Annotated in this window: 51 protein-coding genes and 1 other RNA gene (1 of these 52 only partly in view); 12 read left to right on the forward strand and 40 right to left on the reverse strand. The window is 64.4% G+C overall.

Annotation, left to right across the window (positions count from 1 at the left end):
* Positions 1–183 precede the first annotated feature (183 nt).
* On the forward strand, positions 184–1209 hold the full coding sequence (locus tag FJV80_RS05970; protein WP_142875858.1) for a LacI family DNA-binding transcriptional regulator: 1026 nt from the start codon (positions 184–186) through the stop codon (positions 1207–1209).
* Positions 1210–1227: 18 nt separating this feature from the next.
* On the opposite strand, the gene FJV80_RS05975 is transcribed toward FJV80_RS05970, so the two are convergent.
* From FJV80_RS05975 to FJV80_RS05985, 3 genes are all read right to left on the reverse strand, one after another.
* Positions 1228–1542 (reverse strand): hypothetical protein, encoded by a 315-nt coding sequence (locus FJV80_RS05975; RefSeq protein WP_095773971.1) that lies wholly within the window; start codon positions 1540–1542, stop codon positions 1228–1230.
* 205 nt (positions 1543–1747) lie between these two features.
* Positions 1748–3295 (reverse strand): trimethylamine methyltransferase family protein, encoded by a 1548-nt coding sequence (locus tag FJV80_RS05980; RefSeq protein ID WP_142875860.1) that lies wholly within the window; start codon positions 3293–3295, stop codon positions 1748–1750.
* 11 nt (positions 3296–3306) lie between these two features.
* The gene (locus FJV80_RS05985) at positions 3307–3597 is read right to left on the reverse strand and encodes a glycine cleavage T C-terminal barrel domain-containing protein (protein ID WP_246688908.1); all 291 of its coding nucleotides are present in this window, start codon (positions 3595–3597) and stop codon (positions 3307–3309) included.
* Positions 3598–3864: 267 nt separating this feature from the next.
* Here FJV80_RS05985 and FJV80_RS05990 point away from each other — a divergent pair, with 267 nt between their 5' ends.
* Positions 3865–5334 (forward strand): esterase-like activity of phytase family protein, encoded by a 1470-nt coding sequence (locus tag FJV80_RS05990; protein WP_142875861.1) that lies wholly within the window; start codon positions 3865–3867, stop codon positions 5332–5334.
* A gap of 75 nt (positions 5335–5409) precedes the next feature.
* On the opposite strand, the gene FJV80_RS05995 is transcribed toward FJV80_RS05990, so the two are convergent.
* Positions 5410–6201, reverse strand: coding sequence for a L,D-transpeptidase (locus FJV80_RS05995; protein WP_142875863.1), 792 nt, complete (start codon positions 6199–6201; stop codon positions 5410–5412).
* A 244-nt stretch (positions 6202–6445) separates the two neighbouring features.
* Here FJV80_RS05995 and FJV80_RS06000 point away from each other — a divergent pair, with 244 nt between their 5' ends.
* A complete protein-coding gene (locus tag FJV80_RS06000; RefSeq protein WP_142875865.1) occupies positions 6446–7918 on the forward strand; it encodes an MATE family efflux transporter in 1473 nt (490 codons plus the stop codon).
* Between the two features lie 3 nt (positions 7919–7921).
* Here FJV80_RS06000 and FJV80_RS06005 read toward each other — a convergent pair whose 3' ends face one another.
* Positions 7922–9130: an MFS transporter gene (locus tag FJV80_RS06005; RefSeq protein ID WP_142875867.1), complete on the reverse strand. Its 1209-nt coding sequence runs from the start codon at positions 9128–9130 to the stop codon at positions 7922–7924.
* Between the two features lie 146 nt (positions 9131–9276).
* On the opposite strand from FJV80_RS06005, the gene FJV80_RS06010 reads away from it, so the two are divergent.
* On the forward strand, positions 9277–9852 hold the full coding sequence (locus tag FJV80_RS06010; protein WP_142875869.1) for a TMEM175 family protein: 576 nt from the start codon (positions 9277–9279) through the stop codon (positions 9850–9852).
* Positions 9853–9867: 15 nt separating this feature from the next.
* On the opposite strand, the gene FJV80_RS06015 is transcribed toward FJV80_RS06010, so the two are convergent.
* On the reverse strand, positions 9868–10149 hold the full coding sequence (locus tag FJV80_RS06015) for a hypothetical protein (RefSeq protein WP_095773965.1): 282 nt from the start codon (positions 10147–10149) through the stop codon (positions 9868–9870).
* A 134-nt stretch (positions 10150–10283) separates the two neighbouring features.
* Between FJV80_RS06015 and FJV80_RS06020 the strand changes: the two genes are divergently transcribed.
* Entirely contained in the window at positions 10284–11150 is an 867-nt protein-coding gene (locus FJV80_RS06020; protein ID WP_095774035.1) for an SDR family NAD(P)-dependent oxidoreductase, read from the forward strand.
* An 11-nt stretch (positions 11151–11161) separates the two neighbouring features.
* On the opposite strand, the gene FJV80_RS06025 is transcribed toward FJV80_RS06020, so the two are convergent.
* The 3 genes from FJV80_RS06025 to FJV80_RS06035 all read right to left on the reverse strand — a co-directional run bounded on the left by FJV80_RS06025 (position 11162) and on the right by FJV80_RS06035 (position 13234).
* Positions 11162–11587, reverse strand: coding sequence for a low affinity iron permease family protein (locus FJV80_RS06025; RefSeq protein WP_095773964.1), 426 nt, complete (start codon positions 11585–11587; stop codon positions 11162–11164).
* A 398-nt stretch (positions 11588–11985) separates the two neighbouring features.
* Entirely contained in the window at positions 11986–12627 is a 642-nt protein-coding gene (locus tag FJV80_RS06030) for a DapH/DapD/GlmU-related protein (protein ID WP_095773963.1), read from the reverse strand.
* Positions 12628–12715: 88 nt separating this feature from the next.
* The gene (locus FJV80_RS06035) at positions 12716–13234 is read right to left on the reverse strand and encodes a CreA family protein (RefSeq protein ID WP_095787759.1); all 519 of its coding nucleotides are present in this window, start codon (positions 13232–13234) and stop codon (positions 12716–12718) included.
* 188 nt (positions 13235–13422) lie between these two features.
* Here FJV80_RS06035 and FJV80_RS06040 point away from each other — a divergent pair, with 188 nt between their 5' ends.
* From FJV80_RS06040 to FJV80_RS06050, 3 genes are all read left to right on the forward strand, one after another.
* Positions 13423–14001 carry an SCO family protein gene (locus FJV80_RS06040; RefSeq protein WP_095787758.1) on the forward strand — a complete coding sequence of 193 codons (579 nt, stop codon included), beginning with the start codon at positions 13423–13425 and terminating at the stop codon, positions 13999–14001.
* An 11-nt stretch (positions 14002–14012) separates the two neighbouring features.
* Complete coding sequence (locus tag FJV80_RS06045; protein ID WP_142875871.1) at positions 14013–14885, forward strand: 50S ribosomal protein L11 methyltransferase; 873 nt, start codon at positions 14013–14015, stop codon at positions 14883–14885.
* 213 nt (positions 14886–15098) lie between these two features.
* Positions 15099–16943, forward strand: coding sequence for an aminopeptidase P family protein (locus tag FJV80_RS06050; protein ID WP_142875872.1), 1845 nt, complete (start codon positions 15099–15101; stop codon positions 16941–16943).
* A gap of 149 nt (positions 16944–17092) precedes the next feature.
* Here FJV80_RS06050 and FJV80_RS06055 read toward each other — a convergent pair whose 3' ends face one another.
* The 23 genes from FJV80_RS06055 to mraZ form a co-directional block, all read right to left on the reverse strand.
* Positions 17093–17389, reverse strand: coding sequence for an AzlD family protein (locus tag FJV80_RS06055; protein ID WP_095787755.1), 297 nt, complete (start codon positions 17387–17389; stop codon positions 17093–17095).
* Complete coding sequence (locus FJV80_RS06060) at positions 17386–18114, reverse strand: AzlC family ABC transporter permease (protein WP_095787754.1); 729 nt, start codon at positions 18112–18114, stop codon at positions 17386–17388. Before FJV80_RS06060 ends, FJV80_RS06055 begins: the two co-directional genes overlap by 4 nt.
* 114 nt (positions 18115–18228) lie before the next feature.
* On the reverse strand, positions 18229–18918 hold the full coding sequence (locus tag FJV80_RS06065) for a DUF2461 domain-containing protein (protein ID WP_179296480.1): 690 nt from the start codon (positions 18916–18918) through the stop codon (positions 18229–18231).
* The gene (gene ligA / locus FJV80_RS06070; RefSeq protein ID WP_095773955.1) at positions 18915–21119 is read right to left on the reverse strand and encodes an NAD-dependent DNA ligase LigA; all 2205 of its coding nucleotides are present in this window, start codon (positions 21117–21119) and stop codon (positions 18915–18917) included. The genes FJV80_RS06065 and ligA overlap by 4 nt, the downstream gene beginning before the upstream one ends.
* A 151-nt stretch (positions 21120–21270) precedes the next feature.
* Positions 21271–22944 (reverse strand): DNA repair protein RecN, encoded by a 1674-nt coding sequence (gene recN / locus FJV80_RS06075; RefSeq protein WP_095790811.1) that lies wholly within the window; start codon positions 22942–22944, stop codon positions 21271–21273.
* A 218-nt stretch (positions 22945–23162) separates the two neighbouring features.
* On the reverse strand, positions 23163–24032 hold the full coding sequence (locus FJV80_RS06080; RefSeq protein ID WP_095773953.1) for an outer membrane protein assembly factor BamD: 870 nt from the start codon (positions 24030–24032) through the stop codon (positions 23163–23165).
* Positions 24033–24296: 264 nt separating this feature from the next.
* Positions 24297–25247 carry a UDP-3-O-acyl-N-acetylglucosamine deacetylase gene (lpxC, locus tag FJV80_RS06085; protein WP_142875874.1) on the reverse strand — a complete coding sequence of 317 codons (951 nt, stop codon included), beginning with the start codon at positions 25245–25247 and terminating at the stop codon, positions 24297–24299.
* A gap of 280 nt (positions 25248–25527) precedes the next feature.
* Positions 25528–27207, reverse strand: a complete 1680-nt coding sequence (ftsZ, locus tag FJV80_RS06090; RefSeq protein WP_095773951.1) for a cell division protein FtsZ — start codon at positions 27205–27207, stop codon at positions 25528–25530.
* Between the two features lie 66 nt (positions 27208–27273).
* Positions 27274–28581, reverse strand: coding sequence for a cell division protein FtsA (gene ftsA / locus FJV80_RS06095; protein WP_095787748.1), 1308 nt, complete (start codon positions 28579–28581; stop codon positions 27274–27276).
* Positions 28578–29519, reverse strand: coding sequence for a cell division protein FtsQ/DivIB (locus FJV80_RS06100; RefSeq protein ID WP_095787747.1), 942 nt, complete (start codon positions 29517–29519; stop codon positions 28578–28580). The genes ftsA and FJV80_RS06100 overlap by 4 nt, the downstream gene beginning before the upstream one ends.
* Positions 29507–30433: a D-alanine--D-alanine ligase gene (locus tag FJV80_RS06105; RefSeq protein ID WP_095773948.1), complete on the reverse strand. Its 927-nt coding sequence runs from the start codon at positions 30431–30433 to the stop codon at positions 29507–29509. Before FJV80_RS06105 ends, FJV80_RS06100 begins: the two co-directional genes overlap by 13 nt.
* Positions 30434–30878: 445 nt before the next feature.
* Positions 30879–31844 (reverse strand): UDP-N-acetylmuramate dehydrogenase, encoded by a 966-nt coding sequence (gene murB / locus FJV80_RS06110; protein WP_142875876.1) that lies wholly within the window; start codon positions 31842–31844, stop codon positions 30879–30881.
* Positions 31841–33241: a UDP-N-acetylmuramate--L-alanine ligase gene (gene murC, locus FJV80_RS06115; protein ID WP_142875878.1), complete on the reverse strand. Its 1401-nt coding sequence runs from the start codon at positions 33239–33241 to the stop codon at positions 31841–31843. The genes murB and murC overlap by 4 nt, the downstream gene beginning before the upstream one ends.
* Positions 33238–34365 (reverse strand): undecaprenyldiphospho-muramoylpentapeptide beta-N-acetylglucosaminyltransferase, encoded by a 1128-nt coding sequence (gene murG / locus FJV80_RS06120; RefSeq protein WP_095773945.1) that lies wholly within the window; start codon positions 34363–34365, stop codon positions 33238–33240. Before murG ends, murC begins: the two co-directional genes overlap by 4 nt.
* A gap of 1 nt (position 34366) precedes the next feature.
* A complete protein-coding gene (gene ftsW, locus FJV80_RS06125) occupies positions 34367–35518 on the reverse strand; it encodes a putative lipid II flippase FtsW (protein ID WP_095790808.1) in 1152 nt (383 codons plus the stop codon).
* On the reverse strand, positions 35518–36918 hold the full coding sequence (gene murD, locus FJV80_RS06130; RefSeq protein ID WP_142875880.1) for a UDP-N-acetylmuramoyl-L-alanine--D-glutamate ligase: 1401 nt from the start codon (positions 36916–36918) through the stop codon (positions 35518–35520). Before murD ends, ftsW begins: the two co-directional genes overlap by 1 nt.
* An 11-nt stretch (positions 36919–36929) precedes the next feature.
* A complete protein-coding gene (mraY, locus tag FJV80_RS06135; protein ID WP_010910257.1) occupies positions 36930–38012 on the reverse strand; it encodes a phospho-N-acetylmuramoyl-pentapeptide-transferase in 1083 nt (360 codons plus the stop codon).
* A gap of 23 nt (positions 38013–38035) precedes the next feature.
* Positions 38036–39493 carry a UDP-N-acetylmuramoylalanyl-D-glutamyl-2,6-diaminopimelate--D-alanyl-D-alanine ligase gene (locus FJV80_RS06140; protein ID WP_142875882.1) on the reverse strand — a complete coding sequence of 486 codons (1458 nt, stop codon included), beginning with the start codon at positions 39491–39493 and terminating at the stop codon, positions 38036–38038.
* Complete coding sequence (locus FJV80_RS06145; protein WP_142875884.1) at positions 39490–40944, reverse strand: UDP-N-acetylmuramoyl-L-alanyl-D-glutamate--2,6-diaminopimelate ligase; 1455 nt, start codon at positions 40942–40944, stop codon at positions 39490–39492. The genes FJV80_RS06140 and FJV80_RS06145 overlap by 4 nt, the downstream gene beginning before the upstream one ends.
* A gap of 54 nt (positions 40945–40998) precedes the next feature.
* Positions 40999–42708: a penicillin-binding protein 2 gene (locus FJV80_RS06150; protein ID WP_095787740.1), complete on the reverse strand. Its 1710-nt coding sequence runs from the start codon at positions 42706–42708 to the stop codon at positions 40999–41001.
* Positions 42705–43100 (reverse strand): hypothetical protein, encoded by a 396-nt coding sequence (locus tag FJV80_RS06155; RefSeq protein ID WP_095787739.1) that lies wholly within the window; start codon positions 43098–43100, stop codon positions 42705–42707. Before FJV80_RS06155 ends, FJV80_RS06150 begins: the two co-directional genes overlap by 4 nt.
* 2 nt (positions 43101–43102) lie before the next feature.
* On the reverse strand, positions 43103–44119 hold the full coding sequence (rsmH, locus tag FJV80_RS06160; RefSeq protein WP_142875885.1) for a 16S rRNA (cytosine(1402)-N(4))-methyltransferase RsmH: 1017 nt from the start codon (positions 44117–44119) through the stop codon (positions 43103–43105).
* On the reverse strand, positions 44116–44574 hold the full coding sequence (gene mraZ / locus FJV80_RS06165) for a division/cell wall cluster transcriptional repressor MraZ (protein ID WP_095773937.1): 459 nt from the start codon (positions 44572–44574) through the stop codon (positions 44116–44118). The genes rsmH and mraZ overlap by 4 nt, the downstream gene beginning before the upstream one ends.
* Positions 44575–44980: 406 nt before the next feature.
* Between mraZ and FJV80_RS06170 the strand changes: the two genes are divergently transcribed.
* Positions 44981–46096: a cystathionine gamma-lyase gene (locus FJV80_RS06170; RefSeq protein ID WP_142875887.1), complete on the forward strand. Its 1116-nt coding sequence runs from the start codon at positions 44981–44983 to the stop codon at positions 46094–46096.
* Between the two features lie 8 nt (positions 46097–46104).
* On the opposite strand, the gene FJV80_RS06175 is transcribed toward FJV80_RS06170, so the two are convergent.
* The 7 genes from FJV80_RS06175 to FJV80_RS06205 all read right to left on the reverse strand — a co-directional run bounded on the left by FJV80_RS06175 (position 46105) and on the right by FJV80_RS06205 (position 50073).
* Complete coding sequence (locus tag FJV80_RS06175) at positions 46105–46452, reverse strand: type II toxin-antitoxin system RelE/ParE family toxin (RefSeq protein WP_142875889.1); 348 nt, start codon at positions 46450–46452, stop codon at positions 46105–46107.
* A complete protein-coding gene (locus FJV80_RS06180) occupies positions 46400–46675 on the reverse strand; it encodes a type II toxin-antitoxin system ParD family antitoxin (protein WP_095773934.1) in 276 nt (91 codons plus the stop codon). The genes FJV80_RS06175 and FJV80_RS06180 overlap by 53 nt, the downstream gene beginning before the upstream one ends.
* 167 nt (positions 46676–46842) lie before the next feature.
* An RNA gene (gene rnpB, locus FJV80_RS06185) (RNase P RNA component class A) lies at positions 46843–47242 on the reverse strand.
* A 77-nt stretch (positions 47243–47319) separates the two neighbouring features.
* Positions 47320–48024 (reverse strand): transglycosylase SLT domain-containing protein, encoded by a 705-nt coding sequence (locus FJV80_RS06190; protein ID WP_095787734.1) that lies wholly within the window; start codon positions 48022–48024, stop codon positions 47320–47322.
* A gap of 209 nt (positions 48025–48233) precedes the next feature.
* The gene (locus FJV80_RS06195; protein ID WP_095773932.1) at positions 48234–48989 is read right to left on the reverse strand and encodes an N-acetylmuramoyl-L-alanine amidase; all 756 of its coding nucleotides are present in this window, start codon (positions 48987–48989) and stop codon (positions 48234–48236) included.
* Entirely contained in the window at positions 48986–49705 is a 720-nt protein-coding gene (locus FJV80_RS06200; RefSeq protein ID WP_095773931.1) for a DnaJ family molecular chaperone, read from the reverse strand. The genes FJV80_RS06195 and FJV80_RS06200 overlap by 4 nt, the downstream gene beginning before the upstream one ends.
* A 155-nt stretch (positions 49706–49860) precedes the next feature.
* Positions 49861–50073 (reverse strand): hypothetical protein, encoded by a 213-nt coding sequence (locus tag FJV80_RS06205; RefSeq protein WP_142875891.1) that lies wholly within the window; start codon positions 50071–50073, stop codon positions 49861–49863.
* A 181-nt stretch (positions 50074–50254) separates the two neighbouring features.
* On the opposite strand from FJV80_RS06205, the gene FJV80_RS06210 reads away from it, so the two are divergent.
* The 3 genes from FJV80_RS06210 (at position 50255) to FJV80_RS06220 (ending at position 56082) form a co-directional block, all read left to right on the forward strand.
* Positions 50255–53887, forward strand: a complete 3633-nt coding sequence (locus tag FJV80_RS06210; protein WP_142875893.1) for a hydantoinase B/oxoprolinase family protein — start codon at positions 50255–50257, stop codon at positions 53885–53887.
* Positions 53888–54046: 159 nt separating this feature from the next.
* A complete protein-coding gene (locus tag FJV80_RS06215) occupies positions 54047–55345 on the forward strand; it encodes a DUF3419 family protein (RefSeq protein ID WP_095787732.1) in 1299 nt (432 codons plus the stop codon).
* The gene (locus tag FJV80_RS06220; RefSeq protein ID WP_142875895.1) at positions 55342–56082 is read left to right on the forward strand and encodes a class I SAM-dependent methyltransferase; all 741 of its coding nucleotides are present in this window, start codon (positions 55342–55344) and stop codon (positions 56080–56082) included. Before FJV80_RS06215 ends, FJV80_RS06220 begins: the two co-directional genes overlap by 4 nt.
* A 51-nt stretch (positions 56083–56133) precedes the next feature.
* Here the strand turns inward: FJV80_RS06220 and FJV80_RS06225 are convergent, their stop codons facing one another.
* Positions 56134–57070, reverse strand: partial view of a serine hydrolase gene (locus FJV80_RS06225; RefSeq protein ID WP_142875897.1) — the 3' portion only. Its footprint extends 443 nt past the window's final position; 937 of the gene's 1380 nt are visible here — the last part of the coding sequence; its start codon lies beyond the right edge, outside the window; its stop codon occupies positions 56134–56136.

A 57070-nucleotide genomic window follows, 5' to 3' on the forward strand; every position in this document is an offset into this window, starting at 1 on the left:
TCCTCCGCTCCGTCCCTCCAGACCGACCGTCACGGCATCCACGGCATCACCGTAAACGTTTTCCGTAAACGTTTACGAGAACACACCCGATAGCGTAGAATGTCAATTGGCCGCTCACGAAAATCGTCTTTCGCCTTGGCCTCGGCACCGGCCAATGCTAGCGAAGCTCGGGGGAGAAAGTCTTTGGCGTCCAGCATTCACGACCTAGCGCGTCACCTGAACATTTCGATCGGCACCGTGTCGCGGGCGCTGAACGGCCGCGCCGACGTCAATGCCGACACGCGCCAGCGCGTGCTCGACGCCGCCAAGAAGCTGAACTATTCACCCAACCAGTCCGGCCGCAGTCTCAGGCAAGGCGCGACCCACTCGATCGCCTTCATGCTGCAGCCGCATCCCGGCGACCAGCAATATGGCGAACCGTTCTTCATTCCCTTCCTGATCGGGCTGCAAGGCCGCCTTGCCGAAAGCGGACTCGACCTGACCGTGGTGATGGGCGCGCCGGGCGACTATCAGCAGGAGCGCCTGCGCCGCGTCGTCGAGACCCGCCGCGCCGATGCCGTGCTGCTGGCCTGGACGCGGCGCGAGGACGAACGCATCGATTATCTCACACAGGTCGGCTTCCCCTTCGCCACGCTCGGCCGCAGCCGCAGCGGCGGCAAGGCCTATCCCTCGCTCGACCTGGATTTCGAGAAGGCAGGCACCGATGCGGTCGACCGCTTGGTGGCGCGCGGCCACCGCCATATCGCCGCCATCCGCCCTTCCCTCAATCTCAATTTCGGCCATCTGTTTCTGAACGGCTACCGCAAAGCCCTGAAACGGCACGGCATCGAGGCCGACCCCGCGCTGATCGCCGACGGCTTCATCAACGAGGCCGGCGGCTACCAGGTGACGCCGCGCGTGATGCTGGCGAAGGACCGGCCGACGGCCATCATCTTCAACAACGACGCCATGGCCCTCGGCGGCTGCAAGGCGCTGGCCGAGATGGGCATCCGGCCGGGCCACGACATCGCGGTGACCGTGATCGTGGACACGCCGCTCTGCCGGTATTTTTCCCCGGCGCTGACCGCCTTCCGCCCGGCGCTGGAGCCGATGGGCCGGCGCCTGGCCGAAATGCTGCTGGCCTCGCTTCCCGCCTTCGCCGGCCCGGAAGGCCCGCGTATCATTCACGAAGTCTGGCCGCTGGAATTGGTCGCGCGCGACAGCGATTGATGGCGCTCGTAAAGCCTATCAATCCACCTTCTTCTCGCCCCGCTCGCCGGCCTTGACGATGTCGCCAGTGGTGAACAGGATTTCCTTCAACTCCGCCCGCCAGTCCTTCTTCTGGCGCAGCAGGAATTCCAGGTCCATGCCGAAATGCTTGAACTCCTCGCCTTGCGCGTTCTGCATGATGGCCCGCGCTTGCGCATCTTTCTCCACCGAGATGCGCTGTTCGTACCAGCCGATCGCTTCCGCCTCCTCGATCAGCGAGGTGATCATGCGGGCAAAGGTCCGCACCTTCTGCGACAGTTCTTCAGGCGGTTCGTGATACTGGTCGAAACCCATGTCGTCCTCCGTGGTTCATTCCCATGAATGCCCGGGAATGCCGCCGGTTCCGGATCACCGCTGCAATTCCGCCAGCGCCCGCTCCAGCGGCGCCGGCGAAATCTGGATGGGTCCGGAGAACGGCACCGCTTGCCAATGACCCCGGCACCGATCACGCGGCGAAAGTCGCGGCAAAGGCCAGGTGTCTCGCGCGAAAGCTCGCCGCTCACGAAACCGGCGCCGCGCCGCCCTCTTCGGTGCGGCGCGCGATGAACTCGTCGAGCACTCCGGCGGTCGCCGCAGCTGAAGCGGGCGGCTCGAAATCGGCAAGAATGCGTTTCCAGATACCGGTGGCGCGCTCGCTGGCGGTCTTTGATCCGCTTTGCGTCCAGTTGCCGAAATTCGACCAGTCGGCCACCAGTGGCTCATAGAATGCGGTGCGGTAGCGCGCCATCGTGTGGCCGGCCGAAAAGAAATGCCCGCCCGGCTGCACTTCGGCGATGGCCTCGAAACCGATCGCATCGTCGTCGCCAGGCGTTGCCGCGCAAAGCTCGGCAATCGACTGCACAGCCTCGATGTCGGTGATCAGCTTCTCGAAGGAGACGCTCAGGCCGCCCTCCAGCCAGCCCGCGGCGTGGACGCAGACGGTGGCGCCGGCAAGCACCGAGCCCCAAAGGGCGAACTGCGACTCATGGGCGGCCTGCGCATCGGAAATGTTGGCGGCACTGCCGGCGCCCGAACGCCAGGGAAGGCCGATGAAGCGCGCCAATTGGCCGGCCCCCAGTGTCGCCTTGACGTGCTCGGGCGTGCCGAACGCCGGAGCGCCCGACTTCATGTCGACATTGGAGGAGAAGGAACCGTAGAGCACGGGTGCGCCCGGACGCACGATCTGCGCCAGTGCCAGACCGGCCAGCGCCTCGGCATGCTGCAGCGTTAGCGCGCCGGCGACCGTGATCGGCGCCATCGCGCCTGCCAGGCAGAACGGCGTGATGACCAGGACCTGCCCGGCGCGGGCGAAGTCGATGATGCCTTGCGCCATCGGAATGTCGAGCTGGCGCGGTGAATTGGTGTTGATGATGGTGTAGCAATGGGCGCCAGCGCGGAATTCATCCTCCGACAGCCCGCGCGTCAGCCGGATCATCTCGAAGCCATCCTCGACCTGCGGCGTGCCGCGCGCGAAGACAAAGGGGAACTTGTCGGACAGCGTCAACTGCGCGCGGTTGATGGCATAGTGGCGAAAACGGTTGTCGACATCCTGCGGCTCGATGCAGGGGCAAAGCATGTGCAGTACGTCGAAATGCTGGATGAGCTTGGTCAATTCCTCGAAGGCGCCGAGCGTTCCCGGCCGGCGGCCGCGTTCGAGATCGGTGACGTTCGGCGCGCCAGCGCCGGCGAGGAACGTCATCGAGCCGAGTTCGAGCAAAAGATCGCGGCTGCGGTCGCCCGCCAGCGCTGGAATTGATTTTGGCGCCGAGGCCAATGCCGCGGCCACGATGTCGCGGCCGATGCGCACCATGTCGGTGTCCGGCTCCACAAGCGCACCGGCGCGGGCGAAAATCTCCCGCGCCTGTGGCAAGAGCACCTTGATGCCGAGTTCCTCCAGCACGCGCAGCGCCGTGTCGTGGATGGAAGCCACCTGGTCATCCGAAAAGATCGGCTGCGGCAGGAACGGGTTCTTCAGCGACCGGTAGTTGGGCCGGCGGCTGCTTTCGCTGCCGGCTTCGCCCGTGCGTCCACGCCGGCGCTCGCGCCTGCTGTCTCGTGCCTCGATCATCGAAATCCTCCTCATTGCCGCATCGCCTTGCCCGAGGGATCGTAGAGCGCCGGCGCGACGACGCGAGCCGGCCGTTCGACGCCGACAATGTGCACCGAAAGCGCCGTCCCCTCCTCGGTAAAATCGGCGTCGACCAACGCCAGCGCGACGCTCCTGCCGATCGTGTAGCCAAAGCCGCCCGACGTGACGAAGCCGACGCGCCGGCCATCGCGCCAGACCGGCTCGAAGCCGCCGGCGTCGGCCCGATGACGACTGCGCGGTTGTGCGACTTGAAGGCCTCCCTCCCGGTCTGTCAGAAGCACACCATATGCACACTAGACATAAGTGTCCAGTACTGCGCTTGCGCACCCGAACGATGCGTGGGGATCATCCATTCTTCCGCCAGAGCGCGTGTTTTTCTCGGCCTGTGAACACGCCGGCGTTCAGGCATGCCGCACTGTCACGCAAGCATCATGTTCGCGCCGTAGACCGCTTTTCGGGGGCGGCGCGCGGCAGCATCGATGTACCGCCTCTTTCAGCTTTTTCGCTCTTCGGCCGCTCCGGCGCATCTGTCACAAAGAGGATCATCCATGAAACATCTGCACCGAACCGCCTGGATCGGCGTCGCGCTGGCCTTGTTCACCGCGCTCACGCCGGCGCTTGCCGACGGCACCGCGACCGTCGGCGGCCTCGTCAACAAGGGCCTGGTCGGCGTCGGCCGCATCCCGGCCGCACAGCGCGACAAATTCGGCGAGACGTTCGGCTCGGGTTCCGGCATGGCGATCGACACATCGAGCTGGAGGCGTGATGCGGGCACCTACAAGGGTTCGCTCTGGCTGCTGCCGGATCGCGGCTACAATGTCGCCGGCACCACCGACTACCGGCCGCGCCTCAACACGATCGGCATCGAGTTCACGCCGGCAGCAGCAGGCGCCGCTGGCCAGGAACAGACCGAAGTCAAGGCGACGCTCACCGACACCATGCTTCTCACCGACGACAAGGGCGCCGATGCCACCGGGCTCGATCCGCTGTCGGATGTGCGTGCCGCCGCAGGCGACATGCCGATGCTGCCCGCCGCCACCAATGGCAAGCTCGCCCTCGACAACGAGGCGATCGTGCGCCTGCCGGACGGCTCGATGTTCATCTCCGACGAATATGGCCCCAACATCTACCGCTTCTCGGCGCAGGGCCGCCTGCTGTCGGCGACCCAGCCGCCGGCGGCCCTGGTGCCGATGCGCAAGGGCGCGCCGAACTTCTCCTCGGACAATCCGGGTCCAGGTGCCGCCGAGCCCGATCCGAAGGATCCCGAGACCGGCCGCCAGAACAACCAGGGTCTCGAAGGCATGGCAATGACGCCGGACGGCAAGTTCCTGATCGCCGTGCTGCAGTCGGCGACCCGGCAGGATGGCGGCGATTCAGGTTCGACCCGGCAAAACACCAGGGCGCTGGTCTATGACGCTTCCGACCTCGCCCATCTCAAGCTGGCGCATGAATATGTCGTTCCGCTGCCGGTGTTCAAGGACGCCAAGGGCAAGACCAAGGTCGCCGCGCAAAGCGAGATCGTGGCGCTGTCGGACACGTCCTTCCTGATGCTGACGCGCGACAGCGGCAACGGCCAGGGCGTCAAGGGCGACAGCTCGCTTCTGCGCCAGATCTTTGTCGTCGACGTTTCGGCCGCAACCGACATCGCGGGCAGCCCTTTCGACGCCGCCGACAAGCCGTTCGCGCCCAAGGGCGTGCTCGATCCGTCGGTGACGCCGGCCAGGCTGACGCCGTTCATCGACATCAACGACAATGCGCAGCTCAACCGCTTCAGCCTGCACAATGGCGCGCCGAATGACCACAACAACCTGTCCGAGAAGTGGGAAGCAATGTCGCTGGCCAGCGTGCTCGATCCACAGCTGCCCGACGACTATTTCCTGTTCGTCGCCAATGACAACGACTTCCTCGCCCAGGACGGTTTCCAGGTCGGCGCCCCCTACAAGGCCGATGACGGCGCCAATGTCGACACCATGTTCCTGGTCTATCAGGTCACGCTGCCGGCTCTGGCGAAGAAGTAATCAGCACGATCCAGGCGGACGCGCATGGCGCGTCCGCCTGAGTTATTCCGGTCGAACCGTCGATCGTGAAGGTACTTACTTCAAGAACTCCGCGTCCTTCGGCACGCCGGCATCGATCGGCTCAGCCGTCCTGCTCGACACCGCCATGATCTTGCCGGCGGCCGACAGGTTGGGCCGCACGAAGACCTGCGCGGGACCGTTGACGCGGCTGTAGAGGTCGATGATGTCCTGGTTCATGAAGCGCACACAGCCCGACGAGGCATTCTTGCCGATGGAATCCCATTCTGGGGTGCCATGCAGCCGGTACATCGTGTCCTTGCCGTCGCGGAACAGATAGAGCGCGCGGGCGCCGAGCGGGCTCTGCGGGCCTGGCGGCATGCCGTCCTTGAATTTCGCCAGTTCCGGCCGGCGCTGGATCATTTCCGGCGGCGGCGTCCACACCGGCCACTTCTTCCGCGCCTGGACCACGGCGCTGCCGGTCCAGCCGAAGCCGGCCTTGCCAAGGCTGACGCCATAGCGGATGGCCTTGCCGCCGTCGCGCACCAGATAGAGGAAGTGCTCCGCGACATCGACGACGATGGTGCCCGGCTTTTCTCCGGTCGGGTCGGTCACGATCTGGCGGACGAACTTCGGATCGAGCTTGGCCACCGGGATCGCCGGCAGTTGATAGCCCTCGTCGGTGCGCGCCGCGTACATGGTTGCGGCGTCGCCGAGTGCCGGCTCGCTTGGCGCCGGCGCCACTGGCGGCGGTGGCGCCATATCAGTCGTGGTGCACGCCGAAACAACCACCGAGGCCGCGCTCAAAGCGGATGCCCCGAGAAAAGAGCGCCGGTTCAGGCGCTCGGAAAAAAGCGGAATATCGGACATGATCCCCCCGGCTTATCCATAAGATCTAGTAAGGAATGCGGGCCCCACGCCCCCGGGATCAATATCCCATTCCGTGAGCTTTGAGAACATGATTGGATCAAGGTCCATCACAATCCTGGCGGGCACGTTCCGCGCCCGTCCGCGATAGCCGCCCCGTGGACGACTGCTCCACGGCGCAGGGTGCATCTCGATCGGGCCTCCGATATCGTCGCGGGCGAGATTCACATTTGCCGAGTCGCCAGCCATGGACGAAAAAATGCCCGCGCGCCGGCGCACCGGCGACCTGACCAGCGGCCCGATCCCGCGCACGCTGCTGCTGTTTGCCCTGCCGGTGCTGGGTTCCAACGTGCTGCAGTCGCTCAACGGGTCGATCAATGCCGTCTGGGTCGGCCGTTTTCTCGGTGAATCGGCGCTGACCGCCACCTCCAACGCCAACCTCGTCCTGTTCCTGATCCTGGGCACCGTGTTCGGCATCGGCATGGCGGCGACCATCCTGGTGGCGCAGTCGGTCGGCGCCCGCGACCTGCCCGAGGCGCGCCGCATCGTCGGCACCAGCGCCACCTTCTTCTTCTTCGTTTCGGTGGTCTTCGCCGTCTGCGGCTGGATCTGGGTCGATGCCATCCTGGGCACGCTTGGCACACCGGCCGACGCCTTGCCGCTGGCGCGTTCCTATCTGCGCATCATCTTCGTCGCCGTGCCGATGATGAACCTTCTATCCTTCGTCATGACGGTACTGCGCGGTGCGGGCGATTCACGCACGCCCTTCATCTTCATGGCGCTGGCGGTCGTCCTCGACATCGCGCTCAACCCGTTGCTGATCCGCGGCATCGGCCCCTTCCCCGAGCTTGGCATCTCCGGCTCCGCCACCGCGACGCTGATCGGCCAGACGGTGAGCGTCATCGCCATCCTCGTCGTGCTCTACGCGCGCAAGCACCCGCTGCGGCTGGCCGGCGCCAATCTCGCCCTGCTGCGGCCCGACCCCGCCTTGCTGCGCATCGTCGTCTTCAAGGGCGTGCCGATGGGCCTGCAGATGATCGTCATTTCGGCGGCGGCCCTGACGGTGATGGGCATCGTCAATTCCTACGGTTCGCAGGTCGCCGCCGCCTATGGAATCGCCGCGCAGCTGTGGACCTACATCCAGATGCCGGCGCTGGCCATCGGTGCCGCGGTCTCCTCGATGGCTGCACAGAATGTCGGCGCCGGCCGTTGGGAACGGATCGGCCGCGTCGCCGCCTCCGGCGTCGGCTTCAACCTCGTCCTGACCGGCGCCCTGGTCGCGATGCTGTGGCTCTTCGACCGCCCGATCCTCGGCCTGTTCCTGAGCAGCGACAGCGCGGCGATCGACATCGCCGCCCACATCAACACGGCCGCGTCCTGGTCGTTCATCCTGTTCGGCATCACCATCGTGCTGTTCGCCACCGTGCGCGCCACCGGCGCGGTGATGCCGCCGCTGATCATCCTGGTGATTTCGGTGCTCATCGTGCGCACCGGCTTCGCCTATTTCATGCGCGGCGTGATCGGCGAGGAAGCGTTGTGGTGGAGTTTCCCGGCCGGCTCGATCACCTCGCTTGTGCTGGCCGCGGCCTATTACCGCTTCGGCGGCTGGCGCACATTGCACATGATCGAGAACAGGCCGGCGGCCGGCGAGCCGCCGGACACCGGGCTCGGCGTACCGCGCGGCCGCGCCAACATGGCGCCCGAGACGCCGAACGGTTGAAGCTCAGCGGGTGAATTTCGCGCCGAACCCCACCGCCACCAGCGAGAAGACGGTGATCATGCCGGCGAAAGCCAGGCTCGCCACCGTGGCGCTCGCCCAGCTCGACAGGATGCCGATGCCGATGACCGGCAGTGCATTGCCGCAGAAGCAGCAGATGAAAAAGGCCGACGCCACCTCGGCCCGGCGGTCCGCCGGCGCAATCTGGTTCACTGCCTGCAGGCCGCCGCGATAGCCGAGCGCCGCCGCCACCCCGCAGAAGGCGGTGGCGACAATCATGGTGGCCACGGACGCGAAGAATTGCGCGGCCACGATCAGCGCCGCCGTCGGGATCATCAGCACCAGGGCCGCCAGCATGGTGAAACGGCTGGACAGGCCCGCCGTCACCACGATGGTCGCGGCAGCCACCAGCGACAATTCGAAAAACAGCGCGCCGGCTTCGGCATGGTTGGTCGCGTGCAGCTGCTGCGCCAGGATGCTCGGCGCCAGCGCAGCGTAGAAGCCGACCAGCGCCATGGCGCCGAAGCCCGTCACCGCGGGTGCAACGAAGCGCGTTCGGATGCTGACGGGAACCGAGAGGCGTGGCCGCATCGAGACATCGGTCAGCCGCCCCGGCCGCGACACGGTTTCCCGCGTGCGCCAAATCAGCAGGGTGACGAGGGCAAGCAAAGCCAGATAGACAGCGAATGTCAGCCGAAGTGGCCAGGGCGCGTATTGCGCCAGCAGTCCCGCCACAAGCGCGCCAAGCCCGAGCCCGACGAAATTGATGCTGGTGGCGATGATGGCCGCGCGCGATTTGTCCTCGCCTTCGATCAGCTCGGCCAGCCAGGCGGTTCCGGTTCCCGCGCCCACTCCGATCCCAAGACCGCTGAGTATCCGCGCAAGGTCGAGCCAAGCCACGTTTTCCGCAAACAGGAAAATCAGCGCACTGACCACGGCAACGGCCATCGCCGCCAGCGCGGCTGGACGGCGGCCGACGACATCAGAGAGACGTCCGAACAGGATAAGCGCCCCCAGATTGCCGATGACGTAGACGGCGTAGACCAGTGTCAGCGTGATCTGCGAGAAACCGAAGGCCTGCTTGTAGATGACATAGAGTGGCGTCAACGCCGTGCTGCCGGCGAAAAGGGCCGCAATCATGGCGGCAACAGCGGCCGTCGCCGCACGGCCACCGAGTTCGTTGTCGCGAGTCATGGTCTGAGCGTTGATGGTCATGCCGGCATCTTCTTTTTGGGAAACTCCTGCCCAACGTCTACCTGGCGACGGCGGTTCCCGTTTCCGTCCAAAGCTCCTGACAAGATTGTCAGTATGGCGCGGCGCCACATCCTCTCGTAACGTTCGCCTGTTCGAGAGGGAGAATCATGGGCAAAGGCAGGGTCGAGGCATTTACCGACGGCGTGGTGGCCATCATCATCACCATCATGGTGCTGGAGCTGAAGGTGCCGGAGGGCGAGAACTTCGCGGCCCTGGTGCCGCAATTGCCGGTCTTCCTGTGCTACGTGCTGTCATTCATCAATGTCGGCATCTACTGGAACAATCTGCACAACATGTTCCACACCGTGCAGCGCGTCGACGGCGGGGTCTTGTGGGCAAACCTGCATCTGTTGTTCTGGCTGTCCCTGATGCCTGTAACGACCGCCTTCATGGGCGAGAACCATTTCGCCACGGTTCCCGTCGCGGTCTACGGCTTCGATCTCGCAATGTGCGCGACCGCCTATGCCATCCTGGTCCTGGCACTGCGCCGGCTGCATGGTCAGGGCACCGCCTTCGCCAAGGCAATCGGCCCTGACCTCAAGGGAAGGATTTCGCTTGCCGTCTATATAGCGGCGGTTGCGCTTGCCTTCCTCAACCGGTGGATCGGTGTGGGCCTCTATGTTGCCGTCGCCCTGGTGTGGCTTATACCGGACACGCGTTTTTCCCGCGTTCTCGAAAAATAGCTCCAAAAAGCCGCTCTATTTGCGCATCGCTTTCAGCTTTTCGGCGACCGACGCCGCAAGATCGGCGTAGCGCTCCTCCAGCCGTTCGGCTGCCTTGATGATCGAGAAATCATGGCCGAATTTCTCCAGCGCCATGCGCAGCTTCTCAACGAACTCGGCCTGTTTTTCCAGCGCGGAGAACAGTGTCTTCACTTGGGCTTCGCTGATATCAGGGTTGGCCAGCATCTGCGGCACCTCGCGCCCCATCTGGTCACCGGTGGCGGTCTGCTCTTTCAGAATTGCGATCCAGTCCGTCAATCGAAAATCTCCATTTGTGGGCAGCATGCGCAGTCGCGGCCCGACTGGTCAACCCGAACACGTGCTGACGAAGGCTTGCGCAAGCCCGTCCCGGCGCTAAGTTCGGCGCCATCGAGAAAAGGATGCTGTTGCTCATGATCACCGACGCTGAAATCCAGATCGCCCTGCCCGCGCTTGGCCCCGGCAACGCCGCCGTCATCACTGGCGCGGCCAGCGGCATAGGCCTGGCAGCCGCCAAGCGGCTTGCGCTGATGGGCATGAAGATCGTGCTCGCCGACATTGGCAGCGCGCGCCTTGACGATGCCTCCCGCGCCGTCTCGGCCATTGCCGGCGATGATGCCGTGCTTGCCGTCGCCGCTGATGTTTCGAAGGCCGATGAGGTCGATCGTCTCGCCGACCGCGCATTCGGCGCCTTCGGCGAGGTCTCGCTGCTGATGAACAATGCCGGCGTCGGCGACAATCCGGGAAAACCCTGGGAAAACCGCGATGGCTGGAAACGGCTGCTCGACATCAATTTCTGGGGCGTCGTGCATGGCGTCGAAGCCTTCGCGCCGCGCATGCTGGCGTCGGCCAAGCCGGGCCTGATCGTCAACACCGGTTCCAAGCAAGGCATCACCACGCCGCCCGGCAACCTCGCCTACAATGTCTCCAAGGCCGGCGTGAAGACATTCACCGAAGGCCTGGCGCACGCATTGCGCAACGAACCCGGCGCCCGCCTGTCGGCGCATCTGCTCATTCCCGGCTTCACCTATACCGGCCTCACCGAAGGGGCGACGGAAAAGCCCGCCGGCGCCTGGACCGGCGAACAGGTCATTGATTTCATGCTGGAATCTCTGGTCAGGGGCGACTTCTACATCCTGTGCCCGGACAATGAAGCAGCGCGCCCGCTGGATGAAAAGCGCATGGCCTGGGCCATCGGCGACATCATCGAAAACCGCCCCGCCCTGTCGCGCTGGCACCCCGATCACAGGGATGCGTTCGCGGCCTTCATCAAAGGCTGATCAGCAAGCTCTCAAGCCGCGTGCTTTTTCGGGCCTCGCTTTTGCGCGACGGCCTTCTTGGCGGCCATGGCGGCGATCTTTTCGTCATGCCGCCGCGCCGCCCGCTCGCACTTGTCGCGGATTTCCTCGACCTCGGATTCCGTCAGGTGCTCGATGCCGATGAAATGGTTGTGGCCCCTGCCGACCCGGATCAGTTCATCGAGCTTGGCCTGGATCGCGGCACTATCGCGATTCTGGGTGTTCTGGATCAGGAACACCATTAGGAACGTGATGATTGTCGTGCCGGTGTTGATCACCAATTGCCAGGTGTCCGAGAAGCCAAAGAATGGCCCGCTCACCGCCCAGACAACGATAATCATACAGCAGACGGCGAATGTCAGCGGCAGCCCCGTCATGTGGGCTACCCAATTGGCAATCTTGGTAAAGACCTTTTCCATCTGTCGAGATCTCTCAATGGCTGCGGCGATGAGAAACAACCGGAGACCCGCTCGGGTTCCAGTCGGCAACAAATACATCAGGTGCAATTGGACACACGCAAGGCGCGCATGCGGCGGAAAACACACCTTATCGGTCTAATGTCATAGTAACCGTGCAGGCAAAAGTGCCTGTTCCTTCCGCTCCACAGCGGTTTACCTCCGGCCCCTTCCGCCGCGCCACCCCCGCATGGCGGAAGGGGTTTCAGTCCGGAGCGCGGAGGGATGGTTCCCGAAAGCGCCGACCGGCATACGGACAGACGGTCGCTTCACTTTCCCGCAGCCCGCTTGCCAGCGCCGCTCTCGGTCTGCTGATGGCCTGCGGCGGTGACGGCCAGGGCCAAACCGTTGTCAGCGGAAGCCTAAACGGCGTCGTTTTCCCAACGATCAAGGAAGGCCTCGATCGGCATGGACTGGATATCGGGAACCGCCCTGGCGAGTTTCTCGACCGGCCAGTCCCACCAGGCGAGCGCTTCGATCCGCGCCGCTATGTCGGGAGCAAAGCGCGCCCGGAGCGGCTTTGCCGGCACGCCGGCGGCGATCGTGTAGGACGGCACGTCCTGCGTCACCACCGCATTGGCGCCGATGACCGCGCCATTGCCGATCGTGACGCCGGGCATGATCACCGCGCCGTGGCCGATCCAGACGTCGTGGCCGATGGTCACGGCCTTCGCCTGCCGCCGCTCGCGGAACGCCGCATCGACACCCAGCCAGCGGAAATATTCGTTCGGCCGATAGCTGACCTTGTGCTGGGTCAACCGCTCGATCGGATGTTCAAGCGCGTTGATGCGGCTGTTGGCGGCAATCGAGCAGAATTTGCCGATGCTCGTATAGATCGCCTCGGCATGGCGCTCGAAATAGGAGAAATCCCCGACGCTCACCTCGCGCAGCACCACCCTCTCGCCGATCGAAGCGTAACGGCCGAGCTTGCAAGCCTTCAACTCCGCGGTCGGATGGATGCGCGGCTCGGGATCTTTCAGGACGAGGTTTTCGGTGCGGTCCATGCGCGCGGCTTTACGCCCGAGCAATTGCTCCTGCAAGGCAGGAGCAATTGTCCGTGGTGCCAATCAGCACAAAAAGACGCCCATCCACCTATTTCGGCTTGCCCTTGCTCCACACCACGTTCTGGCCATAGAGCGGCACCGTGGTCACCGACATTTTGGCCGAGCCGTTCTGCACCTGGCGCGAATGCGAGAGATAGATCAGCGTCTCGTTGGTCTTGTCGTAGATGCGGTTCACCACCTGCTTCTTCCAGATCAGGCTGAGGCCCTGCTTGAACACCTCCTCGCCGCCTTCGCCCGTGTCGATGTCGCCGATGGTGATCGGGCCGGTCTGACGGCAGGAGATCGACGAATCGGACGGATCCTCGAACCAGTTGCCCTTGTGCAGGCGGTCGATGATGCTGCGGTCGAAATAGGAGACATGGCAGGTCACGCCATCCACCTTGGGGTCCTTGATCGCTTCGACGATGATGTCATTGCCGACCCAGTCGACGCCGACCTTGCCGACTTCCTCGGCGACGGCGCCGCCGGCGCCAAGCACGACGCACGCGGCCAAGGCGCCGCCGATCAGTTTTCGCCCAATCCGTTCGCGCCCAACCAGTTCGAGCAAAGGAGCCTCCTGCGGTTCGAGTTGCCGGTATCAGGTGGGACGCGGCGTGCGGCTTTGCAAGCGGATGCGTCAACACCACCACGGTTGCGGCATCGCGGCACTTTGCCTGCGCAGGGCCAAACCGCTAAGACTGTCGCACCGGCGCGGCATTGAGCCGGCGCGATGATTTCTGCGGACGGACTTTTGTGATGATGCGTTCTATCCTGGTCGGCATTCTCGTCCTGATGGCGGCCGGCATCGGCTGGCTGACCTTCGACTGGTATCGCGGCCATTATGGCGGCGAACCGTTCGGCGCACCCTTCACCCTCGTCGACCAGAAAGGCGCGCCGATCACCGAAGCCGCCTTCCGGGGCCAGCCCAGCGTCATCTTCTTCGGCTTCACCCACTGCCCCGAAGTCTGCCCGACCACGCTGTTCGAACTCTCCGGCTGGCTGAAGACGCTCGGCGACGACGGCAAGACCTTGCATGCCTATTTCGTCTCGGTCGACCCGGAGCGTGACACGCCGGCGGTGATGAACGCCTATGTCAGCAATTTCTCGGACCGCATCACCGGCATCACCGGCGACCCTGACAAGGTCCATGCCATGGCCAAGTCGTTCGGCATCTACTGGAAGAAGGTCGATACAGGCGACGGCGACTATACGATGGACCACACCGCCTCGGTGCTGCTGCTCAACTCCAGGGGCGACTTTGCCGGCACGATCGCCTATGGCGAAAGCGCCAGCACGGCCGTGGAGAAGCTGAAGCGCCTCGCGGCCAAGGGTTGATAAGTATCCATATGACCCAGACGCGGCTTCATTTCACCACCGGCAAGATCGAGGCAGAGCGCGTCTTCGCGGCGCTTGAGCTGGCCTTCGAGGATGAAGGCCTGCCGATCGCCGTGCTCGAGGTCGACGAAGACCAGGACATCCACGAGGTTTCGCTCTACGCCGATGGCGACGTCGATGCGATTGAAGCGCGGGTGAAGGACATTCTCGCCGGGCTTGCTCAGTCGAAGCCGGTCGAGCGCGAAGTGCTGCCCGACATCGACTGGGTGGCGCGTTCGCTGGAGGGCCTGAAGCCGGTGCGCGCCGGCCGTTTCTTCGTCCACGGCGCGCATGACCGCAGGAAGCGCCACAGCGGCGAACTCGCCATCGAGATCGAGGCCGGCCTTGCCTTCGGCACCGGCCATCACGGTACCACCGCCGGCTGCCTGGAAATGCTGGAGAAAGTGGTACGGCGCGAGCACCCGCGCAATGCGCTCGACCTCGGCACCGGCAGCGCCGTGCTGGCCATCGCCGTCGCCAAGCTGGCGCATATTTCGGTGCTCGCCACCGACATCGACCCGGTGGCGGTGAAGGTCGCCGCCGCCAATGCGCGGCTCAATCACGTCAAGGCGCTCATCGAAACGGTCACCGCACCGGGCTTTCACCATCCGATCTTCGGCAAGCGTGCCCCTTTCGACCTGATCGTCGCCAACATATTGGCGCGGCCGTTGATGCGGCTGGCGCCGCAAATGGCCGGACACATCGCGCTTGGCGGCTCGATCGTCCTGTCGGGCATTCTCGAGCGCCAGCGCGACGCCGTCATCTCGGCCTATGTCGGCCAGAACTTCCGGCACATCAGCACCTTGCACCGCGAAGGCTGGGTGACGATCCACCTCAAGCGCTGAGATCGGCAACGCAACTGCCGATCCTCGACAGTCGCAACTTAGAACTTTGATGGGCCGTGGCATGGATTTCTCCGGAAAGCTGATCGTACCGCGGCTGGACCAGCCCCATTTGGTTGTCAGCCAGCCGGCGCCGTAGCAGTTTGCGCCAACCGGAAATCGATTCCGATTTCCGGACCCATAGGCTACGGTCACGCTGACATCAGGAGGCCCATCATGTTCCAGACCTTCGATTCCGCGGGCGACCCTTCGGTTGGCAAGCCGCGCGTGGCGCTGCTGCGCCAATGGCTGGCCGCCAATGGCCTCGACGGTTTTATCGTTCCGCGCGCGGACGAGCACCAGGGCGAATATGTCGCCGATCGATCGGCACGGCTGAAATGGTTGACCGGCTTCAGCGGCTCGGCCGGCGTCGCCATCGTGCTGCGCGACCGCGCCTTCATCTTCGTCGACGGGCGCTACACGCTGCAGGTGCGCAGCGAGGTCGATCTCGACATCTTTGCCGTCGAAAGCCTGGTCGACAACCCGCCCGCCGTCTGGCTCAAGGACAATATCGGCAAGGGCGCGCGGCTGGGCTTCGATCCATGGCTGCACACGATTGGCGAGGTCAAGGCGTTGCAGGCCTCGGCCGACAAGACCGGCGCGGTGCTGGTGCCGCTCGAGAAAAATCCGATCGACATCATCTGGAACGACCAGCCCGCCGCGCCGGTGACGCCGGTCGAGCTGCACCCGATTGGCTTTGCCGGCGAACTCGCCAAGGACAAGCTGGCGCGGCTGGCAACAGCGATCGGCAAGGACGGCGCCACCCATGCGGTGCTGACCGACCCCTCCTCCATCGCCTGGGCCTTCAACATCCGAGGCGGCGACGTACCGCACACGCCGCTGGCGCTCGGCTTCGCCATCCTCGCGGCGGATGGATCGCACCAGCTGTTCATGGACATGCGCAAATTCTCGCGCCAGGTCGCGGCCTATCTCACCCAGCTCGCCGATCCGCACGAGCCCGGCGAATTCGAGGCGGCGATCGCAGCGCTTGCCAAGGGTGGCGCCAAGATCGCGCTCGACCCGGTGCTGGCGGCCGACCGGCTGCGCATGCTGGTCGAGGACAATGGCGGTACCGTGGTCGCCGCGCCCGATCCTGCCCGCATCCCGCGAGCCACCAAGAACCAGGCCGAGATCAACGGCTCGCGCGCCGCGCACCGTCGTGACGGCGCGGCGGTGGCCAAGCTGCTGTGCTGGCTGGAGCGGCAAAAACCCGGCTCGCTCGACGAGATCGCGGTCGTCACAAGGCTGGAGGAGAGCCGCCGGCAGACCGGCGAGGAAACGCAAATGCCGCTGCGCGACGTGTCCTTCGACACCATTTCCGGCGCCGGCCCGAACGGCGCCATCATGCATTACCGCGTGTCGCGCGCCACCAGCCGCAAGCTGCAGGCCGGCGAGTTGTTCCTGCTCGATTCCGGCGCGCAGTATCAGGACGGCACCACCGACATCACCCGCACCGTGCCGATCGGCCAGCCGACCGAGGAAATGCGCGAACGCTTTACGCTGGTGCTGAAAGGCATGATCGGCATTTCCACGCTGCGCTTCCCCGCCGGCACGCGCGGCTCGGAAATCGACGCCGTCGCCCGCATGGCGCTGTGGAAGCATGGTTGCGACTTCGCCCATGGCACCGGCCATGGCGTCGGCTCTTATCTGGCCGTGCATGAAGGTCCGCAGCGCATTGCCCGCACCGGCACCGAAAAGCTGCTCGAAGGCATGATGCTGTCCAACGAACCCGGCTATTACAAGGAAGGCGCCTACGGCATCCGCATCGAGAACCTCATCCTGGTGACGCCGGCCGAACAGATCGAAGGCGGCGACATCGCCGTGCATGGCTTCGAGACGCTGACGCTGGCGCCGATCGACATCAGGCTGGTGCGGTCAGAGCTGCTGACGCGCGAGGAGCTGCATTGGCTAGACGCCTACCATGCCCGCGTTCTGGCCGAGATCGGACCGATGCTCGACGGCGAAACCTTGGCCTGGCTGGAAAAGGCGACAGCGCCGCTGCCGCACGACGCGAAGATTTGAGGCGAGCCTCTTTCTCCAAGTCACTATACGGGGAGTTGAGAAGCGGTCCGCGAAGCGGACGAAAAGCCAATTGCTTGGCTTTTCGAGTGACGAACGCCCGGCAGGGCAATGAGGGGCGGCGCCAACGCTCGGAAAGATCGCGGGCCAAACTACGCTGCGAACTGCCGCGCCAGGATGAGCACTGCCGCGCCAGCCAAAAACATCGACATCAGCCCGCCGCGCAGTGAGACCGCGGCGGTGACGACCAGCGCCGCCCATTCCGCCGGTCCGGCATTCAACAGCTCCGGCGCCACCAGCGTCGTCAGCACCGCCGCCGGCACGGCGTTGAGGCCGGCCTCGACGCGCGGATGGATGTTCTCGAAGCGGGAGATGACCAGATGCCCGCCGACGCGCGTGAGATAGGTGGCGACCGCGCCGGCGATGATGATCCAGAACGTCGTGCTCATGGCCTTGTCTCCACGCCGCTATGGTGCGGCGGCAGGATGACGGCGAGCAGCACGCCGGCAATGGCGCCGATCGAGACGTGCCAGGGCGAGCCGACCGTCTTGTAGGCGACGATTGAGGCGCAGGCACTGGCGACCACCACCGGCAGCCACAGCGGTCGCTTGCGGAAGCCCATCACCAGGCCGAGGAAATAGATCGGCAACAGGAAATCGATGCCCAGCGCATGCGTGTCGGGGATGAGCTTGCCGAACACAGCACCCAGCGCGCTTTCGGTTACCCAGAACACATAGACCGGCAGGCCAAGCCCCAGATACCAGGCGAAGCCGACCGTCTGGCCCGACGCCGCCCTCGCCTCGGCCACCGCGAACTGCGGATCGGTGAGGATGAAATAGCCGAGCGCCTGCTGGATGACAGGCCAATGCGCGATGCGCCGGCCAATGCCGGCGGAGTAGAGCACATGGCGGAAGTTGACGGCGAAGATCGACAGCACGATCAGCCACGGCGCGACATGCTGGCCGAACAGCTGGATGCCGACCATCTGGCTGGCACCGCCATAGACCAGCGCGCTCATCATAAAGGCTTCGAGGACCGAGAAACCATTGTCGACGGCAAGCGCCCCGAACAGCACCGCGAACGGCGCCGACGCCACGACGACAGGCATGGAGAGCCGCACGCCTTGCCAGAAGTCGCTTCTGCCGCCGCTCTCGGAAATCACGTCCGTCGCCATCGATCGCTCCAGGGTCGAAACCGTCGATGTAGGTAGTGCAGCCCGCCTTGTCACACGAATTCGCTTGAGCCAAACGATCAGCGGAAATGATCATCGCCGGGCTCGAGATGGAACTTAGTCCTTCGCGATTTTGCCCTCGATCGCCCTGCCCCAGTCGAGCAGAGGCTTGGCGCGCATGGTGAAATCGACGAGTTCCTCGACCAGTTCCGGCCCGTGGATGCCCGCCGGATCGATGACGTGGCGGACGGCAAAATGCCGGTTGCGGATCGCAGCGACGAGATCCTTGTCCGTAACGTGCTCGAAGCCCCGCGGCGTGCGTTTCATGGCGTCTTCGGCGCTAAGCTCGAGGCCGTTCTTCTTCAACGCCTTAACCATGGCGCGAAACCTGTCCGGCCACGTCTCGATGGCGCGCCGCATCGCCAGCAGCAGCGCAGCCTCCGGCTGCCACCAGGCGACGCCGGCAAAGCAGCCCTCAAGCCCGATATGAATGTAGAACACGCCCTGCACGGCCTTGCTGCCATCGGGCGACAGGATCGCCGAGACATGCCGGTTGTAGGGCCGCTTGTCCTTGGCAAAGCGCACGTCACGATTGATGCGGAACAGCGACTTCTTGCGGTCGCCGCGCAAGCCGAGCCGCGCTTCCGCAAAGCGTTGGGTCAGCGTGTCGACGAGATCGCCAAGCGGATCGCGCAGTTCCTGTTCGAACAGGTCGCGGTTTTCCAAAAACCACTCCCGGCTCTGGTGGAAATCCAGCGCCTTCAGGAACGGAAGGGCCTTTGGGCCGAAGCCTTTGAACGCCATCACGCCTTGCCGACCCGTTGCAGCCAGGTGTCTTCGTCGATGACTTCGACGCCAAGTTCGCTGGCAAGCTTGAGCTTGGAGCCGGCGCCGGGTCCGGCGACCAGCAGATCGGTCTTGGCCGAAACCGAGCCGGCCACCTTGGCGCCCAGGCGTTCGGCCATCGCCTTGGCTTCCGAGCGCGTCATCTTCTCCAGCGTGCCGGTGAAGACGATGGTCTTGCCGGCAACCTCGCTGTCGGCCGAGACGGTGACGATATAGGGCTTGGGCCTGACCTGCTCGAGCAGCTTGTCGAGCACGTCGTCATTGCGTTCATTGCCGAAGAAATCGCGCAGCGCATCGATCACCGTGTCACCGATGCCGTTGACCGAAGGGAAGACGGTGTGCGGATCCTGCGCTGCCGCCGTTTCCTTGCCGACGCGGATCAGTTCCTCGATGGTGGAAAAGGTCTTGGCGAGCACGGCGGCCGTCGTCTCTCCGATATGGCGGATGCCGAGCGCGAAGATGAAGCGATCGAGTTCCGGCTCGCGGCGCGAGTCGATGGCCGCGAACAGCTTGTCGAGGCCTTCATAGTTGCGGTCCTCGACATTGCGCACATTCTTGCGCGTCTTTCCGGACGCCGCCTCACGCTGCCTGGCCTGCTCCTCGCGCCGCTCGGCCAGCGCCTTGGTGACGGCGGGACGTCGATCCCTGAGCGTAAAAATATCGGCGGCCGTCTTGATCAGTCCGGCATTGAAGAAGGTGTCGATGTTTTCGGCGCCCAGGCCCTCTATATCGAGCGCCCCGCGCGAAACGAAATGGCGCAATCTTTCCACGGCCTGTGCTGCGCAGATCAGCTCGCCGGTGCAGCGCCGGCGGGAATCCTCCTTGCCGGTCTTCTCGTTGATCTCGCGCGTCGCCGGCGAGCCGCAGACCGGACAGGTATGCGGGAATTCGTAAGGCACGGCATCGGCCGGGCGCTTGTCGATGACGACGCTGACAATCTGCGGAATGACGTCGCCTGCCCGCTGGATCACCACCGTGTCGCCGATGCGCACATCGATGCCGTCGCGGATCGGCAGGCCGTTGCTGTCGAAACCCTTGATGTAATCCTCATTGTGCAGCGTGACGTTCTCGACCACGACGCCGCCGACGGTGACGGGCGCAAGCCTTGCGACCGGCGCCAGCGTGCCGGTGCGGCCGACCTGGATGTCGATCTTCTGCACGGTCGTCATCGCCTGCTCGGCCGGGAATTTGTGGGCAACCGCCCAGCGCGGCTCGCCGGTGACGAAACCCCAGCGGCGCTGCAATTCCAGCTGGTCGACCTTGTAGACGACCCCGTCAATGTCATAGCCGAGCGAGGAGCGCTGCTCCTCGATGCGATGATAGTGCGCTATGAGGTCGTCGATCGACTTCGCCCGCACCATCAGCGGGCTGACCTTGAACCCCCATTCCTTGAACTTCTGCACCGAATCGAACTGCGTCGGCGCGGGGTCCGCCGTCGTGTAGCCCCAGGCATAGGCGAAGAATTTCAGGTTGCGGCTGGCGGTGACCGATGGATCTTTCTGGCGCAGCGATCCTGCCGCCGTGTTGCGCGGATTGACGTAATCCTGGCCGCCGGCCGCCGCCGAGCGCGCCTTCAGCGCCTCGAATTCCGCATAGGTCATGTAGACCTCGCCGCGTATCTCGATGACATCAGGCCAGCCGGAGCCTTTCAGCCTCGCGGGAATATCGGCGATGGTCCTGAGATTGGCGGTGATGTCCTCACCCACGGTTCCGTCGCCGCGCGTCGCGCCCTGCACGAACACGCCATTCTCATAGCGCAGCGACGCCGACAGCCCGTCGATCTTCGGTTCGGCGGTGAAGGCGATATCGAGGTCCTTGTCGCGGTCGAAGAAACGCCGGCCGCGCTCGATGAAATCGGCGACGTCCTCGTCGGTATAGGCCTTGGCGAGGCTGAGCATCGGCACGGCATGGCGCACCTTGGCGAAACCTTCGGCCGGCGGCGCGCCGACCCTGCGCGACGGCGAATCCTCGCGCACCTGGTCGGGAAAACGCTCCTCGATGGCAAGGTTGCGCCGGCGCAGCGCATCATATTCGGCGTCGGTGATCGTGGGCGCGTCCTCGGCATGGTAGCGCCGGTCATGCTCGGCGATCTCCTCCGCCAGGCGCTTCAGCTCGGCTTCAGCCTCGCTTTCGCTGAGCGAATCGACAGGTTTTTCGGCCATGCTTTTCTTCCCCGAACGGTGGCGCGCCACAATAGAGCATGATCCCGAAAAGTGGGAACCGGTTTTCGGAAAAGATCATTCCTGAACAGCAGGATGGAGCCATATCCTGACTCGCTGCCATATCCTGCCCCGTCAATGACGCCGGATGGCCTTACGCCGCGTTTGTGTTCTCGCGCAGCAGCCTTTCGGCGGCGGCGCGTGCCTCGTCGGTGATCGTGGCGCCGGCCAGCATGCGGGCGATCTCTTCCTGCCGCGCCGGCCTGTCCATCTCGGCAATGCCGGTCGCCACACGGTCCGTGCTGCCCGATTTTGAGATCAGGAAATGCGTCGCCGCGCGCGCCGCCACTTGCGGCGCATGCGTGACCGACAGCACCTGCACGCGCTTCGACAGCCGCGCCAGCCTTTGGCCGATGGCATCCGCCACGGCGCCACCGACGCCGGTGTCGATTTCGTCGAAAACCAGCGTCGGCGCCGAGCCACGGTCGGCCAGCGCCACTTTCAGCGCCAAAAGGAAGCGCGACAGCTCGCCGCCGGACGCCACCTTCATCATCGGCCCGGGCCGCGTGCCGGGATTGGTGCGCACCCAGAACTCGATCTGGTCGATGCCCTCTTCCATGCGGGTCTCGGCCTCGCTCTTCATCTCCACGATGAAGGCGGCGCGTTCGAGCTTCAGCGCCGGCAATTCGGCCATCACCGCCTTGGTCAGGCCGACGGCCGCCGCGTGGCGAAGCGAGGAAAGCTGCGCCGCGGCGATGTCATAGGCCTCGCGTGCCGCCGCGGCCTGCTTTTCCAACCCATGCAGGCGTTCCTCGCCGGCATCGAGATCAGCCAGATCGGCAACCATCGTGTCGCGCAGTTGCGCCAGATCGTCGACGGCGACACTGTGCTTGCGTGAGGCGGCGCGCAGCGAAAACAGCCGCTCCTCCGCCTTCTCCAGCCGCTGCGGGTCATACTCCGTTGCGCGAAGGGCCGCTTCGACACCGGACTGCGCGGCGTCGAGCGACAGCATGGCTTCGTCCAGCGACTTGACCACGTCCTCGAGCAGGCCGGGCGCCTCCGTCGCCTTGCGCTGCAGCCGTCTCAGCAGACTGGCGAGTTGCGGCAAGGGCGAAGACGGGCCGGACAGTACATCCTGGGCGTCATGGATTTCGGAAGCGATCTTTTCGGCGCGCATCATGTGGGCGCGCAGTTCGGCAAGTTCCGTTTCCTCGCCAGGCTGCGGATCGAGCTTGGTCAGCTCCGCCACCGCCGCACGCAGGTAATCGGCCTCGCGCGCCGCTGCCGCCACCTTGGCGCGGTGGCGCGTGAGCTCCTGCTCGCAGGCGCGCCAGTGGCGCCAGGCCTCGCCGGTCGATCGGACAGCGCCGAGATGGCCGCCGAAAGCGTCGAGCACGTCGCGATGGGCGCCCGGATCGACCAAGGCGCGTTCGTCGTGCTGGCCGTGGATCTCGACCAAAGCGCGCCCGACATCGCGCATCAGCGTCACGCTGGACGGCTGGTCGTTGACGAAGACGCGGGTGCGGCCGTCCGCCGTCTGCACGCGGCGCAGGATGATGTCGCCATCATCCTCGATGGCATTCTCGACGAGCAGCGCGCGTACCGGATGGTTGCGCGCCACATCGAACACGGCAATGACCTGGCCCTGTGGTGCGCCATGGCGCACCAGGGAGGCGTCGCCGCGCGCGCCGAGCGCCAGTGACAGGGCATCGAGCAGGATGGATTTGCCGGCGCCGGTTTCACCCGTCAGCACGGAAAGGCCCGGCTGGAAGTCGATATCCAGCTTCTCGATCAGGACGATATCGCGGATCGACAGTCTGGAAAGCATCAGAACCCGAACCTCAGGCAATTCCAGGAAAGGTGCGTAGCGTTTTTCCCATCGGAATTGCATAGGACAAAAAGTTGGGACGGCTCAGCGCTTCAATCAAACCACTGAACCGCCGTGGAGCGGTGCGCGACCGATTGGAGTCGCAGCGCCGCACTATCTTTTTGTTTCAGCATCGGATCAATCCGAAAAGCGCCCAACGCACGCTTGCGCCTGACAGATCAGGCGCCGGTGATCAGCTTCCCGGCCTTGGAAATCCACGATCCGGCATTCTCGCGCGGCGAAAGCCCGTTGCTCTGCAGGAGCTTGTAGGAATCCTTGTACCACGGGCTGTCGGGATAGTTGGTGCCGAGCACCGCGGCGGCCGTCTGGGCCTCCGAGGTGAGCCCCATCGCGTAATAGCTTTCGGTAAGGCGGGCCAACGCTTCCTCGACATGACGCGTGTTGGAATAGTTTTCCACCACGGTGCGGAAGCGCTTGACGGCCGCGATGTACTCGCGGCGCTCCAGATAATAGCGGCCGATCTGCATTTCCTTGCCGGCGAGCTGGTCGTTGGCGAAGCGGATCTTCTCCTTGGCGTCGTCGACATACTCCGACGTCGGCCAGCGCGTGACCAGATCCTGCATCGTCTGCAGCGTCTGGCGCGCTTCCTTCTGATCCTGCGTCACGTCCTTGATCTGGCGATAGTAGCTCAGGCCGATGATGTACTGTGCATAGGGCGCGTCATCGGTGGACGGATAAAGCGCCAGATAGCGCTTGGCCGACGAGATCGCCTCGTCGTAGCTGCCCTTTCGGTAGTCGGCGAAAGCGCCCATCACCATCGACTTGCGAGCCCATTCCGAATAGGGGTGCTGGCGGTCGACGGCGTCGAACTTTTTGCTCGCCTCGTCGAGGCGGCCGGCATTCAAATTGGCGAGGCCCTGGTTGTAGAGAACGTCGGCCGGCTCGGTCTGGTCGACATATTTCGACAGATCGATGTCTTTCTCCGACGACATGCAGGCCGACAGAAAGAGCGATGGAACAACCAGCGAAAGCGCCAGGAGAACAGACCGCTTTGGCGCTTTCGATTGACCGACTCGCTTGAAGAACATGATTGGATTGCGCCCTTTCGGCGTTATTTTAATGCCTCTTGCATGCTGTTGTCCCAAAACTGGTCCCCACTTTTGAGCGACATGCACTAATCGACGGCAGCAGCCATAAACCATAACCGCCTTGCCCGGCAACGCTATCTCCGGGCAATGGCGCATTTTTGTGGCGGCAAGGCGGCGCTAGGGCATCCCTATGATTTCGCCGGTCGATGATGCATTCCTGCAACACCCGGCATCCCGCCACAAAGCGTGAAAACGGTGCGAAACCTAGATCATCCAAGGCGCGTAGAGCGGCGCATTGACGGCGCTCATCTCTGCCGCGCGGCCACGCTCGCGGCGTGTCGTCTCGACGATCTCGAAGGCCGTGCGGTCCGACAGCAGGCGCCGCAGCGCCGCGGCGTTCAGCCTGTGGCCGCCGCGATAGGAGCGGAAACAGCCGATGAAGCGGGCTCCGGCCAGAGCCAGGTCGCCCATGGCGTCGAGCGTCTTGTGGCGCACGAATTCGTTGGGATAGCGCAGGCCGCCCATATTGATGACGCGGTTGTCGTCACCGATCACCAGCGAGTTCTCGAGCGAGGAGCCAAGCGCGTAGCCGGCCGCCCACAGCCGCTCGACATCCTTCATGAAACCGAAGGTGCGGGCGCGCGCAATATCGCGGCGAAAAATGTCGGCATTGATGTCCGACGCAAAGAGCTGACGGCCGATGGCCGGGCTTTCGAAATCGATCTCGACCTCGAAGCGGGTGCCGTCATAGGGCCTGAACTCCGCCCAGGAAGCACCGTTCTCGATGCGAACCGGCTTGACGACCCTGATATAACGCCGCTTGACCGGCAGCGTCTCGATGCCCGCCTGGTCGATGGCTTCCACGAAGGCCATGGCGCTGCCGTCGAGGATGGGAACCTCGTGGCCGTCGATCTCGATGAGAACATTGTCGATGCCGAGCCCGAACAGCGCGGCCATGATGTGCTCGACGGTGGCGATATGCTCGCCCGAGGGACCGCCAAGCATGGTGCACAGATCGGTGGCGCCGATCTCGGAAAACAGGGCACGGAACTCGCGGCCCTGCCCTTCGCCATTGATGAGCTGGAACACGATGCCGGTGTCGGCATCCGCCGGCAGGAAACTGATGGAAACTTCTTTGCCGCTGTGGACGCCGGTGCCCGTAAGCGACGCGCGCGTCTTCACTGTCGTCTGGTAGTCGTGCAAGACAATCCCCATAAGCCCGATATGCCTAAGTCCGCTTCTCCAGCCCAAGGGCGCGGCTCTTGTTAAATCGGCAGGCAGGGTCACTTCCCCGAAATCCCGGCAGACCGACTATGGTAGGCAGCGAAGATAATGTCCCGCCAGGGAGACTCCAAATCACGGTTTCTTACCCTCTGTAATCGCGAGCCGGAGCAACCCTCATATCGTAACTGTTTGATTCTACAGCACTTAAAATGTTTAACAGGCGAGCAAAGGATTGCTCGCCTGTTAACAATTGTTACGGTCCGTTAACCGCTCAGTTGGCCTGGCGGCGCAGGAACGCCGGAATCTCCAGCTGATCGTCGTCCTGAGTCGCCCTGGTCTGCGGCGTCAGGCGGCCCTGGTCGTCCAGCTGGCCACGGCGCGGCGCATAGAGCTGGGCGTCCTGGCTGGCGAGACGGCGCACTTCGGGGGCGGCCTGGCGCAGCTTCGGCTCGCGCGGTTGCGCCGGCTGCAGCCTTGCAGGTTCCTCCTCGCGGCGGGTCAAGCCGTTGGTAAGGCGCTTCAACAGGCCCATCGGTCCGCTGCTGTTCTCGTGGTCCACCGGACGGCTCTTGGCGTCGACCTCGGCCTTCACCACCGGCGGAAAGTCCTCGACGCGCGGCATGCGCTGCGGTGCCATCGCCACCGGCTGCTGGACCTCACGCAGCATTTCGCGCGGCTGCGGGGCCGGCTGTATCTGCTGGACGACCGGCTGCGGCATTGGCTGCTGCGGCGGCGCCTGGAAGATCTTGCTCTGCGGGCGGAAATCGTCCGCATGGGTGACAGGAGCCGGGCGGGCCTGCGCCATGGCGGCGGCGTTCGACTCGGCGAGTTGGATAGCCTCGGCGACCGGGTCCGCGGCGCGCGGTTCATAGACAGGCTGCTGGACCGGTGCCGGGCGGCTCTCCACGGCGGCCACGGCCGGACGGGCGGCCGGCTTCGGCGGGGCCGTACGGATCGAGATCGGCGCCGCGGCGATTTCAGCCGCCGACTTGTCGATGCCGGTGGCGACCACCGAGACACGGATGACGCCTTCGAGTTCCTCGTCGAAGGTGGCGCCGAGGATGATGTTGGCGTCCTGGTCGACCTCCTCGCGGATACGGGTCGCTGCTTCGTCGACCTCGAACAGGGTCAGGTCGCGGCCGCCGGTGATCGAGATCAGCAGGCCCTTGGCGCCCTTCATCGAGGTCTCGTCGAGCAGCGGGTTGGCGATCGCGGCCTCGGCGGCGGCCATCGCGCGGCCCTCGCCCGAAGCTTCGCCGGTGCCCATCATCGCCTTGCCCATCTCGCGCATCACCGAACGCACGTCGGCGAAGTCGAGGTTGATCAGGCCTTCCTTGACCATCAGGTCGGTGATGCAGGCGACACCGGAATAGAGCACCTGGTCGGCCATGGCGAAGGCGTCGGCGAAGGTGGTCTTGTCATTGGCCAGCCGGAACAGGTTCTGGTTGGGGATGACGATGAGGGTGTCGACGCATTTCTGCAGTTCCTCGATGCCCAAATCGGCCGTTTTCATGCGGCGCTGGCCTTCGAAGTGGAACGGTTTGGTGACGACGCCGACGGTGAGGATGCCCTTTTCGCGCGCGGCGCGGGCAACGACCGGAGCAGCACCCGTGCCGGTGCCGCCGCCCATGCCGGCGGTGACGAAGCACATATGGGTGTTGGACAGGTGATCGATGATCTCGTCGATGCACTCTTCAGCCGCCGCGCGGCCGACTTCCGGCTGCGAGCCGGCGCCGAGGCCTTCGGTGACATGCGCGCCGAGCTGGATCAGCCGGTCGGCCTTCGACATTGTCAGCGCCTGCGCGTCGGTGTTGGCCACGACGAACTCGACACCGCGCAAGCCCGCGGTGATCATGTTGTTCACGGCATTGCCGCCGCCGCCGCCGACACCGAACACGGTGATGCGCGGCTTAAGCTCGGTGATGTCCGGCTTCTGCAGATTGATGGTCATTGTCTCCGTCCTTTGCCTTTCACGCCGCTTCGCCGCCGCGGCCGCCTATGGGGCTGTCCCCGTCAATTAGAAACTGTCTCTCAACCACTGACTCATGCGATGCAGTTTTCCACCCGTTCCGGTCATCCTGAGACCGGAAATGCCTTTTGCAGGATGGCTCTCGAAATTCGCCATCTGCGGATAGATCAGAAGCCCGACGGCGGCCGAGAAAGCCGGCCCCTTCGCCGCTTCGGGCAGGCCCGCCACGCCGAGCGGGCGACCGATGCGCACATTGCGCCCCAGGATGCGGCGCGCCGCTTCCGGCAGGCCGGCCAGCTGGCTGGCGCCGCCGGTCAGCACGACGCGCTTGCCGACCGCATTGCCGTAGCCGGACTTGTTCAGCCGGTCGCGCAGCAATTCGAGCGTCTCGTCGATGCGGGCGCGCACGATGCGCGTCATCACCGAACGCGGGATCTGCAGCGGCACGTCGCCGTCGTCGCCGATCGGCTGGATCGACACCAGGTCGCGGTCGTCGGCACTGCCCGGCAGCGCCGAGCCATGCATGACCTTCAGCCGTTCGGCGGCATCGAGCGAGGTCGAAAGCCCCTTGGCCATGTCGAGCGTGACATGGTTGCCGCCAATGGCGATCGCGTCGCCATGGACGAACTTGCCTTCCGAAAACACCGATATGGTCGTCGTGCCGCCGCCCATGTCGATGCAGGCGGCACCCAGCTCCAGCTCGTCATCGACAAGCGCGGCGAGCCCGCTGGCATAGGGCGTCGCCACCATGCGCTCGACCGACAGATGCGAGCGGTTGATGGAAAGCTCCAGATTGCGCATCGGTGCCGCATCACCCGTCAGCACATGCATGTCGACGCCAAGCGCGTCGCCGACCATGCCGCGCGGATCGCGCACGCCGCGCTCGGCATCGAGCGAGAAGCCGACGGGCAGCGAATGGATCACCTCACGCTCGGCCTTGAGTGCCTGCTTGGCGCCGGCGCCGAGCACGCGCTTGATGTCGGCTTCGTCGGCCTCGTGGCCGCCAAGATTGATGGTCGCCGAGAAGCTTTCGCTCTTCAGCCGGCCGGCGGTCATGTTGACGATGAGCGAATCGACCGTCAGCCCCGCCATGCGCTCGGCGGCGTCGACGGACAGGCGGATCGCATGCTCGGCGCGGTCGAGATCGACGACCACGCCCGATTTCACGCCTTGCGACTTCTGATGACCGATGCCGATCACCTGGATCCGGTGCGAGCGGCCTCGCAAGAGCTTGCCGTCATCGTTCGGCTTGAGCTTGGCCACCATGCAGCAGACCTTGTTCGAGCCGACATCCAGCACCGTCAGAGTGCCGGACCGGCGCGACGAGGCATCGCCTGAACCGCCAAGCCAGCTCATATCTTCGTCTCCGACTTGCGCTTGAGGGTCTTCGGCTTCTCGTTGAGCGCGGCCTCGCGCTGCGTCGCCGCTTCGGGCGTCAGCTCCACGACCAGCCGGTCTGTCAGGCGCATGTCGACCGCAGCGATGTCGCGCGACAAAAGCCCCTTGTCCTTATCCATCTTGACCAGCTCGGCGAGCGCCTGGTCTTCCTCGTCCTCGGGCAGCTTGACGGTGATGCCGTTGTCGAGCTTCAGGTCCCAGCGGCGATCGCCAACGCGGACATAGCCTTTGACCCTGCTCGCGAGGTCCGGATATTTTTCGACCTTGGCCAGGAAGTCAGGCGCCTTGGCCGGCGCGCCCTCGCCGATCAGCAGCGGCAGCAGCACCTGCTTGCCGCCGGAGAACGGAGCGATGACCGCGCCATCCTTCTCGATGACCGAGAGATCATTGCCCTGCTGCCAGAGCGCGAAGGCTTCGCGCTCCTCGACGCGCACTTCCAGCGTGTGCGGATAGACCTTGCGCACCGCCGCCATTTCGATCCACGGCAGGCCGGAGATGCGCTCGCGCGCAGCCTCGGCGTCGAAGCCGATCAGCGAGGTCCAGCCGTCGAGCTCCAGCCTGTCGAGAATGTCGATCTCCGAGGTCTGGCGATTGCCGACCACCTTGACCTGATCGACGGCAAAGCCGGTACGGGCGGTGATGCTCTGGATGATGCCGTCGGCATGGCCGCCGAGATAGGCGCCATAGGCGCCGCTCGAAGCGAGCAGCACCGCCGACATCATCGCGGCGGAGAAGCGCGGCGCCTCGAATTCACCATCGCCCAGGCGCGCCAGGATGCGCACCGGGCGGCGAAGCACGCGCGGCAGCACGAAATGGCCTGATGACAACGACAAGCCGAACAGCGACGGCCCGGCCGCGCCCTTCCCCTTGCCTTGCCCCCATTTCAACGCAGACACGAAGCGTCCTCCACCATCCAACTCAACAACTCACCAAACGAATGCCCGGCATGGGCCGCGATTTCAGGCACCAGAGACGTCGGCGTCATGCCCGGCTGAGTGTTGACCTCGAGCCATACAACTTCGCCATTTTCGGAGTGACGATCGTCATAACGGAAGTCCGACCGGGAAACGCCCCGACAGCCGACAGCTTGGTGAGCCTTGAGCGCCAGTGTCTGTATTTTTTGGTAAATATTCGGTGAAACTTTTGCGGGGCATTCGTGTTTTGATCCGCCCGCGACATATTTTGAATCGTAATCGTAGAAGGAATGACCGGTCGGGATGATCTCGCAGACGCCGAGCGCCACATCGCCCATGACGGCGCAGGTCAGCTCGCGCCCGTGGATGTAGCGCTCGACCATGACGGTATCGCCATATTTCCACTCGGACGAGCCGACGACCTGCGGCGGATGCGACTGCCCCTCCGACACGATGACGACGCCAAAGCTCGATCCTTCATTGACCGGCTTGATCACATAGGGCGGCTTCATCGGATGCTTGTTCTGGATGGCAAAGCGATTGGCGACCTTCGATTCGGCGACGGGAACGCCGACCGATTTGACGATCTTCTTCGCCTGCTCCTTGTTCATGGCGAGCGCCGAGGCGAGCACGCCGGAATGGGTGTAGGGAATGGCGAGATATTCAAGGATGCCTTGAATGGTGCCGTCCTCGCCGAACGGGCCGTGCAGCGCATTGAAGGCGACGTCAGGCTTGAGCTCGGCGAGCACCGAGCCGACATCGCGCCCGACATCGACGCGGGTGACCTGATAGCCCTCACTCTCCAGCGCATCGGCACAGGCCTTTCCGGAGGACAGGGACACGGGCCGCTCGGACGAAAAACCTCCCAGCAGGACGGCCACATGCTTGCTTTTCATTCCCCGTCATCCCCTCTCACGGCGGACCAAAAACCAAGATTTCCGCAACATTGAGTCCGAGTCTCCCGGCAGGTTGCCCCCCAGACGGAAAACGCGGGTAACGCGTCGAACGACTCAAATCAGGAAACGCTTTCCAGCAGAGAATCAGAGAGTTGATTCACTGGCAAGTGCTTATGATTCCGAGAGATTCACTTTCTGAGAAAATGGCTGCGAAAACCGTGTCGCTGAGTCCCCGGAGCAACGGTTTTGCGCGTTCTGCAAGCGCATTGAAGTTCATGCATCACATGAACTTCATAGACAGCGAAGGTACGTTGAGGTTCAGGTCAGGCCGAGTCGAAAACGATGGCCTTCGAGAACCGGAGCGGAGCGGACATTCGGGTCCGTGAGCACCGGAAGCGGAGAAGGCCGTCGTTTGCAGGCCGGCATCACCTGAATATCAGCGTACCTAGAGAAGCTGACCCAGAAACTCCTGGACGGCATGCCCGGGCCGGAAATCGCCGATGCGCTTGATCTCCCACTGCAGCCGGATGCCCGAATGCTCGAGCACGCGGGCGCGCACCGTCTCGCCGAGATATTCGAGGTCGTAGCCGGTCGCGGTGCCGGTGTTGATCATGAAATTGCAATGCATGGGCGACATCTGCGCGCCGCCGATCATCAGGCCACGGCAGCCTGCCTTGTCGATCTCCTTCCAGGCCGATGTGCCTTCGGGATTCTTGAAGGTCGAGCCGCCGGTCTTCTCGCGGATCGGCTGCACGGTCTCGCGGTGGTTCTGCACCGCGTCCATGGCCGCCTTGATCGTGGCCTTGTCCTCGGCAAAGCCTTCGAACACGGCCGAGGTGAAGATCAGTCCGGCAGGGGCGGACGAATGGCGATAGGCATAGCCCATCTCGGCATTGCTCAGCGTCTGGACATTGCCGTTGCGGTCGAGAGCGCGCACCTCGACGACGCGCTCGCGCGTCTCGACGCCATTGGCGCCGGCATTCATCCTCAGCGCCCCGCCGACGGCGCCCGGAATGCCGTGATAGAAATGGAAGCCGCCAATGCCGGCTTCCAGCGCCAGGGCCGCGACACGCTTGTCGGGCGTGGCGGCACCCGCCTTGATCCTGATCGGCGAAACGATCTCGGCCTCGCCAAAGCCCTTGGCCGAGAGCCGGATGACGAAGCCTGGAATGCCGCCGTCCCTGACCAGCAGGTTCGAGCCGACACCAACGACGGTAAGAGGTATCTCTTCGGGAACCGCGCGCAGGAACGCGGCAAGGTCTTCTTCGTCGGCCGGCTGGAACAGCACCTCCGCCAGGCCGCCGGCGCGGAACCAGGTGATCTTGTCCATCTCGGCATTCGGCGTGAGCCGGCCGCGCAGGCCGGCAAGCCGGTCGCCGAGTCTGTCGATCAGGGCCTGGCCGTGCATCATGAGGCGGCAAGCTCCTTTGGCAGAGCATAGGCCCATTGGGTGATGTTGCCGGCGCCGAGGAAGACGACGAAGTCGCCGGGCTTGGCCAGGTCGCGAATGATCGGCGCGATCGCTGCCGGACCCTCTATGTATCGCGCGTCGCGATGGCCGCCGGCGCGGATGCGCGACACCAGCGCTTCGGAAGTCACGCCTTCGATAGGCTCTTCGCCGGCCGCGTAGACCGGCGCCACAATCACCGTGTCGGCATCGTTGAAGCAGGTTGAAAACTCGTTGAACAGATCATGCAGCCGGGTGAAGCGGTGCGGCTGGGCAATGGCGATCACGCGCCCCTTGGTGGCGCTGCGCGCCGCCTTCAGAACCGCCGAGATCTCGACCGGATGGTGACCGTAATCGTCGAACACATCGACGCCGTTCCAGGATCCGGTAAGGGTGAAGCGGCGCTTGACGCCGGCGAAGGACGACAGGCCCTTCTTGATCGCCTCGCCGGACAGGCCGAGCTCATGCGCGACGGCGATGGCGGCGGTGGCGTTGGAGACATTGTGGCGGCCGGGCATCGGCAGGCGCAGACCTGAAATCGTGCTCTGGCTGCCGGTCTTGCGGTCGCGGATCACCACGTCGAACTCGGAGGTGGCCCCCGCCATGCGGTGGTTGGTGAAGCGCACATCGGCCTGCGCGTTCTCGCCATAGGTGATGACCCGGCGATCCTCGATGCGGCCGACCAGCGCCTGCACTTCAGGATGGTCGGTGCACATCACGCCGAAGCCGTAGAACGGCACGTTCTCGACGAACTGGCGGAACGCCTCGCGCACCTTGTCGAAGCTGCCGTAATGGTCGAGATGTTCGGGATCGATGTTGGTGACGACGGCGATGTCGGCCGGCAATTTGAGGAAGGTGCCGTCGCTCTCGTCGGCCTCGACCACCATCCACTCGCCGTCGCCCATGCGGGCATTGGTACCATAGGCGTTGATGATGCCGCCATTGATGACGGTCGGATCGAGCCCGCCGGCTTCCAGCAAGGTCGCCACCATCGAGGTCGTCGTCGTCTTGCCATGCGTGCCGCCGATCGCCACCGCCTGACGGAAGCGCATCAGCTCGGCCAGCATCTCGGCGCGGCGCACGATCGGCAGCAGCTTTTCGCGCGCGGCTTTCAGTTCCGGATTGGTCTTCTTGATCGCCGTCGAGACGACCACCACCTCGGCATGGCCGAGATTCTCGGCCTTGTGGCCGACGTAGCATTCGATGCCCTTGTCGCGCAGCCGCTGCACATTGGCACTGTCGGCCTGGTCGGACCCTTGTACCTTGTAGCCGAGATTGTGCAGCACCTCGGCGATGCCGCTCATGCCGATGCCGCCAATGCCGATGAAATGCACAAGGCCGATGGTCTGCGGCATCTTCATGCTTGCGTCCCTTTCTTGAAATCCGAAACGGTTTTTTGGGACGCAATAGCCTCTGTGAGATCGGCGAGCAACCGTGCCGCGTCCGGCCTGCCGGCCGATTTCGCGCCCGCGGCCATCGCCGCCAGTTGCTCGGGATTGTCCATCAGCCCGCCAATGAGGGCCGCGATGCGCTCGGGCGACAGCGTCGATTGCGGGTGCACCTCGCCGCCGCCGGCAGCGGCAAGGGCCGCCGCGTTCGCCGCCTGGTCGTGGTCGAGCGCATAGGGATAGGGCACCAGCAGCGCGGGCCGGCCGATGACGGCGATCTCCGAGACGGTCGAGGCGCCGGAGCGCGAGATCACCAGATGCGCCGCCGCCATGCGCGCCGCCATGTCGGTGAAGAAGGGCGAGACCTCGACGGCGACGCCAAGCGCGGCATAGGCCGTCTTCACCCGCGCCACGTCATCCGCGCGCGCCTGCTGCGTGATCACGAGACGCTTGCGCTGTGCATCCGAAAGCAACGCGATGGCACCCGGCATGGCATCGGAAAAGAACTGCGCACCCTGGCTGCCGCCGAACACCAGCAGGCGGAAAGGCTCCTCCCCTGTCGATGCCGCATAAGCCGTCTTGGCCGCTTCCAGCACCGCCGGCCGAACCGGATTGCCTGTCGTTACCGTCTTTTCGCCGGTGGCGCTCGTATCCTGCGGCAGGAAGCCGCCGGCTATGGCATCGACACGGCCGGCCAGCGCCCTGTTGGCGCGCCCCATCACCGCGTTCTGCTCATGGATCAGCGTCGGCACCTTGCGCCGCGTCGCCGCGTAGAGCGGCGGCAGGGTCGGATAGCCGCCAAAACCGACCACCGCGTCCGGCTTGATCCTGCCGATAATGGCGGAGGCCTGGCGCACGCCGCGCCAGATTTTCCAGAATGCGCCAAGCACGGCAATCGGATTTTTCGAGCCCATCGTCGCCGACTGGATCGGATGGACGGCTGCAGCCGGGAAGTGGCCGGCAAACCGCTCGGCGCGATCGTCGGTCGCCAGATGCACCGTCCAGCCGCGCTCGTTCAGCTCATGCGCCAGCGCCTCGGCCGGAAACAGATGTCCGCCGGTTCCGCCCGCCGCGAGTAGGATGACGCCCCTCGCCATGTCACTCCGCCGGCAAAGCGCGCTGCGGCAGCGCAAAACCCATCTGCTTGCGCTTCTCCGGCCGCTTGCGCGTCAGCGCCAGCACCATGCCCATCGAAATGGCGATGGCGATCTGCGAGGAGCCGCCATAGGAGATGAAGGGCAGCGTCATGCCCTTGGCGGGCACCAGTTGCAGGTTGACGCACATGTTGATTACGGCCTGCAGGCCGAACACGGTGACGAGGCCGCCGACCGCATAGCGGGTGAAGTCGTCATGTTCCTTGAGCGCCGTGTTTAGGCCGCGCAGCACGATGAATGCGAAGATCGACATGATGAAGAAGCACATGATCAGCCCGAATTCTTCGCCCGCGACCGAGAAGACGAAGTCGGCGTGGCTGTCGGGGATGACCCGCTTGACCGTGCCCTCGCCCGGGCCGACGCCGAACCAGCCGCCATTGATCAGCGCGTCGCGTCCCATGTCGACCTGGAACGTGTCGCCTTCGCCGGTGAGGAACTTGTCGATGCGCAAGGCAACGTGCGGAAACACCGTATAGGCGGCAAAGACGCCGCCGACGCCGGCAGCACCCAGCACGATGATCCACAGCCAGGGCAGCCCGGCCATGAAGAACATGATGCCCCAGGTGCCGGTCGTCAGCATGGTCTGGCCGAGGTCCGGCTGCGCCACCAGCAGCGATACGACCAGCACCAGCAGCAGCATGGCGAACAGGTTGCCGGGAATGTCGGGCTGGCGCTTATGTTCGGCGAACAGCCAGGCGCACATGATGACGAAGGCCGGCTTCAGGAATTCCGAGGGCTGGATCGACAGGCCGGCGAGCGACACCCAGCGCCGCGCACCCTTCACCTCGACGCCGATATAAAGCACCGCCACCATCAGCACCAGCATGAGGCACAGCATGATCAGCGACATGCGCCGGATCTCCCTGGAATCGAGGAAGGAGACGGCCAGCATCACGCCGAGCGCGGGCACGGTGAAGATGATCTGCCTGGTGGCGAAATGGAAACTGTCGAGGCCGATGCGCTCGGCGACCGCGGGGCTGGCGGCGAAGGACAAGACGATGCCCAGCCCCATCAGCGACAGAAACGCCGCCAGGAACCAGCGATCGATCGTCCACCACCAGGTTGCGACAGGACTTTTATCGAGACGGCTCTGCATTATCGTGCCCCTCCGATGGGTTTGACGCCATCTATAGCGCTCGCAGCTTGCCTGAAGGCTTCGCCGCGAACTTCGAAATTCTTGAACTGGTCGAAACTGGCGCAGGCCGGCGACAACAGCACCACCACCTCGCCACTGCCGTCCTTGGCCGCATCATGGGCGGCGTGCGCGACCGCGGCGGCCAGCGTGCCAGATATCTCGTAAGGCACCGCCTCGCCCAGCGTCGCCGAAAAGGCCGGTGCGGCCTCGCCGATCAGATAGGCCTTGGCGATGCGCGGGAAGAAACCGCGCAGCGGTTCGATGCCGCCCTCCTTGGGCAGGCCGCCGGCGATCCAGTAGATGCGCGGAAAGCTCGACAGCGCCGGGGCGGCCGCGTCGGCGTTGGTCGCCTTGGAATCGTTGACGAACAGCACATGGCCCTTGCGGCCGACCTGCTCCATGCGGTGCGCGAGGCCGGGGAAGCTCTCGAGCCCCGACTGGATTTCGCCGAGGTCGAGCCCGACCTTCAGGCAAGCGGCGACCGCGGCAAGCGCGTTCTGCGCATTGTGCTGGCCACGCAGCGAACCGATGCCTTCGAGGAAGGCGACCTTGCTGTAGCGGCCGTGCACGGCCTCCATCAGATTGGTGCCGTCGGCGAAATAGCCGTCGGTCAGCGGCAGCCGCTTGGAAATGCGGATGACCTGCCGCCCTGCCCGCTCCAGCCGCTCAGCGATCTGCGCGCACCAGGAATCGTCGATGCCGATGATCGCCGTCTCGCTGCCCGCCACGAGCCGCTCCTTGATCGAGGCGTAGTGCTGCATGGTGCCATGGCGATCGAGATGGTCGGGCGTCAGGTTGAGCAGGATGCCGGCGGTCGGGTTGATCGAGGGCGCGAGGTCGATCTGATAGGACGAACACTCGACGACATAGTGTCGATTGGTCTTCGGCGGATCGAGCGTCATCACCGCGCGGCCGATATTGCCGCCCATCTGGGTGTCGCGGCCGGCCGATTTGAGGATATGCGCCGTCAGCGCGGTCGTCGTCGACTTGCCGTTGGTGCCGGTGATGGCGATGAAAGGCGCCGTTGGCGCGCCGAGCGTCCGCTCGCGGCAGAAAAGCTCGATGTCGCCGATGATCTCGACGCCGGCGCCCCTCGCCAGTTCCACCGTCCAATGCGGCTTGGGATGCGTCAGCGGCACGCCCGGCGACAGCACGAAGGCCGAGAATTTCGCCCAGTCGGCGCCGCGCAATTCGGCGGTTGCGATACCGGTGGTGGCCGCCTTGGCGACACTGTCGGGATTGTCGTCCCAGGCCAGCACCTGCGCCCCACCCTCGATCAATGCGCGTGCGGTCGCGATCCCCGAGCCACCGAGCCCGAAGAGCGCAACGTGCTTGCCTGCGAAGGATGCGGCGGGGATCAAGGGAGGGCTTCCTATCTGAGCTTCAGGGTGGAGAGGCCGACCAGCGCCAGGATGACGGCGATGATCCAGAACCGGATCACCACCTGGCTCTCGGTCCAGCCGAGCTTTTCGAAATGATGGTGGATCGGCGCCATCAGGAACACGCGCTTGCCGGTCATCTTGAAGTAGCCGACCTGGATGATGACCGACAAAATCTCGACCACGAACAGGCCACCGACGATGACGAGCACGATCTCGTGCTTGGTGGCGACGGCGACCGTGCCGATCAGGCCTCCCATGGCCAGCGAACCGGTGTCGCCCATGAAGATCGCCGCCGGCGGCGCGTTGAACCAGAGGAAGCCGAGGCCGGCGCCGATGACGGCGCCCAGCACGACCGCCAGTTCACCGGTGCCGGGAACGAAATGGATCTGTAGATATTCGGCGAACACCGCATTGCCTGAGAGATAGGCGATGACGCCGAACGACGCCGCCGCGATCATGATCGGCACGATCGCCAGTCCGTCGAGGCCGTCGGTCAGGTTCACCGCGTTGCCGGCGCCGACGATGACGAAGCACGAGAACGGGATGAAGAACCAGCCGAGGTTGATGATGAATTCCTTGGCGAAGGGAAATGTCAGCGACGAGGAGAACGGCGCCTGGCCGTTATGCATGATCACCCAGGCGGCGATGCCGGCGATGATGAATTCGAGCCCCAGCCGCGCCTTGCCGGAGAAGCCGAGATGCGACTGCTTGGTCACCTTCAGATAGTCGTCATAGAAGCCGATCGAGCCGAAGCCCAGCGTCACCAGCAGCACCACCCAGACATAGATGCTCGACAGGTTCGCCCACAGGAGCGAAGAGCCGATGATGCCCGACAGGATCATCAGCCCGCCCATGGTCGGCGTACCCGCCTTCTTGAAATGCGTCTGCGGCCCATCGGCGCGGATCGGCTGGCCCTTGCCTTGCCGTAGCCGCAGCGAATTGATGATGGTCGGCCCGAAGATGAAGACGATCAGCGCCGAGGTGATCAGCGCCCCGCCGGTGCGGAACGTGATGTAGCGGAAGACATTGAAGACCGAGATCTTGTCCGCGAAATCGACCAGCAGTGTAAACATGCGCTTTCGTCCCCCGACTTGACCTAGGTCAGTTTGCTGGTTGTCGTTTCAGCCGGGTACTTGCCCAGCAGCGCATCGACCAGTTTTGCAAAACCGATGCCCTTCGACGATTTGATCATCACCACGTCGCCAGGCTTCAGCGCGGCAAGCAGCACCGGCTTCAATTCCTCGACGCCGGCGCGGTATTCCGTCTTGATGTCGCCCGGTAGCGCTTCCGCCAGTGCCCGCATTTGGGGGCCGCCGAGAAACACTGTCTGCGTGCCGGTGCCAACGATGAGATCGGCAAGGGCGGCATGCAGCTTGGCCGAATGCTCGCCGAGTTCCAGCATGTCGCCGAGCACGGCGATGCGGCGCCCCTCACCCGTCACCGGCGTCGCGTTGAGCAGCGCCATGGCCGCCGCCATCGAGGCCGGATTGGCGTTGTAGCTCTCGTCGATCAGCGTGATCGGGCCACCGGGGTGGCTCGAAGTCGGGCCACCGGGATGCCGCAACACATGGCGCTTGCCGCGACCGCGCTCTGCCGAGAGATCGGCCAGGGCCAGGGCCACCTTGTCGAGATCGGCGCCGACCAGTTGCGCCGCGCCCAGCACCGCCAGCACGTTCTGCACCATGTGCCGGCCGGGCGCACCGATGCGGGCGATCATGTCATGGCCGCCGATCCGAGCGGCGATGTCGGAATGGTCGGCATGCAACTCGCATTTGGTGAGCTTGAAGGTCGAGCGCGCATTCTCGCCGAAACCGTACACATGCTCGACGCCTGCCGCATGCGCCATCTTGTCGAGCAGCTTGAAGCGCGCATCGTCGCGGTTGAGGACGGCGGCGCCTTCGGGCTCCAGCCCTTCGAAAATCTCGGCCTTGGCCTTGGCGATCTCGTCCAGATTGCGGAAGAAGCCGAGATGCGCCGCAGCGATCATGGTGACGATAGCGACATGCGGCCGCACCATCTTCACCAACGGCCGGATCTCGTCGGGATGGTTCATGCCGATCTCGAACACGGCATAGTCGCAATCATCGGGCATGCGCGCCAGCGTCAGCGGCACCCCCCAATGGTTGTTGAAGGACTGTGCCGAGGCATGCACCTTGCCGACCGCCGACAGCACATGGCGCAGCGCTTCCTTGGTGGTGGTCTTGCCGGCCGAACCGGTCACCGCGACGATCTTGGCCTGGGAACGGGCGCGCGCCGCGACACCAAGCTTTTCCAACGCGACCAGCACATCCTCGACGACGATGATTGGCGCCGTCAGCCGGCCGAGCGACGGCAGCTTGCCTTCCGCCACCACCAGCACACCGGCGCCGGCCTTGATGGCCGCGGTGGCGAAGTCGTGGCCATCCATCGCCTCGCCCTTGATGGCGAAGAAGGCGTCACCCGGCTGCAGGCTGCGGCTGTCGATCGAAATGCCCGATATGCCCTCGGGCATAGGCCCGAGCGGCCGCCCGTCCATGGCGGCGACCAGCGCCTCGGAGGTCCACAGCAAACTCATGCGGCACGCTCCCGCAGCGCGGCGCGGACTTCCTCGTGGTCGGAGAAATGCAAGGTTTCGGAGCCGATCGTCTGGCCTTCCTCGTGCCCCTTGCCGGCGACGATCAGCGTGTCGCCCGCATGAAGCATGCCGACAGCCTCGTGGATCGCCTTGCGCCGGTCGCCGATTTCGATGGCGCCGGGGGCTGCGGCAAGAATGGCGGCGCGGATGGTCTCGGGCACTTCCGAGCGTGGATTGTCGTCGGTGACGATGACGACATCGGCAAGCCGCGTGGCGATTTCGCCCATGATCGGCCTCTTGCCCCGGTCGCGGTCGCCGCCGCAGCCGAACACGACCATGACGCGACCGGTGGTGAACGGGCGCACCGAAGCCAGCACGTTTTCCAGTGCATCGGGCTTGTGGGCATAGTCGACATAGACCGGCGCACCGCTGGCGGTGGTGCCGACCAGGTCGAGCCGCCCCGGCGCGCCCTTCAATTTTTCCAATGCGGCCAAGGCCTTGGCGACGGGTGTTCCGGTGGAAATGGCAAGCCCTGCAGAAACCAGCGCGTTCGAAATCTGGAAATCGCCGGCCAGCGGCAAGTCGATTTCGTAAAGCACGCCCTCGGCCTCCACCTCGGCGCGCTGGCGATGGCGTTCGTGCTCGACCCGCTTCAGCGTGAGGAAATCGCCATGGCGGCCAACCGTCAGCACATTGAGCCCGGCGGCCTTCGCCGCCTGGATCGTCGGTGCCGACCACGGATCGTCGGCGAAGATGACCGCCGGCGCGCCCTTCGGCAGCAGCGTGTCGAACAGGCGCAGTTTGGCGCGATGATAATCCTCGACCGTCGGATGGTAATCCATGTGGTCGCGGCCAAGGTTGGTGAAGCCGCCGGCGGCGAGCTTCACGCCGTCGAGACGGCGCTGGTCGAGCCCATGGCTGGAGGCTTCCATCGAAGCATGGGTGACGCCGGCATCGGCCAATTCCCGCAGCAATTGGTGCAGAGCGACGGGATCTGGCGTAGTCAGCGAGCCATACTCGTTGCGGCCTGGCGCCACCACGCCGGTGGTGCCGATCGAAGCCGCGGCGTAGCCCGCCTGCTCCCAGATCTGCCTGGTGAAGGCGGCGACCGAGGTCTTGCCGCTGGTGCCGGTCACCGCCACCATGGTCTGCGGCTGCTTGCCGAAAAAGCGGGAAGCACTCAATGCCAACGTCAGGCGCGGATCGTCGACCGCCAGCACAGGAACCGGCAGTTCGGCAACGGAACTGCCCTTGACTGTCACGATCGCCAGCGCGCCGCGCCTGGCCGCGTCGGCGGCATAGGCCGCGCCGTCCGCCTTGGTGCCGGCGAGCGCAAAAAAGACGACGCCCGGTTTTACCTGGCGGGAATCGGACGAAATCCCGGTAACCTCCAGATCGGCGGAAGCTGTTCCTTCGACTGGCAGGACACCGGCTAGATCTCTGAGCTTCATCGAGTTCCGTTCACCGCAATAAAATAGCGCGCAGTCGCCGGCGCGCCCTAAGAATCACTCGTAGGAAACCAACGTTGCACCATTTTCATGGCTGAAATCTGGTTTCACGCCAAGCATGGCCGCCGACCGCCTGATGATATTACCCGCTATGACCCCCGCATTCGCGGCCGCGACGTCGGTCATCCCAGGCTTTTCCGGGTGCGGGGCGTCGGCAATCGTGAACACCAGATATTGCGGATCGTCCATTGGAAATGCGGCGACAAAGGTATTGAAATTCAGGTCCTTGGAGTAGCGGCCGTTGATGACCTTCTCGGCCGTTCCGGTCTTGCCACCAACGCGGTAGCCGGGGACTCTGGCGTTTCTGGCCGAGCCCTTCTCGGCATTGAGCGAATAGAGGTAGCGCATGCCCTCGACCGTCTTTTCGTTGACGACTTTCTTGGCAATCGCCATCGCTTCCTGCTGCGTGCGCACCAGGAAGGTCGGATTCATCAAATAGCCGCCATTCATCAGTGCCGCGCAGCCGACAGCCGCCTGGAGCGGGGTCGTCGATACGCCATGGCCGAAGGCGATGGTGAACGAATTGACCTGTTTCCAGACCTTCGGTTCGGTCGGGCGGGCGACTTCCGGCAGTTCGGTCTGCATCCTTTCCAGGATGCCAAGACGATGCAGGAATTCCCGGTGACCTTCGATGCCCACCAGTTCGGCCTCCCTGGCCGACCCGATGTTGGACGAATAGAGGAACACCTCCGGCAAGGACAGCACACGATTCTTGCCATGGAAATCGTGAATGGCCTGATGGCCGACCCGGATCGGATGCGAAGCGTCGAAACGACTGTTCATCGTCGCCTTGCCGGAATCGAGCGCCATGGCCGAGGTGAAGCTCTTGAAGGTCGAGCCCATCTCATAGAGGCCCGCCGACATCCGGTTCAGCCGATCCTTTTCCTGTGCATTGTAAGGATTGTTCGGATCGAAATCCGGCACCGAGGCCATGGCCACCACTTCGCCGGTCTTGACGTTGAGCACGACGGCGCCGGCGCCGAGCGCGCGATAGCGCTCCAGGCCGGCGGCAATCTCGTCGCGCACCACATGCTGGACGCGCAGATCGATCGACAGCTTCACCGGCTTGAGATCCTTGGCCACCGCCAGGCCCGACGCCTGCAGGTCGCTCAGGCCCTGCTCGTCGATATATTTCTCCATGCCGGAGATGCCCTGGTTGTCGATGTTGGTCAGGCCGACAATGTAGGACGAGGTTTCGCCGCTCGGATAGAAACGGCGCTTCTCCGTGCGGAAGCCGAAACCGGGAATGCCGAGCTGCATGATGTCGGCCTGCTGCTTGGGCGTCAGCTGCCGCTGCAGCCAGACGAAGCCGGCGCCGCTCTTGAGCTTGTGGTAGGTCTGCTCGTAATCGATCTCGGGCAGCACCGTCGACAGCTTCTCGATGGCTTCGTCGGCGTCGACGATGCGGCGCGGCTCGGCGAACAGCGACGCCGTCTTGATGTCGGTCGCCAGCACTTCGCCATTGCGGTCGACGATGTCGGGCCGCGAGGCGGTGATCCGGCTCTGCGGCCCCCCCGACAGGTCAGGCGTCTGGAAGCCGAGATAGACCAGCCGCCCTGAAATGGTCGAGAAGATGCCGAAGAACACCGCCATCGTCATCACGATGCGCGCCTTGCCCTTGCCGCCGGTCGCCTTGCGTGCGCCCTCGACGACGATCGATCCGTCTTCACCCGTCCTTGCGCGACGCTTCAGCAGTTTGCCGATCATTGGGCGATGCCTCCGGTCACGACGGGATCCTTGCCGTCCGCAGGCGCCTTGTCGGAATTGTCGGCCATGCCGCCCTGGCGTCCGTTCAGAATGTCCTGGATGTCCAGGGCCTTGGCCGGCAGGTCGCCCAAGCCGACGATCTGACGGGCGCTGACCGGCTCGAGCGCGAGCTGTGACTTGTAGAGTTCGGCGAGCTTCTGCAGCCGCGACGGCTGCGTGAGCAGGCTCCAGTCCGCCTTGAGCAGGTCGATCGTCTCCTCCTCATAGCGTATCTGGTTGTGGATCTTCTGCACCGCCGCCAACTGGTCCTCGGCCTCGCGCTTGGTCTTGTAGGTCAGGGCCGCCGCCGAAACCATGACGGCGATCAGGACAATGTCGCTGGTACGGAACATGCTTACCTCTCCCCCGGCCGATCGATGCCGGGAAGCTTTGGAAGGCCGAAAATCGAAAAATCGCCGGCGCGCGCCGGCGCCTCGGTGCGGATCGCCGCGCGCAGCCTGGCCGAGCGGGCGCGCGGATTGGCAGCGACCTCGGCATCATCAGCCGTCACACCGCCACCCGCCTTGCGGAAGGTCGCCGTGCGCGCATGCGCCTCGGGCAGGTGACGTGATCCCGTGGCGACGTCGGCGCGGTCGGCGATGAAGCGCTTGACGATGCGGTCTTCCAGCGAATGGAACGTCACAACGGCGAGCCGCCCGCCCGGCTTCAGCGCGCGTTCGGCCGCGAACAATGCCTTGGCCAGTTCACCGAGTTCGTCATTGACGAAAATGCGCAGCGCCTGGAAGACGCGGGTCGCCGGGTGGATCTTGTCCTTCGGCGCGCGGCCGATATGCGTTTCGATGGCGTCGGCCAGTTCCAGCGTGCGCTCGAATGGCTTCTTTTCGCGGCGCGCCTCGATCATGCGGGCGATGCGGCCGGCGTGACGCTCCTCGCCGAGGAAGCCGAAGATGCGGGCAAGGTCGCCCGGCTTGAAGCTGTTGACGACGTCGGCCGCACTCAGGCCCGCCTGCGCCATGCGCATGTCGAGCGGCCCGTCGAAGCGGAAGGAAAAGCCGCGCTCGGCCTGGTCGAGCTGCATGGAGGACACGCCAATGTCGAGCACGACGCCGTCGGCGCTTTCGACATGCTCGTCCAGCGTCGAGAACGGCGCCTGCACCAGCCTCAGCCGGCCGCCCGATTGCGCCTCGAGATCGCGCCCGGCGGCGATCGCGTCGGGATCGCGGTCGATGGCGACGACGGAAGCGCCGGTCGCCAGAATGGCCTTGGTGTAGCCGCCGGCGCCGAACGTGCCGTCGATGATGATGTCGCCCTCCGCCGGCGCCAGTGCCTCGAGCACTTCGCCAAGGAGGACCGGAATGTGGCGGACCGATCCGCCAACGGCGTGGACGTCATCGCCGTGGCCCGCCGTCATTCCGGTCGCTCCCCAGGCTTCGTCCCCTGCCGAAGCTGCAAAAGCCTGGCCCGCGCCTGCGCCCCATAGGCCGCAAGCCGTCCCGGCTCCCAGATCTGAAAGAAATTGCCGCGCCCGACAAAGGCCACTTCCGCCGAGATGCCGGTATGCTCGCGAATGAAATCGCTCATCGTGATGCGGCCGTCCTGGTCGAGTTTCAGGAACGCTCCGTCGCCATGGCAGAAGAACGACATGTCGTCCGCCGCCTGCAGAAAGGGATCTTCCTGCGCGATACGCTGCTCGTAACGGTCGAGCAGATCCAGCCCGCCGACATCCATCGCCGGCAGATCCAGGCAGCGCAATGCATAGAGTTCCGAATAGCCGCGCTTCTGCACGACGGCGCGGAAATGCGCAGGAACGGACACCCGCCCCTTCGCATCGATCCTGCTCACCGTGTTCGACAGAAACCGGTCCATTAAACGCTACGGCCGCTTGCGCCGCCGCACCCCTCTTCATCGTCTCGCACGCGCCGCCGCTGCGCGTTCCCTGCCCCGTATCAGCCTCGCCCGCACGGGCAAAAACCGGCAAACGCGCAGCCGCCGCGGCTGCCCGACTGGCGTACGCTTTACCCTGACGCGGAACGAAGGCTGTGATGTCTCGATGGGATATCATGGGGCACTATGGGCGTCAACGGGAATAGGCTTCATAAACACGGGCATCGCGACCAATCCGAGCAGCCGTTACGGCACGTCCCGTCTTTATGATCCATTAAGCCTAACGAAGCGTTTAGAGCCCGCTGGCCCAAAAGACCTGGCTTGCCGCCGATCACCCGCGCGCATAGCGTCGAGCGACGTCTTCCGCCCAAAAACAAGGATCGAACTCATGTCCGAGACGGCAAAGTCACGCGCCGCCGAACTTTCGCATTTGCGCAGCCGCGATTTCGCCAGTGGCGATCCGATCCCCTTGCCGCTGACCATGGCGTCGATCTTTCACACGCCGGGTGTAGAGACCGGGGTCGATCAATATGGCCGCTACGACAATCCAACCTGGCGCGCCGTGGAACATGTGCTCGGCCATTTGGAAGATGCGCAATGCGTGAGTTTTCCCTCTGGAATGGGCGCGATTTCGTCGGTGTTTTTCGCGCTCCTGAAATCAGGCGATCGCGTGCTCCTGCCGGCGGACGGCTATCATGCGACGCGCGCGATGGCCGAACGCTTCCTGAAGCCGCTCGGCATCACCTGCGATACCAGGCCGACGCCGACCTTCCTTGACGGCGGCTTCAAAGGCTATTCGCTGGTCTTCGTGGAAACCCCGTCCAATCCGCGGCTGGACATCTGCGATATCTCGGCGATTGCCAAGGCTGTCCACGAACAAGGCGGGATCCTTGTCATCGACAACACGACAATGACGCCATTCGGCCAGCGTCCGCTCGACTTCGGCGCCGATGTCGTCGTCTCCGCCGACACCAAGGCGGTCAACGGCCATTCGGACGTGCTGTTCGGCCACGTCGCCAGCCGCGACGCCGACATCATCACCAAGGTGACGGACTGGCGCGCAATGGCCGGCGGCATTCCCGGGCCGTTCGAGGCATGGCTGGTGCATCGCGGCCTCGAAACACTGGAAGTGCGCTTCGACCGCATGTGCTCGTCCGCCGAAACGATCGCGCAGCGGCTGAGAGAACATCGCGCGGTGCGTGGCCTGCGTTTTCCCGGCCTGAACGGCGACCCGTCGCACAACCTCGCCCGCGCCCAGATGGAGCGCTTCGGCTTCCTCATCTCGTTCGAGCTCGCGTCCGAGAACAAGGCCGAGGATTTCATCAACAATTGCCCATTGATAGAGGCCGCGACCTCCTTCGGCGGCGTCCACACTTCGGCCGAGCGGCGCTCGAAGCGAGGCGATGCGGTACCGCCCGGCTTTGTACGTCTGTCAGTCGGCTGCGAACCGGTGGAAGAACTCTGGAAGGCCATCGAGACGTCGCTGGACAGGATCAGCGCCTGACAGGCCGATCACGAACCGAGGTCGTCGGCCTCGATGTTGCGATGGCCGTGCAGCACGCGAAGAATTTCGATCGCGTCGTCGCCGACGCGATACAGAGTGAGATACTCGCCGACGACCAGATGACGGATGCCAGGCCCAATGTCGTCACGTGGCGCGCCTGAGGAGGGAAAGGAAGCCAGTTGCTGCCACCGCGCCTCGAAGCGGTCGAGCAGCCGATCGGCTGCGGCCTCGTTGTCGCGCGCAACATGAAGCCAGATCGCGATCAGATCGTCTTCCGTGCGTTCTGGACGATGGGCAGAAAATTCATGCCGCGTCGTCAGATCGCAAGCGTCTCCGTGCCTCGGCCTTGATTTCATCCATCGATGCAAATCGTCCCGGCCCGCTGTCGATCCCTTCCTGCACCAACTTGCGCAGTTCCTCGATCGTATAGCCGAAGAGATCGCGACGGTCCTTCCACTGCCGCAGCGCATCGCGGATGACCTCGCTCGCCGAGGCATATTCGCCGGCGGCGACCACGTCGTCCACCGCTTGCGCCAGTTCCGGCGAGAGCGTGATGCTGCGCTTGTCGACCTGTCCCATGATAGGGCTCCCGATATCGTTCTCGGACCACAGTAGGATTTAATCGCACCAGCTTCAAGTGAGGCCGAGCTGGGTTCTTGTAGGCGAATAGCCGAAAAGACTTGAATCGACAGGCGCGCCCGAGGGCACAACCTGCTGATCTCAAAGGACTTCTCTTCGAGGACGAAACTGCCAGCTGGCCTGTAAGCCGGGTTCTGTATGGCCCTCGCCCCTTGCGGGACGAGAACGTGGCGACCATTCATCTTGGGCGCATGTTGCCATGCGCCTCACGCAACCTACCCGGACGGTGAGCCGGAAACAGCCCTCGAGGGTGTCCCCTCGCACCGCCCCTATTCGGTTTTGCTCCCGGTGGGGTTTACCGTGCCGCTCCTGTTGCCAGTCGCGCGGTGGGCTCTTACCCCACCCTTTCACCCTTACCCCGACAAAGTCGTGGCGGTTTGCTTTCTGTGGCACTTTCCCTGGGGTCGCCCCCGCCGGCCATTAACCGGCACCGTGTCTCCATGGAGCCCGGACTTTCCTCACTCGCGGCCTTTCGGCGTTTGCGAGTGCGGCCGCCCAGCCAGCTGGCAAGGCGTATAAAGGGGTTAAGCCGGGAAAACGCAAATGAAAAAGCCGGCTTGTCCGCCGGCTCTCGCAACTTGCTATCAAAGCGCGGCCATCTGAACCTTGACCTTGCTGCAATAGGCGGCCGAGATCGGGTTCATCCGCGTCGCGGCATGGCCGGCATTGTATTTCAGGATCGTGCCACAGGTCGTGCCACCGCCAAGGTTCTGCGCCAGAGCGAGATACTTCATGCCGTATTTGATGTTGGTGTCGGGATCGAACAGGCCCTTGGCCGAACCGTTGTAGCCCATCATCCGCGCCGTCGCCGGCTTGATCTGCATCAGGCCGATCTCGCCGGCGCTGCCGACCATGTTCGGCCGGTAGTTGCTCTCGATCGTGATGACGGCGTTGGCCAGCGACACCGGAACGCCGTAGCTTGCCGCATAGCGGGCAACGATCGCGGAATACTGGCCGCTGCTGGCCACCGCTGCCGTCGACGCAGCGACGTTCCTGAGACCGATCGATGCCGTTGTCGTCATGTCGACGGTCTTGCGGCCACGCGTCGTCCGTCTTTTGGCGGAGGATTTCTTCGCCTTGGTCGAGCTGGCTTTTTCCACCTTGGCGGAAGCCTGCTTCGCCGTTGCCTTCAGGCTGCTGCTGCTTTTGGCTGAAGTGGCCTTGCCCTTGGTCACCGCGACGAGCCCCTGATCTGCCCGGGGGCTCCATGTCGCGGCATCAGCCGCGCTGAAGGCAAAAGTCACTACGCCGGCAGCAAGAGCTGCCGTTACAACGGTCAATTTCTGCATGTGATCCTGTTCTGTCTGGACCACGCGAAGATATTCACGTGGCGCTGCTTGATTAATAGCGGAACATCCGGGGGCTGGAGATCCGACAAACTGTACGAATTGCCCTTTGAGGCCCGAATTGGCGCCAATGAAGGCGGGGCAAGTCACTTTGAGTGACAGTTTGTAACCTGACAGGGGAAAAGATTACTTGGGCGGCGCCTTGCCCCGCGTTATCCGCTCACCGAGGCAAGCAACTTCTGCAGCGTGCGCATGGTCGAGCCATCAGCCAGCCCGTCGACCAGACGGGGCCGAAAATGCCGCTGGAACGCCTCGACGACAATCCGCGTCTGATGGTCGAAAACACCCGATATCTCGACGCCATAGCCATAGAGCGTCAGCATGGACTGCAACGCCTCGACATCGGTACCGCTGTCGCCGGGTTTCAGCGCGGTCCCGCGCCTGATGGGTGCGGCCGGCACGAGGTGGCCGACACCGGCCATGAACAGGGCGGCCCATGGGAACTTCTCGCCCGGATCGATCTTACGGCCCGGTGCCACGTCGGAATGCGCCAGCACCCGCATGGCGGGGATCGCATGCCGCGCGGTAATTCCCTTGCACAGGCCGATCACCGCCTCGATCTGGCGCCGGGGAAACCCGGCATAGCCCAACGAATGGCCAGGATTGACGATCTCGATGCCCACCGAGCAGGAATTGATATCGGTGCGTCCGAACCAGGAACTCTTGCCGGCGTGCCAGGCGCGGTCGCTTTCCCGGACCATCTGCACGATGTGGCCGTTCTCATGCACGAGATAGTGCGATGAAACCTCGCTCGCCGGATCGCATAGCCAGGCTTCCGCCCCGGCGCCGGTCGCCATGCCGGTGTAGTGCAGCACGATCATGTCGGGTTTCAGCGCATCACGCCTTGGCCCAAAATTTGGCGATACCCTGACCTCGGCGCTCGGCTCGTCGGGCAGGAAGCCACTCATGCGTGCCGCAGGCCCCGCTCAATCATTTCATAGGCGGCGTTGATAGCCGCGACCCTGGTGGTGGCGATCTTGATGAATTCCTGCGGCAGGCCACGCGCGATCAGCCGGTCGGGATGGTTGTCTGAGACCAGCTTGCGGTAGCGCTTCCTGACCTCCTCGAACGGCCGGCCGCGCTCGATGCCGAGCACGACATAGGGATCGCCGGCGCCAAGATTGACGTGCCGGGCGAGGATCGACTCGTAATGCGCCTCTTCGATGCGGAAGATCTCGGCGATACGGTGCAGGAAGATGCCTTCGCGTTCATGCACCAGCCCATCGGCCTTGGCGATGTGGAACAGGCCGTCGAGTATGTCTTCCAGCATCACGCAATTGGAATGTCCCGAACCGCACAATTGCGCCATGCGCTCGGCATAGGTTTCGAAACCAGCCACGTCCCGCTGGGCGAGATCGAACAGCCGCGCGACGTTGCGCGTCTCCTTGGGCGGCACTTCGAATATTTCCTGGAAGGCGCGAACCTCGTCCTGGGTGACGATGCCGTCTGCCTTGGCCATCTTGGCCGAGAGCGCGATCATCGCCACGGAAAAGGCTACGCGGCGGCGCAGGTCCGCATCGCCGGAAAAAACCGTGCGCACGGCCTCCACCACATCGGCAACGCCCGACGAGGCTGAAGACGATACCCGCGTGATGAAGTCGCCGAGGCGGTCCCAAATCGACATGGCCGCTTCTTAGAGCGAACCGGTCCATGCTATCAAGCCAATAACGGGGTTGTGAACGACAGCCGCCCCGACAGATCGATGGATCGGCCCGCGAAAAAGGCCGGCATCATGCCGGCCTTTCTCCCAAGACACGCTTACTGCTTACTCACTACAAGCTACTGCGCAGGCGCAGGAGCAGGCGTTGCCGGAGTCGGCTCGGCGGGCTTGGTCGAATTGTCGGCCGGAGCCGCGGGCTTCATCGGCTGCTCAGCAGCAGGCGGATTGGTGCTCTGCGTGGTGGTGGTGTCAGTGCCCTTGCCGCTGTCGCTGCAGGCCGCGACGCCCAGCAGGGCAAGGGCGGACACGGAAGCCAGAATGAGCTTTTTCATAATATCTCTCCTTCAACACACGCTCACGTTGCGGTGAACGGTCGCAGAGGAAATGCGCGACACGGTCATGAGTTTCGTAACGTTGCGTTTCCGCGTGTAACATCAACGGGATGCGTTGCCGCCGATGCATTGGCGCATTAACAACGAAAGCTGACAACGAAAAATGCCGGAGACAGCCGCCATGACCGCGAAATGGGATTTCTGGATCGACCGGGGCGGCACCTTCACGGATGTCATCGGCCGCGATCCGCAAGCGGGGCTGCATCCGCGCAAGCTTCTGTCGGAGAATCCCGAAGCCTATGCCGATGCGGCCATCCAGGGCATCCGCGACCTGCTCGGCGTTGACCCGGGCGCCGCGATCCCGTCCGGGCTTATCGGCGACATCAAGATGGGCACCACGGTCGCCACCAACGCGCTCCTGGAGCGCAAGGGCGACCGCGTGCTCCTGCTCATCACCAAGGGCTTTCGCGATGCGCTGAGGATCGCCTACCAGGCGCGGCCCGACATCTTTGCCAAGGAGATCATCCTTCCCGAGCAGCTCTATGAGCGCGTCATCGAGATCGACGAGCGCGTGCTCGCCGATGGCCGCGTCGAACAACTGCTCGACATCGCCGCTTGCCGGCCCGCGATCGAGCAGGCGAAGGCCGACGGCATCGATGCCGTCGCCATCGTCTTCATGCATGCCTGGAAATACCCCGATCACGAGAAGGCGGTGGCAAAGGTCTGCCGCAAGATCGGCTTCGCCCAAGTCTCGGTCAGCCATGAGGTCTCGCCGCTGATCAAGCTGGTCGGCCGCGGCGACACCACCGTGGTCGACGCCTATCTCTCGCCCATTCTGTCACGCTATGTGCAAAGGGTGGCGGGAGAACTGGGCGCGGCGAGAGATGGCGACCAGTCCCCTCGCCTGATGTTCATGATGTCGTCGGGCGGCCTCACCGCCGCCGACATGTTCCAGGGCAAGGACGCACTGCTGTCGGGTCCGGCCGGCGGCGTCGTCGGCATGGTCGAGACGGCCAAGCTCGCCGGCTTCGAAAAAGTCATCGGCTTCGACATGGGCGGCACCTCCACTGACGTTGCCCATTACGATGGCGAGTACGAGCGCGCTTTCGATACCGAAGTCGCCGGCGTGCGTGTCCGCGCGCCGATGATGCGTATCCACACCGTCGCCGCCGGCGGCGGGTCGGTCCTGCATTACGAGGCTGGCCGTTTTCGCGCCGGGCCCGATTCAGCGGGCGCCAATCCCGGACCCGCCGCCTACCGGCGCGGCGGTCCGCTCGCCGTCACCGACGCCAATGTCATGCTCGGCAAATTGCAGCCGGACTTTTTCCCTGCGATCTTCGGCCCCGGCCAGGACCAGCCGCTCGACGTCGAGACCGTGCGCGCAAAATTCGCGGCCCTGGCCGACCAGATCGGTGACCGCCGCTCGCCGGAAGCGGTTGCCGAGGGCTTCGTCACCATCGCCGTCGAGAACATGGCCAACGCCATCAAGAAGATTTCCGTCCAGCGCGGCTACGACGTCACCGAATATCTCTTGAACTGCTTCGGCGGCGCCGGCGGCCAGCACGCATGCCTGGTCGCCGATGCGCTCGGCATGGAAGCGGTGCTGATCCACCCCTTCTCCGGCCTGCTTTCGGCCTATGGGATCGGCCTGGCGTCGGTCTTTGCCTCGCGCCAGCAGGCATTGCTCAAACCGCTTGCCGAGGAGTCCCGAACCGAGATCGCCAGCCTCATCGCCACCTTGAAAAAGACGGTGATCGCCGAATTGGCCGTGCAAGGCATCGCCGAGGACGCGGTGGCCGCCAAGCCCGTGCTCCACATCCGCTATGACGGCACCGACACGACGCTGCCGGTGAATTTCGAAAGCGACTCGATTTTCCAGGCAAGGCGCGACTTCGAAATCGCCCACAAGGCGCAATTCGGTTTCGTCTATGACGACAAGCCGATGATCGTCGAGACGGTTGGCGTCGAGGGCAGCGAAATCGGCGAGAGCAGCGCCGAGGCCTATGCGCCCGCCGGGCCCGCACGGATTGAAGCCGGCGCTTCCGGAACGCGGCGCATCTACACCGAAGGCCGGTGGCATGAAGCCGGCATCCATCGTCGCGAGAACCTGCGCCCATCCAATCTGGTCGCCGGCCCCGCTCTTATCATCGAACCGAACCAGACCATTGTCGTCGAACCGGGCTGGCGGGCCGAAATCACCAACCTCAACCATGTCGTGATCCGCCGCACGGCAAAGAAGGCGCGCGCCGCCGCCCTCGGCACCGACGCCGATCCGGTGATGCTCGAAGTCTTCAACAACCTGTTCATGTCGATCGCGGAGCAGATGGGTGTCACGCTGCAGAACACCGCCTATTCCGTCAACATCAAGGAAAGGCTGGATTTCTCCTGCGCCGTCTTCGACCATACAGGGGCGCTGGTCGCCAACGCGCCGCACATGCCGGTGCATCTGGGCTCGATGGACCGCTCGGTCGAAACCATCATCCGGCTGAACTCCGGCGACGTCCACCCAGGCGACGTCTTTGCCTTGAACGCACCGTACAATGGCGGCACACATCTGCCCGACATTACCGTGGTGACGCCGGTGTTCGACGACGCCCAGAAAGAGATCCTGTTCTGGGCGGCCTCGCGCGGCCACCACGCCGATATAGGCGGCACCGCCCCCGGCTCGATGACGCCGCTCGCCACCACGGTCGACGAGGAAGGCGTGCTGTTCGACAATTTCCGCATCGTCGACCGCGGCAAATTCCGCGAAAAAGAGCTGCATGCGCTGCTCACCGACCATCGTTACCCGGCCCGCAACCCGCACCAGAACATTGCCGACCTCAAGGCGCAGATCGCCGCCAATGAGAAAGGCGTCGCCGAACTGCGCAAGATGGCCGCGCATTTCGGCCTCGATGTCGTCGAGGCCTATATGGGCCACGTCCAGGACAATGCGGCCGAGAGCGTGCGGCGGGTGATCGAGCGGCTGCCCGATACATCGGCCTATGAATATCCCACCGACACCGGCCAGGTGATCAAGGTGAAGATATCGGTCGACCGGCAAACGCGCGAAGCGACGGTCGACTTCACCGGCACATCGCCCGTCATGAAGAACAATTTCAACGCGCCGGAGCCGGTGGCCCGCGCCGCGGTCCTCTATGCCTTCCGTGTCATGGTCGAGGACATGATCCCGATGAATGCCGGATGTCTGCGGCCCATCAACATCGTCATTCCCGACGGCTGCATGCTGAAGCCCGCCTACCCCGCCGCCGTCGTCGCCGGCAATGTCGAGACCTCGCAGCATGTCACCAACGCGCTGTTCGGCGCCATGGGCACCATGGCCAATGCGCAGGGGACGATGAACAACCTTACCTTCGGCAACAAGAAGTACCAGTACTACGAGACGATCTGCTCCGGCTCGCCGGCCGGCCATATGAACTCCGGCCGCGGCTTTGCCGGCACTTCCGGCGTGCACACCCACATGACCAATTCGCGCCTCACCGATCCCGAAGTGCTGGAACTGCGCTTTCCCGTGGTGCTGGAGGATTTCCACATCCGTAAGGGATCGGGCGGCGAGGGCAAGTGGAGCGCCGGCGACGGCACCAAACGCAGCATCCGCTTCCTCGAGAAGATGGAATGCGCGATCCTGTCCTCGCACCGCAACCGCCCGCCTCAGGGGCTGGACGGTGGCGGCGACGGCGAGGTCGGCTCGACCAAGATCCGCCGCAAGGACGGCACGATCGACATGCTGAAGGCCTGCGACCAGACCGTGCTCGAGGCCGGTGATGCCGTTATTTTGATCACGCCGACGCCGGGCGGGTTTGGACCCGCCTGAGGGAGCTTCGAGAATTCGCTGCGGCGAGTCAGGTGACGTGGCTTTCGAGAACCGGAGCGGAGCGGACGTCGGAGTCCGCGAGCACCCGAGGCGCGGAAGGCCGCGTCAGATGGCCGCCGCAGTAGAATTATCGATGCCTCCGGCTGTCACCGGCCTGTCATGACCCTGGGTTACCCGCTTGCGGCAAAGCAAATGGGGAATCACTTTGTCATGACGGACGTATCCTCGGATCTGGTTTTTCGCCGCGGCAAGGAAGTTGGAAAAGCCGTCTACCAGAACCGCGCGCTTTCGAAAGCCGGCATCTCCGAGCGGCTGTTCGCCTTCCTGTTTTCCGGCCTCGTCTATCCGCAGATCTGGGAAGACCCCGATGTCGACATGGAGGCCATGCAGCTTGGCCAGGGCCATCGCATCGTCACAATCGCTTCCGGCGGCTGCAACATCCTGGCCTACCTCACCCGATCGCCGGCACGGATCGACGCCGTCGACCTCAATGCCGCCCACATCGCGCTGAACCGCATGAAGCTGGAGGCGGTGCGCCGCCTGCCCTCGCAGGGCGACCTGTTCCGCTTCTTCGGCGCCGCCGACACCAGCCACAATTCGCAAGCCTATGACCGTTTCATCGCGCCGCATCTCGATCCGGTCAGCCGCCACTATTGGGAACGCCGCAACTGGCGTGGTCGCCGTCGCATCGGTGTTTTCGACCGCAATTTCTACCAGACCGGCCTGCTCGGCCTGTTCATCGCCATGGGCCATCGCACGGCAAAGTTCTTCGGCGTCAACCCGGCCCGCATGATGGAAGCCAGGAACCTCGGCGAGCAGCGCCGCTTCTTCAACGAGGAACTGGCGCCCGTCTTCGACAGGAAGCTTTTGAAATGGGCGACCTCGCGCAAGGCTTCGCTATTCGGCCTCGGCATTCCGCCGGCGCAATATGATTCCCTGATCACATCAGGCGACGGTACCATGGCCAGCGTGCTCAAGGCTCGGCTGGAGAAGCTCGCCTGCGATTTTCCCCTGGAAAACAACTACTTCGCCTGGCAGGCCTTTGCCCGCCGCTATCCCGAGCCCGGCGAGGCCGCCCTGCCGGCCTATCTGGAAAAGCAGAATTACGAGACCATCCGCGGCAATGTCGACCGCGTCGCCATCCACCATGCCAATCTGATCGAGTTCCTGGCCGGCAAGGATGCGGGTGCCGTCGATCGCTTCATCCTGCTCGATGCGCAGGACTGGATGACCGATGACCAGCTCAACGCGCTGTGGTCGGAAATCAGCCGCACCGCCTCCGCTGGCGCCCGCGTCATCTTCCGCACCGCCGCCGAGCCCAGCCTGCTGCCGGGCCGCGTCTCAACCTCGCTGCTGGACCAGTGGGACTATCAGGACGAGGCCTCGCGCGAATTCTCGGCCCGCGACCGCTCCGCCATCTATGGCGGCTTCCACCTCTATGTGAAGCGCGCCGCATGAGCACGACCGAGCTGCCGGCCAGCCCCGAATTCAAGGCCAATCATGCCGAACTGATGGATGGCGTCTACCGCTGGCAGCGCCACATCTACGACCTGACCCGCAAATACTACCTGCTCGGCCGCGACCGGCTGATCGATGGGCTTGAGGTGCCGCAAGGCGGCACCGTGCTGGAACTCGGCTGCGGCACCGGCCGCAACATCATCCTCGCCGCCCGCCGCTACCCCGATGCCCGCTTCTTCGGCCTCGATATTTCGGCCGAGATGCTGGAGACGGCCGGCAAGGCGATCGACCGCGAAGGCCTGTCAGGCCGCGTCACGCTGGCACGAGGCGACGCCACCGATTTCGACACCGCCGCACTTTACGGCATCGAGCGCTTCGACCGTGTCTTCGTCTCCTATTCGCTGTCGATGATTCCTGGTTGGGAGAAGACGGTGTCGGCGGCTCTTGCGGCACTATCCCCCGGCGGCTCCCTGCATGTCGTCGATTTCGGCCAGCAGGAAGGCTTGCCGGCTTGGTTCCGGACCTTGCTGCGCGGGTGGTTGAAAAAATTCCACGTCACGCCGCGTGAATCCCTGCGCGAAGTCCTGGAATCGGAATCTCGGCAAGCCGGCGCAACCTTCCGTTTCCGCACGCTTTATCGCGGTTATGCCTGGCTGGGCGTGATTGGACCGCACAACCTCACCTCCCCCTCGATGGAGGAGGTCGCGCCGAAGGCGCGGGTGGGGGTGGAGCGCTAGGCAGCCCACCCCGGCGCTGCGCGCCGACCTCCCCATCAAGGGTAAAAGGTCCTAATGCAGGGCCTTCACCAGCGCGCCCACCATCGTCTGCGGACGATAGCCGAGCTTGGCCGGCGTCAGCCCCAGCCGCACGATCACCAGCTGCTCCGAGGGAATGATGGCGACGGTCTGGCCGTCGTGCCCTTCCATCCAGTAGGTGTCCTTGGGCAGGCCGGCCGCGACGCCGGCGCCGGGATTTTCCTCATCGCCCGGCGCCTCGATCCACAACTGGCCCTTGCCGTAGACTGTCGAGGCAGGCGCCGGCTCGCGCATCCAGTCGACGAAGCCGGCCGGCAGCACCTGGTTGCCGTTCCACACCCCGCCCTGCAGCAGGAACTGGCCGAAGCGGGCCCAGTCGTGCGCCGTGGCGTAGAGATAGGACGAGCCGACGAACGTGCCCTGCTCGTCGGTTTCGAGCACCGCGCTGTGCATGCCGAGCGGCCCGAACAATGCGCTGCGCGGCCACGTCAGCGCCTTGGCCTTGTCGCCGATCGCGTCCTGCCAGAGCCGCGACAGCATCACCGCCGTGCCGCTCGAATAGGTGAACACCTTGCCGACCTCGCCCGCCAGCGGCTTTGATTCGGCAAAGCCCGCCATGTCGGGCTCGAGATAGAGCATGCGCGTGACATCGGCGACGTCGCCATAGTCCTCGTTGAATTCCAGCCCGCTCGACATTGCCATCATGTCGGCAAGGCTGATAGCGGCGCGGCCGTCCGCCTTCCACGGCGCGAACAGGCCCTTGTTGTCGACGGCCATCTTGCCGTCCTTGACCAGCGTGCCGACGATCGCGGCGTTCACCGTCTTGGTCATCGACCAGCCGAGCAGCGGCGTCTTGGCCGAAAAGCCGTCGCCATAGCGCTCAGCGACGATGCGGCCGTTCTTGACCACGACCACCGCGCGCATGCCTGCCCCGGTCAGCGCCGCATCGTCGAGCAGCTTGGCAATCACC

The sequence above is a fragment of the Mesorhizobium sp. WSM4310 genome, from assembly GCF_007003935.1.
Taxonomy (GTDB): domain Bacteria; phylum Pseudomonadota; class Alphaproteobacteria; order Rhizobiales; family Rhizobiaceae; genus Mesorhizobium.

What these genes read in the sequence shown, in the direction of transcription:
- murG (WP_095773945.1), bottom strand. Translation starts at nt 34,365, where the DNA reads ATGGCGAGGGGCGTCATCCTACTCGCGGCGGGCGGAACCGGCGGACAT.
- FJV80_RS06045 (WP_142875871.1), top strand. Translation starts at nt 14,013, where the DNA reads ATGACCCAGACGCGGCTTCATTTCACCACCGGCAAGATCGAGGCAGAG.
- FJV80_RS06145 (WP_142875884.1), bottom strand. Translation starts at nt 40,944, where the DNA reads ATGAAGCTCAGAGATCTAGCCGGTGTCCTGCCAGTCGAAGGAACAGCT.
- FJV80_RS06180 (WP_095773934.1), bottom strand. Translation starts at nt 46,675, where the DNA reads ATGGGACAGGTCGACAAGCGCAGCATCACGCTCTCGCCGGAACTGGCG.
- FJV80_RS05980 (WP_142875860.1), bottom strand. Translation starts at nt 3,295, where the DNA reads ATGATCGAGGCACGAGACAGCAGGCGCGAGCGCCGGCGTGGACGCACG.
- FJV80_RS06105 (WP_095773948.1), bottom strand. Translation starts at nt 30,433, where the DNA reads ATGAAAAGCAAGCATGTGGCCGTCCTGCTGGGAGGTTTTTCGTCCGAG.
- FJV80_RS06020 (WP_095774035.1), top strand. Translation starts at nt 10,284, where the DNA reads ATGATCACCGACGCTGAAATCCAGATCGCCCTGCCCGCGCTTGGCCCC.
- murC (WP_142875878.1), bottom strand. Translation starts at nt 33,241, where the DNA reads ATGAAGATGCCGCAGACCATCGGCCTTGTGCATTTCATCGGCATTGGC.
- FJV80_RS05995 (WP_142875863.1), bottom strand. Translation starts at nt 6,201, where the DNA reads ATGTCCGATATTCCGCTTTTTTCCGAGCGCCTGAACCGGCGCTCTTTT.
- ftsZ (WP_095773951.1), bottom strand. Translation starts at nt 27,207, where the DNA reads ATGACCATCAATCTGCAGAAGCCGGACATCACCGAGCTTAAGCCGCGC.
- FJV80_RS06150 (WP_095787740.1), bottom strand. Translation starts at nt 42,708, where the DNA reads ATGATCGGCAAACTGCTGAAGCGTCGCGCAAGGACGGGTGAAGACGGA.
- FJV80_RS06050 (WP_142875872.1), top strand. Translation starts at nt 15,099, where the DNA reads ATGTTCCAGACCTTCGATTCCGCGGGCGACCCTTCGGTTGGCAAGCCG.
- FJV80_RS06215 (WP_095787732.1), top strand. Translation starts at nt 54,047, where the DNA reads ATGACCCTGGGTTACCCGCTTGCGGCAAAGCAAATGGGGAATCACTTT.
- FJV80_RS05975 (WP_095773971.1), bottom strand. Translation starts at nt 1,542, where the DNA reads ATGGGTTTCGACCAGTATCACGAACCGCCTGAAGAACTGTCGCAGAAG.
- murB (WP_142875876.1), bottom strand. Translation starts at nt 31,844, where the DNA reads ATGATGCACGGCCAGGCCCTGATCGACAGACTCGGCGACCGGCTTGCC.
- ligA (WP_095773955.1), bottom strand. Translation starts at nt 21,119, where the DNA reads ATGGCCGAAAAACCTGTCGATTCGCTCAGCGAAAGCGAGGCTGAAGCC.
- FJV80_RS06195 (WP_095773932.1), bottom strand. Translation starts at nt 48,989, where the DNA reads ATGAGTGGCTTCCTGCCCGACGAGCCGAGCGCCGAGGTCAGGGTATCG.
- rsmH (WP_142875885.1), bottom strand. Translation starts at nt 44,119, where the DNA reads ATGACGGCGGGCCACGGCGATGACGTCCACGCCGTTGGCGGATCGGTC.
- FJV80_RS06175 (WP_142875889.1), bottom strand. Translation starts at nt 46,452, where the DNA reads ATGAAATCAAGGCCGAGGCACGGAGACGCTTGCGATCTGACGACGCGG.
- FJV80_RS06055 (WP_095787755.1), bottom strand. Translation starts at nt 17,389, where the DNA reads ATGAGCACGACGTTCTGGATCATCATCGCCGGCGCGGTCGCCACCTAT.
- ftsA (WP_095787748.1), bottom strand. Translation starts at nt 28,581, where the DNA reads ATGAGCTGGCTTGGCGGTTCAGGCGATGCCTCGTCGCGCCGGTCCGGC.
- mraY (WP_010910257.1), bottom strand. Translation starts at nt 38,012, where the DNA reads ATGTTTACACTGCTGGTCGATTTCGCGGACAAGATCTCGGTCTTCAAT.
- FJV80_RS06190 (WP_095787734.1), bottom strand. Translation starts at nt 48,024, where the DNA reads ATGCAGAAATTGACCGTTGTAACGGCAGCTCTTGCTGCCGGCGTAGTG.
- FJV80_RS06010 (WP_142875869.1), top strand. Translation starts at nt 9,277, where the DNA reads ATGGGCAAAGGCAGGGTCGAGGCATTTACCGACGGCGTGGTGGCCATC.
- FJV80_RS06200 (WP_095773931.1), bottom strand. Translation starts at nt 49,705, where the DNA reads ATGTCGATTTGGGACCGCCTCGGCGACTTCATCACGCGGGTATCGTCT.
- FJV80_RS06080 (WP_095773953.1), bottom strand. Translation starts at nt 24,032, where the DNA reads ATGTTCTTCAAGCGAGTCGGTCAATCGAAAGCGCCAAAGCGGTCTGTT.
- FJV80_RS06030 (WP_095773963.1), bottom strand. Translation starts at nt 12,627, where the DNA reads ATGGACCGCACCGAAAACCTCGTCCTGAAAGATCCCGAGCCGCGCATC.
- FJV80_RS05990 (WP_142875861.1), top strand. Translation starts at nt 3,865, where the DNA reads ATGAAACATCTGCACCGAACCGCCTGGATCGGCGTCGCGCTGGCCTTG.
- lpxC (WP_142875874.1), bottom strand. Translation starts at nt 25,247, where the DNA reads ATGGGGATTGTCTTGCACGACTACCAGACGACAGTGAAGACGCGCGCG.
- mraZ (WP_095773937.1), bottom strand. Translation starts at nt 44,574, where the DNA reads ATGGACCGGTTTCTGTCGAACACGGTGAGCAGGATCGATGCGAAGGGG.
- FJV80_RS06040 (WP_095787758.1), top strand. Translation starts at nt 13,423, where the DNA reads ATGATGCGTTCTATCCTGGTCGGCATTCTCGTCCTGATGGCGGCCGGC.
- FJV80_RS06205 (WP_142875891.1), bottom strand. Translation starts at nt 50,073, where the DNA reads ATGAAAAAGCTCATTCTGGCTTCCGTGTCCGCCCTTGCCCTGCTGGGC.
- FJV80_RS06170 (WP_142875887.1), top strand. Translation starts at nt 44,981, where the DNA reads ATGTCCGAGACGGCAAAGTCACGCGCCGCCGAACTTTCGCATTTGCGC.
- FJV80_RS06000 (WP_142875865.1), top strand. Translation starts at nt 6,446, where the DNA reads ATGGACGAAAAAATGCCCGCGCGCCGGCGCACCGGCGACCTGACCAGC.
- recN (WP_095790811.1), bottom strand. Translation starts at nt 22,944, where the DNA reads ATGCTTTCCAGACTGTCGATCCGCGATATCGTCCTGATCGAGAAGCTG.
- FJV80_RS06060 (WP_095787754.1), bottom strand. Translation starts at nt 18,114, where the DNA reads ATGGCGACGGACGTGATTTCCGAGAGCGGCGGCAGAAGCGACTTCTGG.
- FJV80_RS06140 (WP_142875882.1), bottom strand. Translation starts at nt 39,493, where the DNA reads ATGAGTTTGCTGTGGACCTCCGAGGCGCTGGTCGCCGCCATGGACGGG.
- FJV80_RS06155 (WP_095787739.1), bottom strand. Translation starts at nt 43,100, where the DNA reads ATGTTCCGTACCAGCGACATTGTCCTGATCGCCGTCATGGTTTCGGCG.
- FJV80_RS06210 (WP_142875893.1), top strand. Translation starts at nt 50,255, where the DNA reads ATGACCGCGAAATGGGATTTCTGGATCGACCGGGGCGGCACCTTCACG.
- ftsW (WP_095790808.1), bottom strand. Translation starts at nt 35,518, where the DNA reads ATGCAGAGCCGTCTCGATAAAAGTCCTGTCGCAACCTGGTGGTGGACG.
- FJV80_RS06005 (WP_142875867.1), bottom strand. Translation starts at nt 9,130, where the DNA reads ATGACCATCAACGCTCAGACCATGACTCGCGACAACGAACTCGGTGGC.
- FJV80_RS06025 (WP_095773964.1), bottom strand. Translation starts at nt 11,587, where the DNA reads ATGGAAAAGGTCTTTACCAAGATTGCCAATTGGGTAGCCCACATGACG.
- FJV80_RS06220 (WP_142875895.1), top strand. Translation starts at nt 55,342, where the DNA reads ATGAGCACGACCGAGCTGCCGGCCAGCCCCGAATTCAAGGCCAATCAT.